The organism is [Clostridium] citroniae WAL-17108, assembly GCF_000233455.1.
GTDB lineage: Bacteria > Bacillota > Clostridia > Lachnospirales > Lachnospiraceae > Enterocloster > Enterocloster citroniae.
The window spans coordinates 173,672-231,342 of the sequence record NZ_JH376422.1; the positions used below are offsets into that span (position 1 = coordinate 173,672).

The following is a 57,671-nucleotide window of genomic DNA, read 5'->3' on the forward strand; positions in this document are numbered from 1 at the left end:
ATGACACAATCCCTCCTGTCATTTACCGCCAGGCTGTTGGGCCTGCGCCCCTGGCGCTTGCTCTCCACCGCACCCTCATCCACAATACGGCCTTCCTGGATCAGCTCATCCACAAGGGCTGAAACCGTGGTCTTGCTCAGTTCGGTCCTGGCAGCCAGATTCACTCTGGAAATCCCCGGGTTCTCTGAGATCAGCATATATATCTTTTTTTTGTTAACGGCTTTTATCACTTGTTGGTTAATCATGGTATATTCCTCTTGATCTGCATTAATATGATTTAGTTAGTCCACTGGACTAATTAACTGGATTATAACATCCATATCTTATTTTTGCAAGCATTATGTCTATAAATTTTTGATTAACAGTATGTGTTTTGGGTAGTATTAACAGACAGGACGTTGATTACGTAAAAGAATCTGATATGGAGATATTTTCTCATTAGATGGTTAACGAACTATTTTATCAACTGGGCGCTTGAAGAAAGGGGGACATTCATGTTAAATTCAAACCAGTGTTTCATAACAATGTTTTGGATCATCCAGAAGGTGATGTAGACTCTCACATAGATGGCTGTGCCAAGATCTGTATCAGGGGGTATCCCTGCGCTCCATTGCCAGGCAGGCCCGGACAAGCACCGGTTCTATCTACACCCGGCTTGGGGACAAACACGGTCTGTTCCTGGCCCTGGTCTACCATTCGGTCAAGGAACTTCTTATATGGTGCATACCGCCAAAAGGGCGACAGAATGGAGGATAAGATAATGAATAAGTTTTTTCAAAACACATGCAAACCCCAGGGGGCTGTGGGAAAACTGATGGTGACCATGATGAATAAGGGGCATGCCGGCCTGGCTGGCTGGGGGCTTTCCCATCTCGCCCTGAGAGACGGAATGGATATACTGGATATTGGCTGCGGAGGCGGGGCCAATCTGGCCGCCATGCTCTTGGCCGCACCTCAAATCAATGCCGTGGGCATGGACTACTCCTCCGTAAGTGTGGAAAAATCCAGGCAAACCAATAACGCGGCTGTTCGGGCCGGCCGCTGCCGGATCATCCAGGGAGATGCCTCTGCCCTGCCCTTTGAAGGCAATTCCTTTGATCTGATCACTGCCTTTGAGACTGTCTATTTCTGGCCGGAACTGGATTCCTGCTTCAGGCAGGTCTGCCACACCCTGCGCACCGGCGGAATTTTCCTGATCTGCAATGAAGAATCAGATCCCAAAAACGACAGATGGTCCAAGCTGATTCAGGGCATGACCATTTACAGCGGGGAGGATCTAAAAGACCGTCTGGAAAAGGCTGGTTTTGCGGATGTCTCCTATGAATATGAAGAAAAACGCCATTGGCTATGTATCACTGCTAAAAAAGCATGACCCCGGCCTTCTCATACTCGCGTTCCATCAGTTCTTTCCAATGATCCGCAAACTTTTCCCACTGCCCTTTTTTCAGGTACTCAGCCGCCGCCCAGGTCATCTGAGCATATTCCTCCTGCAGACGCTGTTCACCGGCCCGGTATAATACAAAGGGATATCCCCACACCAAAAACTCCTCCAGCCTGACGTAGCATTCCCTTACCGTGGCCAGCGGACACTGGCTGCGGATAAAATCAATTGCCAGTTTAAAGCAGTACTGGCACTTGTGCCTGTTAACTATATCCGCAAATTTCTCTGCCAGGCGCTGGCGTTCCTCCGGTTCCACATGCTCCAATGTGTAAAGGAATACCGGGCGCACAGTCAATGCCATGAACTGCAGGCTGTCCCGGTAGAGACGGAATCCCTCCCTTATCTCCGGCCGTTGAAAATCAATTGACCCTGTGGTCATTAAGACCCGGGACCCCTTTCCCTGGTAGGAGTGGATGATCCCAAGGCTGTTGAGGATACTGACGGCCCTGCGTAAGGTCCGGTATGATACATCCAATTGTTCTGACATGGTGGGCAGGGACGGCAGGAAGCTTCCAATTGGATAGGTTCCTTTTATGATCTCAAAAATGATTCGGGACACCAAGGTATAGCAAAGCTGCGGCCTCTGCCGGTATACACTCCACCGGAAAGGAATCTGCTCCCTGCCCTTTAAGCCGTATCTCTCCTCCGCCTGGGAACAGAAAGCCAGCAGGCGCTTTAAGCCGCGGCCGAAATCCTCTTCAAAGGCCGCCCTCATAAACACGGTGTCATTCTCTTCCCCATGGGTCAGTAACTCCCTGTCCCTTTCCCGATGCGCATCATAACCGGACAGATAGGGAAAGCGGATATACCGGAGAAGTTCCCAATAAAAATTAAGGATCAGTTTGTTCTGCAATGCGGCAAAGGCGTAGATATGCAGACGGGTGGAGACAGACAGATCCACGTTTGCCGCCTGGGCCAGTTTTTGCTTTAGCCTCCCCCATGTCTCCTGATCAAGGCTGCCCTGGGCGTATTCCCAGATCGGTTCAATGAGCAATCTGCCGGAATGGCAAAAATCCACCATTCCCTCCCGTCTTGGCACGAAATACAGAGCAGCGTTTTCATTAATACGCTCGTCATTTACCTGGTATATGACCTTTGCCGCTTTTCTGGACTCGATCCTGATATATCCCTTCTCCTCCAAACGCGAAAATGCGGCCCGCACTGTCCGGGGAGCCATCTGAAAACTTTCTCCTATTTTGGAAATGGAGGGCAGCAGCTCACCGTACCGGCACGCCCCCATTAATATCCTAGTCTCATAATAATCGCAGACCAGATTATAGATCATGTTCTCGCTGTCTGTCAAAGATTTTCTCCCCTTTATCTTTTTTGTGGCTTTTATTATATCATACAAAAAATGCAATAAAAAGAAAAACATCTCTGGACGTTATCAAAGATACCGTTCACCAAAGATGTCTTCTTTTCTGCAGGTCTATGCGCCTTCTTCCAGCTTAAAGTAATCAACTAATCCCCTTAGAAACTGTGCCTGGGAGGACAGTTCCTCGCTGGCCGCAGCGCTCTCCTGCGCTGTGGCGGAATTGGTCTGCACCACCCCGGATATTATATTGACCGATTCGGAAAGCCGGAGGATCGCATCCGACTGATCCGTGGAAGCTTCCGCAATATCATTAAGGGAATCCGTCACGCCCTCAACTCCCCGGACTACTTCAGTCAGGGAAACCGCTGTCTTATTTGCGATCTTCTTTCCATCCTGAATGGTCTGAAGGGAGCTTTCGATCAATGCAGCCGTGCTCTTGGAAGCAGATGCGGATTTATCCGCCAGGCTGCGCACCTCTTTTGCCACCACTGCAAAGCCTTTCCCCATTTCCCCCGCCCGCGCTGCTTCCACAGATGCGTTCAGGGCAAGAATGTTGGTATGGAATGCAATGTCCTCAATCGTCCTCATAATTGTTCTGATCTCACCGGAACCTTTACTGATCTCTGACATTGCGCCCAGAAGCTCCTCCATACAGACGCTGCTCTCCAATACCTTTGACCGGACCATACCGGATCGTTCACTGGAGTTCTTTGCATTTTCCGTGTTTCTGACCACCTGATCCGATATGTTTCTGATGGTGCCGGAAAGCTCCTCCACCGATGCAGCCTGCTCCGTTGCCCCCTGGGCCAGGGTCTGGGCCCCCTGGGAAACCTGTTCGGATCCAGCCGCCACCTCTCTGGCCGACTGGTTGATCTGAAGCAGGGTACTGCTTAACCTGCTGTTGATCTTTTCCACGGAGACCAGCATCTGATTCAGGTCCCCCAAATAGCGCTCTTTCTGATTGCTGCGCACCTTTAAATTTCCTTTGGACATTTCAGACAAAAGATATGTTTCATCCTGAATGACCGAAGACAGCGTGGCAACCATGCTGCGCATATCATCCGCAAGATTTCCCAGTTCATCCTTTGACCGGTATGTAATCCGTATGGCGGAAAAATCCCCTTCGGACAGGCTGCGGGCCGCCTGCTCCAGTTCCCTGACCGGCTGTGTAATGCCCCGCGCAATACAGAATCCAAACCCGGCGCTGATGATTATACCTGCAATTCCCAGCACGGCCATTGATGTCACTGCATTGATCTGCCGCTCCCTCAATCCCGCAACCAGGACTTCCCCCTTTGTGTTCCCATTCTCTATCAGGTGGTTCAGCTCTGTCTGTGCTTCCCTGATCACAAGGATATTGTTCTTTTCCATGTAATCAGCCGCTTCCGCTTTCTTATTCCGGCTTGCCAGGTCCAACACCTTCTCCCGCATGGGCGTCAGTTTTGTGAGAGCCGCATCCAGCCGTGCAATGATCTCCTTATCACCCATAAAGTGCTGTTCGATGACCGGAAGCTGCTCCTGGATGGCCCGGGCCGCGTCCTCTGCGTTTTCCATTGCCTCGTGTATGATCTCAGGGTTTGTATTGGATATGGATCTGTAAACGGATTTCTGCATTCCTTCAAAATTTGCATTCACAATATTGGCGCTGCTGTTAACCGTAAAGGGACCATTGTAAAATGTCTGGATCTGTCCCCCCAGCTTCACCAGATCCACAATACTAACCACACATCCCGCGATCAGCATGGTTATGATGACCGCATACGAGATAAATAACTTATTTGCTACCTTAAAGTTTTTCATGGCTCTCCCGCCTCCGAATTTTTATTCGTATTCTAATGCATATATGGACAGAGTTTTGCATTAAAATGATTATAGCATGAATCAAGATCATAGACAACAACAGAAAAATACCGAAAAAGCACAAAGAAAAAGCGCCAATGGACCGGTATCACCGGAACCAGCTGACGCGCCTCCTTTACTGTGCCTGCCTAATCTCCTTTTTCCCAAAAATCATAAACCGCTGTATGATAAAGCTGAGGGCAAATAAGGATAATTCCGCACACAGCTTTGCCCTTGCCTTCCCCATCCGCCCATATACCACCAGCCATGATAATAAAGCCGTATTGATACAGAGAACTGCCAGGGCCAAACTAAAATACTGCAGCCCTGCTTTTAGGCTGCTGCCCTTGTGATGAAATACATATTTTCGATTCCAGCAAAAATTGCAGCAGGCGCTGATGACCCGGGCAGCCGCGTTGCTGACCGCCACGGCTGCGACCATCTCTGCTCCAACCCGTGACAATCCTGCACAAAACAAAAGGAAAAGTCCATAATCCACGGCAAAGGAAGCCATGGAAGAACATGCGAATTTTATAATATTCCAATAGATCCGTACGGAGTCCCTTATCACCCGAAAATGGGATGACTCATTCTGATCCAAGTACACGGTCTCTATTCCCACCTCCTCAAATTTGATCCTTCTCTTTGACAGCTGCATCAGCGTGTTCATCTCAAATTCATACCGCTCTCCCCTGATGCGAAGCAGCAGGGGGATCAGCCGGACATGGAATGCCCGAAGGCCAGTCTGGGTATCACTGAGAAACGTACCTGTTACACAGTAAAATATAGCACACGTAATTGCATTTCCAAATTTGCTCCTGAAGGGGACTTCCCCTGAAAAGCTTCGGACTCCCAGAACCATCCGGTGTTCATACCCCTGGGCTGCATGCAGGACCCGCAGGATATCCTCCGCCTTGTGCTGTCCGTCTGCATCGGCGATAACGATCGTTTTTGCCTCTTTTCTGTTCTTTCTTATGTAGTCCAGCGCGGTCTTGACAGCCCTCCCCTTTCCTCTGTTCGTTCTATGGAACAGCACCGTGGCATATTCTGCTGTCCGCCCAAAGAGTGTGCACAATCCTTTTTCGCTGCCGTCATTTACAACAATGATCCCAATCCCAGGATACCCTGACAGTCCCTTTACCAGGGACAGCAGCCTGAAATCAGGTTCAAATGCCGGTATTACGACACAATTACATATCCCCGGCTCTCTGTTTTCCTGTGCTGCCCTCAATCTGATCCCTTCCCTTCCCCATCCGCCTCCTCTGCCCGTTTGGGGGCGGGAAGCCCTATCAGGACCGTCCCCTTTTCACCACACTGCTGCCAAACCCGGAGAATCCCATGAATCAGTACCAAGAAGCAGAATACGATCTGCACCGTATTTGAGACAAAACAATCCATAAATCCCATGAGAGGATTTAACTGGTCCAGTACCCACAGTGTGCCCACCCACAGGGACATGATGATCGTAATGTGTGGAAGTATCCGATCTATTTTCTTATTCATCTGATCCCGCCTTTCCAATATAAATTATGTCACTGATATCCCGTCCCCCGCCGGCCGGACGGTTTACATACTGCCCATCCCAGACCATGGATGAGGATTTTCCTCCATCCAGGTTATAGGCCAGCACGCAGCCCTCATCCTTCATGATCCTGGCAAACTCCGTCATTGACGCCCCTTTGGAATAACCTGCATTTCTTCCGTCCACCACCACAAATTTGTAGTGGCCCGGTGCCACATACCCAATCCCGCATCTGGGATTCTCATTATTCAGATAGGCGGTGGTCCGGAATGCCTCCTTTATCTCCCCATCCTCAAGCAGAGAGGGGCCAAAATTCCAGACCTGCCATACATCTCTTTCAAGGATTCCCAACCGGTTGAATTCTTCCGGTTCATAAACTGCCATGGTCCCGTCATAAAAAAGGACACAGATCTCCGCATCGCCCACTTCAGAGCGGTACAAGATTCCGTTTCTGACAACGATCCCGCTTTCACTGTTTCCATAGGAATCCCCGGATACTGCCAGAAGTGCCTGGTGATCCTCAGCCATCTCAAGAGTGGATTCCCTCATATTCTTGCCATAACTTCCAAGGGCAAAGGCCGTCCTTAGCTGCCGGATGGATGTCAGATACAAATCCGCCGTATAATAGGTAATGGCATTGTTCCCTGTTCCCAGACGGGTCTTCTTAACCCACACCTGCATGGTCCCATCGCTGATGGTATAAAGTTCTGTTTCTTCCTTTTCAGCCGTTTCCGGCTGTTCTGCATCCCGGTCCGAGGCAATTGACCTGGTATTGGAATTGCCGTTTCCGGGTCCGCCCCGGCGCTTTGTATTTGTTTGTTCCGGGGATCTTCGTTCCTGGTTCTTTGGTCCTGTGCCTTCACGGCCCTGCTGCGGGAGCTCAAATCCTTCTCCTTCCATCTCCCGGGTATCGAGGATCACCGTGCCTGCGTCCTTGTCCTTACGGGGCAGTATATAGAAATATAAAAGGAATCCCCACACACAGACCAGGGCAATGAGGAAATCGATGCAAAGTACCTTGATGAATTTTTTTCTATCCATGAATCCTCCTTTTCAGGGCCGCTTTAATAACTCTGACTAAGGGCCAGAAATATTCTCACCATAGGAATACACCAAGGCGGCTGCCGCGGAGACCATTGGCGCGGCCATGGAAGTGCCGGTCATATAACTGTATCCCTGATCTGCCGTGGTGCTGAGTATGTATGTACCCGGAGCCGCCAGATCCACGGAATCCGAACCGTAATTGGATCTGCCGCACAGTGTTCCGTCATAGCTTAAATTAGCCACAGAGATCACATTGGGAAGATCAAAGGATGCCGGCTGCCAAAAGTAAAACAGGATATCTGCCCTTCTTTTTTACCATCTCCGCTTATTTTCCTGCTGACATCCTAACAGCTTAAGCTGAAACACACCTTAAAAATCAGGGTGTAAAATCATGAACTATCTGTGAAACAAAAAAGATGCGCCAACGTGCCGGCCTTACCGGAACCTGTTGACACATCTCCTGATCCTTCTGTGGAATCATATAACACTTCTATCCTTCATCGTTTAATGGGCTCTCACCATAAAACCATTGGCACCTCCGTCTTAGCTTATTTGCATCCAGTCTTTTCATGGGGAAGTTTCATTTTCACATAACTTAAAAAATGATTTCATTGCGGTGGTCTTAATTCAATGGCCTTCTCCGGGAATCTCTGCCTCATACTTATCCTTCATCAGGAATACCGATAAAAGCTTTCCGATCAAAGTCAGCGCCTCCATCTGTTCCCTGGTCCACAGGCGGCAGATCTTACAATCATCAAACCCTACAAAACCGTAGAATTTGCCGTTTTCCCTGATGGCATATTGCAGTGTGGACAGGTGCAATACTCCATATCACTGCTGCTCTCAAAAAGATAGGTGCGGCTGACGCCGAACATCCCTCCGATCAGGGCCAGAACAGAATGTACTGCCTGGGAAAAATCCTTTGTCTCATATAAAATATCAAATATCCGAATGATCAGATACGGAAGGTTCCATTGTTCCGATCCATTGGAGTCAATCCCGGTCCTTCTTATGAGTACCCTTTCAGATGATCCGCAGGCAATTCCATCCATTTTTCCGAAAGACAAAACTGCCGCCTGAATCAGTCACAAGTTTGAGGTTCTTTAGGCGCGCGCAGACACGCCCGGTCCACCAGCTTTAGATGATATTTGTTTACCAGTTCTTCTGCAAATGAGAGGGCCTGGGGATTCCAAACCCGGTCCGGCAGATGGGCATCGGATCCAAAGATCACTTTGTTTCCCACCTCGCCTGCAATGCTCCAAAATTCCGGATTCGGATAATTCCTCTTATCTCCAATACCCAGGAAATTGATCTCCAGCGGTATGTCCAGGTCATTGGCACAGTGGCATAACTGGCGCATCCAGCGGCCATATACTGCCCGGTCCCCGGTAAAATTAATCAGGTCCGGATGGGCAAAATATGTAAAACATCCTGTTTCCAATGCTTCCTTTGACTGACCGCAGTATCTTGCCAAACGTTCCTGGGAGTCCGTGGGCGCTCCGCAATAAAAGTCATTCACTTCATTTCCAAGATAGTGCTGGGCCAGCAGAAAATATTCAATGGGGTACTGCCCTGTCATCTTAAGCAGGGCTTTAAAATACTTTGGATAATACTCCACTTCCAGCCCGATATGGATCTCAATATCGTCCTTGTATTCATCTTTCAGTTTCAGTATCGTATCCACATAATCCTCCAGCTGATCCGGCCTCATTTTCACATTGCTGACATATCCGCCGGAATATGGCATGGGTGTATGATCTGAAAATCCAAGAATCTTAAGCCCGCCCTCAATCGCCTTTTCTACGTATTCCCGTTCTGTGCCTGATGCGTGCATACAGCGCCAGGTGTGTGTGTGATAATTTGCAATCATGCTGTTCTCCAGTTATATCTCAATTTTCAGACCATCATAGGCCGGAGTGATGGGTGTCCCCTCCAGCAGTTTCTCCAGTTCTGAGTGGGGCGGGGTCTTATGTGGACTCATATGCGTCCAGTAAATCCGCTCTTTATTCTTCCATATCCCTGCGTCCTTAAAAAACTCCATGGCCTCCATGGCGTGGTCCCAATCCATATGATAATTTCCCTTATCCGCATTGCCAAAGGTCTGTTCCATAATGACTGCGTCAAATTTATGGGCGGCAATGCATTTCCTGGTCCTCTCCGTATACGGCCCTGAATCACTGGCGTACAAAAACGTCTTTCCCTGGGCTTCAACGATATAGATCAGACCCTTTGAACTGCCGCGGTCTATGTGGGAAGCTTCCATGGGCACAAACCTGACCCCGTTGCATTCATATTCCTGATACAGCTCCGGGACAATGAACTTAATTGCGAAATCTTCCAGATCCTGTCCGTTAAAATGATCCGCCAACGTATGGTATGTACACTGGTTTCCGTAGATATACAGTGTGGGCAGTTCCTGCTGCCTGCTATATCCCCGTTTAAACTTTTCCTCCTCCGACATGTCTGCCGCTTCCTTGGGACGGTAGCGCCAGTATAACAATTGGGGATAGAAATGATCCTCATGGGAGTGTGTTACCAACAGCAGCCTGGACGCCAGCAGATCAACTCCATAGCGCTCTCCCTGGGTAAATGTCTCCGGTGGAAAATCAATCAGGCAATCTCCTGCAAAATGGCCCGAACTGGTATGACGGATATTGCGCCCGCCCATTTTTCTTGCTTTTGTACAATACTCACACGTACACCATAACCCCGGGTACTGCTCTGCAGCTCCTGTGCCTAAAAATGTGAACTCCACTGTATTTTCCTCCTTGTAGCTCTTAATATCATGCTCAGCCTTTCATGGCTCCTGACAAAGCGCCTGAAAGTATATATTTCTGTCCAAATGTAAACAGCAAAAGGGTTGGCAGCATAACGATGATCACGCCTGCCATCATCACATTGTAATCCGCGGATTCCGCATCCAGCAGCATACCGATGCCGATCTGGACCGTGCGCATTTTATCCGTATTTGTCACCAGCAAAGGCCACATATAAGCGTTCCATGCATTAATGAACGTGTAGATCCCAACAGCCCCCATGGCGCCTTTGGACAGCGGGATCTGGATCGCCAGAAGGAAACGAAGGCTGCTGCACCCTTCCATGGAAGCCACCTCATACAGCTCTCTGGGTGTCTGCAAAAACGCCTGGCGCATAAAAAAGATGGTGGTGGCAGATGCCAGGGATGGCAGGATCATTGCAACATAGGTGTCCAACAGGCCCAGCTCCCCCATTGTAAGGTAATTGGACAGGACAATGGACTCCCCCGGTATCATCATGGTTGCCAAAATGGCCATAAACAGTACATTTTTCCCTTTAAAATCAAAGTAGGCAAATGCAAATGCCGTGATACATGCCAGAAAGACCTGTCCAACCGTAATGCATACCGCAATGATTACCGTATTGACCAGATAGCGAAACAGGGGCGCTCTCTGAAATGCCGTAACGTAATAAGAAAGGTCCGGTTCATGGGGAATCAGCTTCAGCGGCTTGCCAAATATCTGGGACAGCGGTAAAAAGCTTATATCCAGCGCATACAGGATAGGACATAGAATAACCAATATTACCAGTATCTGCACCGCCAAAAAACAGGTTCTCCCTATGCGGGTACTCGGTCTCATTGATAGAACACCCCCTTCTTTTCTGCCTTAAACTGAATGATGGAAATGATCAGCAGTATCACAAAGAATACGATCGACTGTGCACTGGCATATCCCCAGCGGTTGCTCACAAAAGCGGATTCATAGATCGAATACGCCATCACAGATGTGCTTCCCCCTGGACCGCCCTTTGTCATCAGCTTGACCTGGGTAAAGATCTGAAAGGCATTGACTGTATTGATCACCAGAAGGAAAAACAGCGTGGGGGAGATGCAGGGCAGCGTAATATGCCGCACCGTCTGCAGATAGCCCGCTCCTTCCAGCCTGGAACATTCGTAAAGCTCATCCGGCACTGACTGGAGCCCTGACAGTACATAGATAAAATTCATACCGGCCGTCAGCCAGCAGGTTGTGATAATGATCATAAGCATTGCATGTATCCGGTCACCGGACCAGCTGATCGGCTTTCCGATCACGGAATTAATAAGGCCGGCAGTGGGGTTAAACATCATAAGCCAGATCATGGCCCCGCAGGCATAGGAGATCGACATGGGCAGGGCAAAGATGGTGCGGATGGGGCTGGTTTTCTTTTTCCGGTTATCCGCGAGAAGCCCTAAGGTTACCCCGATCAATAATTCCAGTGGAACCAGACAGGCTGCAAACACAAAGGTGGTCCGAAAGCTTTTCCAAAACTGCTCTGCCCGGAACAGGGTATGGAAATTTTTCAATCCCGCGAATTTGACGATTTCTCCCATGGAATTAACGGAAGAAAGGCTCATTACCACGGTGCGGATCAGGGGATAGAATGTAAATACCCCAAACAGGGCAAATACCGGCAGCAGATACAGATAGGGTTCCAGCTTTTTCGTCACCTTTCTGTCAGCTTTTTCTTCATACTACTCATAAGCAAACTCCTTCTTCCCAGATCAGGCCTGCCTCAGGACATAGGCCTGACCCGGCCCGCATTCTTGTACTAGAAGTTAATATCATTGTATTCCTCAATCAATATATCGATCTCTTCAGCCGACTTGCTGATACATTCTTCCGGTGTTATCTCTCCAAGCATCATCCGTTCCAGATAGCTGGAATAAATCTCCCTTGCATCCACCAGACTGGCATATAACGGACCATATCCCATGTTGGGAGACTCATTCACCGTATCGATCACGGCCTGGTACTGCGGATATGTTTTCAGTGTTTCCTTTACGGCATCCTGGTTTAATGCCTCCCCTGTAACCGGGAAATATCCTGTGTTTGCAAATATGTATCCCTGTGCTTTTGGGGAGATCAGATACTTGACAAAATCCGCGATCCCTTCATTCCTGCCGTCACCCTTTCCGTTATCACAGATATAAACAGAGCCGCCGCCAAGGGTGACACCGCCGTTGGGGGCATCCGCCGTCAGTCCCGGGAACTTACATACGCCAAGTTCATAGGCGCCGCCGATGGTTTCTAAGGATGAACGGATGGAGCCTGAAGAGTCACACATGATCACCGCGTCTCCTGACCAGAAGGCCGCCCGGTTGGCCTCAATGGTAAAACCAACATCAGCAACATACCCCTTTGCCACAAGTTCCTGGAACTTGGAGGCGATCTCCACCGCCAGCGTGCCGTCAGCAAATGTTGTTTTTGTTGCTCTTCCCGTGCGCCCGTTGCCATTATCTACCATTGGATATTTTTGCTGTACCATGGGCTGTTCAAAGCACCAGATCAGGTTTGAGCAAAGTGCGATCCCTGATTTGGACAGGCCCTGATCCATCACCTTCCGGGAAATGTCGGCAATGTCATCCCAGCTTTGAGGACCGTTCTCATAACCGATCTCCGAGAGGACGGTCTTGTTATAATAACAGACCGGCACGGAGGTATTTAAGGGCATGGAATAAAGCTGGTCGTCAACCGTGTAATAGTTAAGCATGTTTTCTTCCAGTCCGGATATATCAATATTGTAATCGTCAATGATCTGCTGCATGGGAATGATAAAGCCGCTGTCGATCATGGTCCTTGTTCCTGCCTCATAGATCTGGACCAGATCCGGTCCGTCCTGTGTGCGCATGGATGTCTTTAACTTATTCAATGATTCCTGGTATGAGCCCTGATACTGAAGGTCCACAAAGACTTTATCCTGGGAATTGTTATAATCATCGATCACCTGCTGGATCACCTCTCCGGCCTGTCCGGATAACCCGGTCCAGAACACAAATGTCTCTTTTCCGTCCGCGGCTTTCCCCGTACCGCTTCCCGACTCCTTTTTGCTGTCCGCTAAGACCCCTTTGCTGTCTGCTGTATTTTCTTTGTTATCAACCTTTGCCGGTGCGCAGCCGCTGATTGCCGATGCCGTCATTACCGCTGCAAGAGCCGCCCCAATTAAATTTCGTTTCATACGCTTACCTCTCCAATCTGAATCTATGGTTTGTTGATGCCTTCCTACACAACTGGTTTCCGGAAACAGTTCCTGTAGATTGAATTATACTAATTATATCATTCCTCCCCATTATATCCTTGATGTTATTGTTGCTTTCATTAGACTTTTTTGCTGTTACCTATACTTTTCCCTATATTTCTTTACCAGTTCCATGCTTTGCTCCGGTGTATAAAACCGTTCACTGGAATGGATGCTGTGTTTAAACATTGTTTCGTTCCCCACCCTTTCCAGTAATTTTTTCCCATATACTTCCGGTGTGACTCCGGTACGGCTGACAAATGCTTTTGAAAAATACCGGTAATCAGAAAAGCCGCATTCCATGCAGATATCCAGCATTTTGTACCGGCCTGTGGCCATCATCTTACATGCGGCGCTGTACCGGACCAGGTCCACATATTCGCGGAAACTCTGATGCATGGCGCTCTGGACAAAATGTGAGATATGGCTCAGTGACCGTCCCTCCCTTTCTGCAAAGTCAGACAACCGTATATTATTCTGGTAATTCATATTGACAAATTGGATCAGACGCTTCAGCCTTGCATTCTGATTCTTTTGGATCTGGCTTTGCTCCTCTGTAAGCACGCGGTAAGGAAGGTAGGATAACAGCGTATAGAGAAACAGCCGGATCTGGCTTCTGCAAAAGAATTCATAAAAGGCAGGCTGTGTCAGGTACTGCCATGTCACATCAAGCAGGGTCTGCTCTATATCCTTATAGATTTCTTGCGGCAGACTGTTCACAAAATACTGGTCAAAATGGATATGTTCAAACTCCGGCACGTCCTCGGCCACCAGATCCGGCGAGATCTGGATCCCAAGCAGGGTACAGCTTTTCCCCGTGGCCTTGATCTCATGGGGCTGTTCCGAATTCATCAGGACCATCTCCCCCTCCCGCACCGTACATCGGTCATTGCCCACCTGTACTTCCAGGTCGTCCTCCAATGCCCACATAACTTCGATATCCCGGTGAAAATGGGAGGTCCGATAATCAAGCGTATTAAAATACAGTCTTACACATTTAACAGTCTGGTGCAGGTTAATATTATGTTCGCTCATTACCTTCTCCTTTTTATAAAAATATTCCCGGATCTTATTAACTTCCGTATCCGTATTTCTTTTTACATAGTAGCACGTAATGAGCCAAATCTCACTAACATTAAAAATCTGCGCCCGGGTATGTCTTACTTATCCCATTTTGCTCTGAAATTTTATCACTGACAGATCCCCATACATATTGTTTCCTCAGCTTTTTTATTTCCTGTGCATGTCCGGCCAGGTCCGTGGGCGTCTCTAATATAAAGGGCAGATGACACAGACGCGGGTGGTTGATGATCCTGATGATCGTGTCCTCCCCGATGTGCCCCTCCCCTATCAGTGTATGCCGGTCCTTGTGGCTTTCCCTGACATTCATGCTGTCATTGATGTGAAATGCTTTCAGACGGTTTAATCCGATGAGACGGTCAAACTGTTCCAGCGTCTCATCCAGCCGGTCCACAATGTCATATCCCGAATCCCACATGTGGCAGGCATCCATGCAGACTCCGATGTGATCTTTTTGGGCCACCCGGTCCAGAATCTCCTTCAGTTCTTCAAACCGTTTTCCCACCTCGCTGCCTTTCCCGGACATGGTTTCCAACAGCACCGTGGTCTTCATGTCCGGGAACATCACATGGTTCAGCCCCTGGGCGATCTGTTCAATGGCGCTGTCCAGGGGCTGGTCCAGCCGGCTGCCCGGATGAAGGTTGTACAGATTTCCCGGCATCAGTTCCATCCGCTGCAGGTCCTCCCCCATCATCCGGGCGGAAAGCTCTCTCAAATGCCGGCTTGACGAACAGAGATTCAGCGTATACGGAGCATGGGCTATAAACGGTCCAAATCCATGCATTTGCAAAATATCCAGGAATGTCTCGATCTCTCCCGGTTTTAACTCCTTTGCCCTGGCTCCCCGGGGATTGCGGATGAACATCTGGAATGTATTTGCGCCGATTTGGACCGCGTCCTTTGCCAAAGCGGCGTACCCCTTGGCAACTGAAAGATGGGTTCCGATTGATAATTCGTTTATGCATATTTCGCTGGCCGGCGTTTCGCTGGCCGGCGTTTCGCTGACCGGTGTTTCGCTGGCCGGCGTTTCGCTGGCCGGTGTTTCGTAAGTCAATGTCTCATGTTCCTTACAATGTTTTTTGCACCTATTATAATTTTTCATATTGATATTATCTTTCTTAAAAGCTCAATTATGTATATAAAAAACATTCCCGGCCAGGAAGAATCCTTACCGGGAATAAATATTTATACTCTTTTAAATCAGTTGAATCCTGTACGCGGTCGTCTGCGGTGGAATACTTGCCGTCATAAAATTGGCATGGGTGATCCTGGCCATCTGGCCGGGCCGGAGGGAATGGATACTGATAGGTCTCCCTGCCCGGTCTGTGATCGGCGTGGTGCTTGGAACACTGAACCTGATCTGGCTGTTTATATCACCGCGGTTTCCAGTGTAAATAAAGCCATTGCATGCATCCACATCCACAATCCGGTCTGTTGTCACCGAAGTCTCCTGACCCCTGCTTCGCACAACAATCATAAACGCATTGGATTGAGGCGGGATACTTCTTGTCATGCGGGAAGAAAAAACGGCATTGATCCACATTCCCGGCTGAATCCGGCACAGGCCCACACTCTGTCCAAAAGAATTTATAATAACTGTATTTCTGTTTATGTTCAGCTGTAGGGTCTGGATGGAAACCATTTGTCCGGCTTCCGGCATGGAATAAGAGATCAATATGGTTCCGTTTGAATTGTTGGTACAGGAGCTGTCCTCCACAAATGCATTATCAATACGCAGGGCATTTCCCTGCCGGACGATGGTTCCTCTGGGGTCGTTGTTCATAGCTATCCTTAACTAATACGTTGTTTACTATTATAGTATGAGGATTTTGGCAACCTGTTCCACTATACGTCATATACCCCGCCGTCATAGGCAGTCTGGGCGGAAATGCTTCTCTGTCTGGGCGGGAACTTCTCCGTAAGGTCTTTTGCCAGCTCAATTCCGATTCCCGGTGCATCCGGGATCACAATGTATCCATCTTCCTCCCGGAACGGTTCGGCGGTCATCTCCGCCTCGTTTCCCTGGTGATAAAAGGATGGGAACTCCTGGATGGCAAAATTGGGGATGGCCGCGTCCAGCTGCAGGCAGGCTGCGGTGGAAACCGGACCCAATGGATTGTGAGGCACGATTTTGGCATAGTTCGCCTCCGCCATGGCCGCCACCTTTTTGGAGGGAGTCAGACCACCCAGGGCGCAGACATCCGGCCTGAGGTATCTGGCCGCCCGCTTCTGTAGAATTGTTTCAAACTCCTGTATATTGATAAAGCGCTCTCCTGTTGCCACCGGAATACTTGTGCCCTTGGCAACATCCGCCATAGCCTCCGGGCTGTCCGGGGGGATCGGATCTTCCAAAAACAGGGGTCTGTAAGCCTCCACCCCTTTTGCAAATGCAATGGCCTCACAGGGATCCATACTGCGGTGGCATTCCAGGATCAGGTCAAAATCTCTCCCCACCGCTTCCCGGCAGGCCCTCACCCGCTCTATGTAACCTTCCACCTTGCTGTTATAAATACCGGATGACCGGTCCGCCTGGGTCCTGGTGATATCACCTGTGATCATCAGACGGGCCGCATCATATCCCTTCTGTTTTAAATTCACGCAAAATTCAGCCATTTCCTCCGGCGTATAGCAGAAAACCGCCTCGTAGCTTCTCACTTTATCCCGGCATTTTCCTCCCAGCAGTTCGTAAACCGGCACGCCCAGCGCCTTACCCTTTATATCCCAGAGTGCAATATCAATGGCGGACAGGGCGCTCATGATCACCGATCCCCTGAAATACATGCTGCGGTACAGATAATTCCAGTGGTGCTCAATCTGAAATGGGTTTTTGCCCAGAAGATAGCTCTCAAAACGTCTCAGCACTCCCTCCACTCCGTCTAAAAAGCCCCAGGCCCCGGCCTCGCCCGTACCGTGGATCCCCTCATCCGTGCTGATCCTGATAAATAAATATTTGCTTGCCGGAATGATCTCCAAACCAGTAATCTTCATAATATGGTCACCTCATTCTTCATTAATAAAACGGAAACATGATAGGCAGTGTAAAAATGCAGACAATAGTGATCATAACCGCCAAAGGTGTTCCGCATTTTAGATAATCCTTTAGTGAATACCCGCCCGGCCCCATGATCATGATCTGGCAGGGAGCCGCCATGGGGGTCAGGATAGAGGTACAACTGGCAATGAGCACGCCCATTACAGCCGCCCTTGGGTCCACTCCAATCTTTACACAGGCAGCTGCTACCAATGGAATGAAAATAGTCACGGTTGCCAGATTGGACATCACCTGGGTCAGAATGAATGGGATAATGAAGAACACTGCCATGATGACATAGGGGTTGGTGGTATTGCCCAGCAGGGAGATCATCCAGTCCGCCACCACATCCCCGGCCCCTGTTATCTTGATGGCGTCCGAGAGAGCCAGCACACCGGCAAACAGGAACACGGTGGGCTGATGAATGGAACCCAGGGCCTCGCGCTCCGACAGCACGCCGCACAGGACCAGGAGGCATGCCCCAATGGAGGCGGTAAGGTACATCTTAATTCCGGTCACGGATTCCAACAGCATACAGGCAATGGTGCCCAGGATAAGGATGACAGCCACCTTTTCCTTGGAAGGTGTCAGATGGCTGGCCGTGTCCTTTTTCTGAATGTTATCTGAAAACTGGGAATTATCAATGTCAGGCATGAGACGGTAGCCGATAAATACCATGTAGGCCAGTGAAATCAGCAGAATGGGGATTCTGGCAATGGTAAAATCCCAGATTGAAAACGGGATGGAAGCGCCCGCCTTGATCATAACATCGCTCCAGGTCATATTGCTGGCCCCCTGTCCCAGGAATGTCATGGCGGTAGCTATGTTGGCAATAGCCATGGCGGGAAACAGCATCTTGCTGCGGCTGGTGCCGATCTCATTGGCAATCCCCACCAAAAGGGGAATCATGATGGCGGCCGTGGCTGTGGCGCTGGTCAGGCAGGCCAGGAAACCGGCCACTAAGGATGAAATCAAAATCAGCATTTTGGGATTATTTTTGTAGCGGACCACCAGTTTCTGGGCTCTGTCCAGCAGACTGGTCTTGGTCAGTGCAGCGCCGATCACAAACATGGCAACAAACATGACCACATTGGTGTTGATGAAACCGCTTAAGGCTTCGGCCGGCTTCATCACACCGGTAAGAATAAGGGCGAGAATGATTCCCGCTGAAATGATGGAAAATGGGATTTTTCCCGATAAAAACGCTATGATGGTACATAGCAAGATAATGAGCGTAATCTGTAAAGGTGTCATGGTTTCCTCCGTATGGTTAGAGTATCCCGGATCCTTTTAATGTCCGGGAGTACTCATTCTTCAATGACCGCGCCGTCCTTTGATATACTTATCATAATGCAGTCAAATGCAGATGTACAGCTCAATATTTTCAACATTTATCAACTTTAATTCAATATTTTACGTAATCGTCCAGACGGAGAAACTGAACGGTTACTATTTTACCGGATATGCTTTTTGCAGATACGGTGAAACACATTGATCTCCTCTGTCAGCATGGATTCCTCCGGATGTGCGGTGACCAAATTCCTGGATAAGGGTTTCTCACCCACGGACAGGGGGACAATCTCCTCATGGAACAGATTATTAAATATCATGTGGTCCAGCGTGATCATCAGGGCATGGGTGTACGCCACACAGGCCAGGCCGCTGCGTGAGGATCCCAGCTCATAAGCGATATCCGGCTTCAGCTGGTAATAACCGTACAGATTATCCGCATAGGTACGGTACGGGGAACCGGGCATCAGCATTACATTGGGTTGATCACAGCAGTACGAAAGGTCGATCCAGGGATATCGAAATCCCGGTTTTGAAACAGCCTTCCGTACCACCGGATGCGTCCCCACCGCTGCCATCACCAGCTCACACTGGTGGACCGTTTCATAGCAGAAGCCATGCTCCTGCTTATCCATCACGGCCAGCAGCACGTCCAGCTGGCGCCCCTTTACCATCTGGACCAGCTCCCCCACGGTGCGCTCGTGCATCAGGATTCGGATCCCCGGAAATGCCTCCTTAAGCTCCGGCAGGATAAAGCGGAACATGACCTCCGTAAAGGTGGCCTGGACCCCGATGCGTATCACCCCCCTGCTCATACTGGAAAAACTGCCCATCTGCGTGTCCAGTTCCCGCTGGATCCGCTCGATCTCCCCTATCTTCTGAACATAATACTCCCCTGCCTGGGTCAGCACAAACCGCTTGCCCACACGGTGGAACAGCTTCACCTGAAGCTCAGACTCCCTGGCCTGGACAAATTTACTTAAGGCAGACGGGGTAATGAACAGGTTCTCCGCTGCTTTCGTGATGCCGCCGCAGCGAGCCACCTCCAAAATGTATTCAATTCCTTTGTCCATGTCTCCCACCTGACCTTTGCAGCTGCAGGCTTACCAATTATAATATTTGATCAAAGCCTGCGTTCCCAGTTCTCCCATGCCTTCCCGCTCCAATTCCTTATACATGGAAAGGACGTCCTCCAGCACCTTTAACTCCGTATCCGCTGCCCTGGCCTCTTCATCCGCCAGGTTCATATCCTTGATAAAATGCTTGATAAAGAATCCAGGCCGGTAGTCGTCCTGCAGCGCCTTTGAAGCCACATTGTTCATCTGCACGCTGCCGGCGGCTCCTGTGGAAATGGACTTTAGCATTGTGTCCACATCCAGCCCCACATTCCTGGCATAGACCATTGCCTCACAAGCCCCTGCCAGGGCTCCCGCAACCGCAATCTGGTTACACATCTTGGTGTGCTGTCCGTTTCCTGCCCTGCCTTCATAATCAATATTTTTACCCATGGCCTGAAGGATGTTCAGGCAGACGTCAAAGTCTTCCCTGTCACCGCCGGCAAGAATGGTCAATGTTCCATCCTTTGCCCCCTTGTCGCCTCCTGTCACCGGAGCGTCCAGGGCGTGAAGACCTGCTTTCTTTGCCTCCTCATAAATCCGCACAGCCAGTCTGGGACTGGTGGTTGTCATATCGATCAGAAATGTGCCGGGATCCGCATTGGCAATGATACCGCCTTCACCAAAATAGATGTCCTCCACATCCTTTGGATACCCCACAATACTGATCACAGCCTGTCGTCCCTTGGCGCATTCCCCCGCGCTTTTGCACCAGACTGCTCCTTCGCTAATGATATCCTCCACCTTTGATCTTGTTCTGGTATAAATAGCAACCTCATGGCCCGCCTTCATCAAATTGCGCACCATGGATTTTCCCATGATCCCCACGCCAATAAAACCTATTTTTTTCATTTACCATTACCTCCTACAGATATGGGGAAAGGCCCCCCGTTTTTTCCAGGCTCATCTCCCAATATATCACTTTTTTTCAAATTATCAAGCCCCGGAAGACTCTTACCAAACCGTACTGTTCCCAGAAGGAGGTATCCCCCTGTCCTCTGAATCCCAGGTTCCGGATGACCCTTATGTCCTTAAGACGCTTTACGCTGTCCTACCACAGTCCCCTGAACAGCTGGGGATATTCCTTAAATGAAGGATTTTTGTCCGGATATGCCCGCAGAAACATTTCCGCCCCCAGAGCCCCACCCACCGAAGAATCCAGATATATTTTCCCATTTCCATAGGGAGCAGTTTTATATTTCCCCACGCATCATTCCCCGGATCCGGCCCAAAGGATGCCCGGCGGCCTGCCTCCCCGCAGCCTGCCGTTTAGCTGCCTTTGGCCCATGGACCAGTTCCTCCCTCCCAGCCTCTCTGACAGATATCTGAAAGTCCTCATTTGCAGCACACGCAACCATGTAATCCTCGTATTGAAACCAGTGGACGAACCGCCCCTCATTTTCATATACCGCTCCCGCTGCAAACCCGGTCCCCAATAGTTTCAAAGCCGCCTCACACTCTGTCCACATCCTTGTAAACTGTATGGACTGTTCCTTTTCCGGCGTTTGTTTAAGACGTACCTGCTGTTCCCCGGAAAACACCTTTCTTACAGATGGCCAGTGGATATCCATGATTCTCTCCATGTCCACCCCGATCTCCATATCCGCAATGGCCAGGGCCACATAATTCCCGCTGTGGGACAGATTAAAACAGATCTCCCCGGACCTCAGCATGGGCTTTCCATACCTGTTCCTTATGAGCTGTCCATCACTCCATACCCCCAGATAAGACTTCAGCAGGAAGCCTGCCGTCAATTCCTGGCATGCCTCCTGCTTTACCTTTATATTCCTGTATTTTTCAGCGTAATACTGAGGGATGCTGTGGATAAACTCATCCCCATGTGCGGCAATCCGGTCTGCATCTGCGATGATTATCTTTACTTTTTGCATCATTATTACCTCATGAGCCGCCTTACCATCATTTTCTGAAACGCGTCAACGCCCACGCCCACGTAGATAACTCCCACCAGCATGGCAATCCCGATCTGGACCGGCAGGGTGCCGATCCGGTCCACTTTCACGGGACCCATGATAGTAAGGCCGATGGCCCATCCGCACAGCCAGGCCGGTGTATAGATCACCTTTGCAAGTGTCTCCCCAACGATCACCGCAATCCCTCCCAGAATGAACAGGGTAAGGTACAGCTCCACATTGGGATTCCACGGCAGGATTTCCATGATCCACACCGCGGTCAGCGCCCATAGATCGCCCAGCAGGAAACCAAGGCTGATCTTAAACGTATCCTGCCGTCTATTGCCGTTGGCCACAAATAGTCCGGCGCAGATCAGAGCCACGGCTCCGGTATCCACCCCTATAAAAGGCGCCAGCACAGCCCAGACCGGAGGCATAAACGCAATGCCAAATGCCAGGGTCAGCATATTGATTGTCTTTATCCTTTTTTCTTCCATATCCGTCACTCCCAGTCAAAACCGTCCCATACCGGCTTTCCTGTGTATGTTTTCAGTTCCTCCCCGCCTTCCAGCACGCGGATGGCTCCGGCAGCCATGGCTTCCATCTCAAACTCTCCGGGATAGGCTGTCACCGGTGCGATAAAGGAACATGCATCTGTGATCTGTTTTACAAGGTCCTGGTTATGTACCATGCCGCCGCCCAGCAGAATGCCGTCCACCTGTCCGTGAAGCGCGGCTGCCATGGATCCGATGCACTTTTCGATCTGGTAGATCATGCTGTCCCAGAGCATTTCCGCATACCGGTCCCCCGATGCAGCGCGGTCCGTCAATTCAATGGCGTCCGAGATTCCCACGTGGTTTACAAATCCCCCTGTTCTGGTGCAGAGTTTTCTCACATCCGCCACTCCCAGGCCGCTGGTTTCCATATATTCCAGAAGGTTTGCCACGGAAATGCTTCCGCATCTGGTAGGCGCCATTGGCCCCTCCCCTCCCACAATATCATATCCATCGATCATCTTTCCCCTGCAATGGGCGGATACGGAAATGCCTCCGCCGATGTGGCATACCACATAATTGCACTCCTCATAGGCCCTGTCCATCACATTCCGGCTGTGGCGGATCGCCGTCTCCTTCAAATTCAGCGCATGGAGATGAATGATGCGGTACACTCCTTTGATACCGGTCATACGCGCCAGTTCCTGGAGTTCGTCCACATCCGGCGGATTAACCACCATTGCCTTGGCGCCATAGGTTTCTGCAAATTCATGGGCCAGCTGCGGGCCCAATGCGGCCGGGTGGATCACGCCATTGGCGCAGGTCCTTGCATGTTCCAGCATCAGATCCGTCACCCCATAGGTTCCGCCCTCCACGGCCAGCAGACCGCCGCCCCGGCCCACAAATACATCCACATCCTCAAGGCTGATACCCGCCTCCTTAAGAAGCTTTAAAATAGTATCCCGGCGGTAGGGAAGCTGTTCCGGCAGGGTCTTAAATTTCCCAAGCTCATTTGCCTCGTGGGAAACATTCCGGGAATACAGGCATTGATCCCCTTCAAACAGCGCAACCTTTGTGGAGGTGGAGCCGGGATTGATGGTCAGTACTTTATATGCTTTCATGCTGTGTCTCCTTACCTTTTACTTCCAGCAGCACGCACGGCGCTGATGACAATATTTCCTTTTATCTCGGAAACCGGAGCGCCTCTGGAGCAGTCACATACCACTTTGTTAAATCCCTGAAGCATGGGTCCGTAGGCATTGGCATGACCAAACTGCTGGATCAGCTTCACTCCCACATTTCCCACATTCAGATCCGGCCAGATGATCACATTAGCCTTTCCTGCTACCCGGCTTTCCCTTGGCACCTTTTTAAGCGCCACCTGGGGTGAAACGGCCGCGTCAAACTGAAATTCTCCATCGATGGCAAGATCCGGGCGCTGCCCATTGGCAATTGCCACCGCCTTAGCCACCTTATCCACCAGCTCTCCCTGGCCGCTTCCCAGAGTGGAGTAGCTGACCATGGCACACCTCGGCTCCCAATCCAGAAGGCTGCTCACCGTATCACAGGCGGAAATCGCAATATCCGCCAGCTGTCCCGCATCCGGATTGGCGCACACAGCGCTGTCACCGATCGCCAGAAGGCTTCCTTCGCTTCCCTTGAATCCCGGAATATCACATAGTCCGATACTGGATATGGTGCTGATTCCCGGCTTCAGGCCGATCACCATCTGCCCGGCCAGCAGCACATCTCCGGTGGTGTTGTCAATTCCCGCAAAGGTCACATCCGCTTCATCCACGGCCTGCATAACCATGGCGTAATACAATGGATTCTGCATCCGGCGGTTCAGCGCCTTCTCCTTTAACATGGCCTGGGGCAAGTCCACATACCGGTCAATCAGGCTCTTTTTATATGTCTCCTCCCTGATATCCACGATTGTGAAAATACTCTCCTCATATCCCTTTCCGGATAATGCCATCCTGATCTCATCCCCATACCCGACAAGCACAGGAATAATATATCCCTCTTTGCCCGTCTCATAAGCCGCCTGCATCATCTTCTCATTGAGAGCCTCCGGAAATGCGATCCGCTGGGGATTCCTTTTTGCTTTTTCATAAATCTGATCCAGTACACTCATAATTGATTCCTCCTGACAAATTTCCTGGAGTCTGTTTGAAAAATCCTCTACAGTTCTATTCCCTACAGTTCTTTTTCAATCAGATCCGTCAGATCTCCAACGGTTGCACAGGCGCTGGCCTCTGAAAGCATCAGCTCCACATCCAGTTCATTTTCAATTTCCGACACAAGGGCAACCATCTGCACGGATGCGCCTCCCAGATCCTCTTTAAAAGATGTGGATGTGTTCAGATCCTTTACATCCTTTTTGTATGACATGGCTACCATCTGAAGTACCTGTGCTTCTAATTCTTTTCTGTCCATTTTATTCTCCTTTTTGTCATTTTCTATCATTATTTTTTTATATGATCCATAGATTGCTGTTCTTCTTATGATCCGCGCATTACTGCTCTTCATCTGATCCGGACATCACTGCTCCTGGTCCAGATCAAACACAACCGTCTTATAACCGCCTTCTCTCTGGAAGATAGACGCATGGCAGTCCAGCGGAAGCTTGGCCGACAATTCCTTACGGTTTTTCTTGCTGATGCCGCGGACCACCGCATTTAACCGGGATCCTTCCTCCAGCTCCACTTCCCCGTAGGCGTATTTTCCCAGGTTCTTGTACTCCGGCTTGGATGAAAGGGCGGCCGGAAGTACGATGGAATGCAGTTTGGCCCTGCCGCTGATCTCATACCACTGGGTTTCATAATTACCGCACTGATTGCAGGCATAAACCGGAGGAAATTCTACATTTCCGCATAACGGGCATTTGCGTCCCAGAATCTTTCCCTCCTCCAGGCCCTCATAAAATGTCTGTACCACCTTTTCTAATTGAATGCTCATCATCACACCTCCTGTTGATCTATTGTACGAAGCAGGACAGCGGCAACGTTCTGGGCGCCGCCATATCCCCTTAACATTGCAGTCTTAGGCTGTTTTTTTACCTGGTGCTCACCGCACTCGCCCCACAGCTGCTTGCAGGCCTCATAGACATCCGCCAGCCCCGATGCCGCATGTGCATGGCCGAAGGAGGTGCGCCCGCCGTTTGTATTGATCGGTTTATCCCCGTCCCACGCCGTGCGTCCGTCACAGATGTATTTCCAGCCCTCGCCGTATGGAAGATATCCGGCGATCTCCGCCGACACCAGGTGAGAGGTGATGATAAAATCATTTGCATAGAACAGGTCCAGGTCATCCCCGGACATGCCTGTGAGTTCGTATATCTGACGCACCGCTTCCTCTGTGGCGCGTACCTCAAAATGAGGTGTGGTGGCTTCACAGGCGGCGCTTCCGATTCCCAGCACCTGGATGGGCCTGTGTTTCAGGTTCTTTGCGATCACCGGAACCATTTCCGTGGCGCACACAATGGCTGCGGCTGCGCCATCACATTTCAGTTCCACGCCTCCGGCGCGCAGGTAATCTCCCATTTTGGGGTTATAGGGGGAATTCATGTATTCGTCCAGCGTCATACCCGCTTCCTCTGCAAGGGACTCATATGTCCGTTTTTCCAGGGAAAGGGGGTTCACGGATGCATTCCGCCGGTTGTTGATACACATCCAGTTCAGGGCATCGTTCATCTGCTCGGCCGTGATGCCCCTGGTCCGCACATACCACTCCGCGGCATCGTCATAAATCAGTTCCTGGCCCGCCATCAGGCTTCTTGTGTAAGTGCGGTCATACAGCCATGACGTGGTCTTTAAAAACTTTTCCATGGTCATCTTGTCGCGCTTATACGGGTGCTTGGGGCTTTCCACATTGTCGGCCGGTGACGGAGTGCTGTCACCAAATTCCACCGCGCCGGTGAGAACACAGTTGTATTTTCCTGACGCCACTGCATTGACCGCCTGCTCAATGGCAAGATAACCTGTGCAGCATGCCTCCGAATGGTGGATGGATCCTTTTCCCTTCATTCCAAACCAGTTGGCAACCTGAACATTGGGTGTCAGATAGTTGGAACCGTTGAGCGGGCTTGCCTCACCGTGAAAATAAAAATCCACATCCCGCGGATTGACTCCCGCGTCCTCCATTGCTTTTAATGCCGCGTATCCGAACAGTTCCCCCTCGGTGAGTCCATCCGTCTCCGGATGATCTACCGTGTACATAAATGGGGTACAGCCCACGCCGATGATCGAAACGCTTCTGTTATATTTTCCTAGTGTACTCATAGACAGCTTCCTTCCTTTCCCTTTTTTCTCCCGTTTTTCTATTTACGATTGTGTGATTATTATATATAATAAAAGCACTGTTATCATCGTGTTTCCGGCTAATGATGGCAATTGCCGGAAGCTCATTTTTGTGCGGACGCACAATGCGAAATGGAGGGGTTATGGAATATCAGATCTTATTAGATAAACTGGAAAAGAAACACTATTATCCGCAGATATTCGGCAACAGGCAATCCAACTGCGATATGCTTAACATAAGGATCCTGACACCGGAGCAGAACCGTTTTGAGGAGACCGTCCTCTATCTGACCTCCACTGCTCTGCTCCCCCATAGGGACACGGTTTCCACATTTACACTGTTCTGTTATGGAGATGAGATTGACTTTTCTCCCTATGATGAAAGCGCATTTACCATTGTCTATTTTGGTCCGGAAATCTCACAGGCCCAGCTTTTTAATGTTACGCTGGAAAACCTGACCGAGCTGCAGCAGATCACAACCGGCATGCACATCCTGACCAATGCGCTGTTCTCCGGCAACGGCCTTCAGCACCTGATCGATACCGCTTCCCAGCTGTTTAACAATCCCATTTATGTGGTAGACCTGCAGAATAAATATCTGGCCATGTCCGCGGGCATTATACCGGATAATGATTTCTTCCGTGAGGAAAGCGCTTCCGGTTATATCAGCGAAAAAGGGATCCGGTCCATCCGGTTCAACCGGCTGGACGAGAAGGTCCGAAGCAGCGATACCGCCTACTACTTCATCAACGAGCTGGTCAAAAAGGGGATGCTGGTGGATGCGGTCCATATACAGGAGGTGGAGGTGGGCCATGTGATGATGCTGGAATCCGAGCATCCCTTCCGGGAATATGATGCGGACTTTTTCCACCGCTTCTGCAAGCTGGTCTCCATGGAGCTGCAGAAGGATTCCGCCTATTCCAGAAACAGGGGTGTGATGTATTCCTACTTTCTGGCCGATCTTCTGAAAAATCCGCGGCAGAATGTGTCTGATATTAAGGACAGGCTGAAGGTCCTGGGTTACAGCCTGAAGGAGACATTTTATATTGTGGTCATCCCGCCGGTCAGCCACAGTTTTTCAGATCTGAAGCTGGAGGTCATTTTGGAGTATTTGAAAAAGATCTTCGGAGGCAGCATCTATTCCATTTATGAGGACAGCATCGTATTTCTCATCAGCCGGGCCATGGACCAGAACCTCAGTGAATACGAGATATCCCAGCTGTCGGAATACCTGTCGGCCAACCGCCTGAAGGCAGGGATCAGCAACTTTTACCAGAATTTGGAGGACACTCCCCGGTTCTACCGGCAGGCCATTGATTCCGTCCATCTGGGCCTGAAACTTAAGGACCCGGCCCCCATCTATTATTACAGCGACTATTATCTGTTCCAGATGCTGGAGCTGTATGAGAAGGAGGATTCTGAAATACGGTTTCTGATCCATCCGGGACTGATGAAGCTGTACTACTATGACAGGGAAAAGAACACTGATTTTATGGTGACTTTGAGGGAATACCTGACCCGGCCGGGGCAGCCTGCAAAGATTGCTGAAAATCTGCATATCCATAAGAATACACTGCTGTACCGGATGGGGAAGATTAAGGAAATTACGGATTGTGATTTTATCGAGGGGGAAGATTTTATGAATTTTAATTTGTCGGTAAGGATCATGAGGTATTTGGGGATGATTGAGTAAGAAAAAAGAGCCGGACCGGCTGAATTAACGGACCGGCCCTTTTCGTCTGTCTCACCGTCTGCAGGGAATGGGCTTGCGCGGACATTTCGGCTTGACCGCACCGGCCTTTACCACCGCGTCTTCTTCGCACACGCTCATACAGGCGCCGCACTGGGTACACTCATCCTGGTCAATAACGTGAACGAACCGTTTTTTCCCAAGAACCGCGTCCTCCTCACATTCGTCCATGCAGTCCCCGCAGCCCGTGCACCGGTCCGCCAGGATATGATAGGTCATAAACTTCCTGCATATACCGGCTCTGCATCCTTTTTTGCCGATATGCTCTTCAAAATCCCCGCGGTAAGTCTCAATGGCGGCCAGCACCGCGTCTGCGATTTCTTCCCCTGTCCCGCAGAGAGACTGGGTCTTCATCAGGCCGCAGAGTTCTTCCATCAGGCTTAGATCAGAGCTGCGGCCCTTTTTCTCCGTGATGTCGTTTAAGGTCATCTCCAGCTGGGTGATGCCCTCGTATCCGAATACACATTTTCCGCAGGTCCGGCATTCATTAGCACGGACTTCATTCAAAAGGAGGTCTGCGATACATTCATTCTCTTTCAGGTTCTGAATTTTTTCCAATGTAGTCATCTCTCTTACCCCCTTAGTATTCGTTCCAGAGCTTTGGTCTGGCCAGCTGGAGGCGCAGGTCGCACTGGAGGCATCTTTCGGCCTCGCACATGGCCTGTTCACAGGTAAAGGGATGCTCCGCCTCCTTAAATCCCTGTATGCGCCGGGATGGCGGTTCGGTCCTGGGTTCCTGGCGTTTTAACTCTGCAAAATCTTCCATTCTGCCAATATAAGCGGCCGGGACTTCCTTTTCCAAAAGTTCCTCACTGATATCGCCGTCACCGCCCAGGTACAGGTCCATCTGCTCCGCCGCCCTTCGTCCTGCTGCAATTGCAGCGATCACGGACTTAGTTCCGGTCACAGCGTCACCTGCCGCATAGACCGCCTCCATGCTGGTGCGCAGGTCTGCATCGGCCAGAATGTAAGGGCCGTGTGTCAGCTCCAGTCCCATGTCCTCTGTTCCCTCCGGCTTCTGACCGACCGCAAAGATCACATAGTCTGCAGGAACAATGTGTCTGGTTCCTTCTTCCAGCTCTATGACGGCCTTCCTGTTTTCATCAAAATAAAATTGCTGAACTTTCTGAAGTTCCACTCCTTCCACCTTGTCCGTACCGGTAATCTGCAGGAAAGAATGGGCCGCGTGGAGGATGATTCCCTCCTGTGTACCTTCCGCAATTTCCTCCGGGGTGGAGGTCATCTGCCGTTCATTTTCCAGGCAGGCGATATGTACCTCTTTTGCGCCCAGACGGACCGCTGTCCTGGCACAGTCATAAGCCACATTGCCGCCGCCCAGGACCATCACCCGTCCGTTCACGGGGAGGGGCGACCCTGTTCTGGCCTGCCGCAGGAAATCGGTGTTTAAGTATACCTGGGGCAAATCGTTTCCTGTCAGAGGAAGTCTGGTTCCCTTATGTGTTCCCACGGAAACCAGCACCGTGTCAAACCCCTGCTGTAAAAGACTGGCCGGAGCCTGGACCGGGGTGTTTGTCTTACATTCAAACCCTGCCTCTAAAACCGTCCGGATCTCCCGGTCCAAAAGCTCATCCGGGAGCCGGTAGGCCGGTATACCGTAACGGCACTGGCCCCCGGCTTTTTCGTTTTTCTCAAACACAGTCACCCCATGTCCTTTTTTCGCCAGATAGTAGGCGGCTGTTAAGCCCGCCGGGCCTGCTCCGATGACAGCGGCCTTCTTTCCCGTGGGGGCTTCCCTGCGTGCATGCTCCTTCCAGGCGCCGCTCTCGTTTACCGCTGCCGCCCGCTTCAGCCTACACACGGAAAGCGGGGCATCCAGTTCATTTCTCTTGCACTCACTCTCACATGCATGGTTGCAGATGCTTCCCAGCGTCTCCGGAAACGGCACCTTTTCCCGGATCACCGCCGCAGCCTTGTCAAACTCCCCGTCCCTGATATAGCGGATGTATCTGGGAATATCGATATGGGCAGGGCAGGTGCTTTTGCAAGGCACAATGTTTTCCGCATAGGAACTGTCTTCCTTCATGATCCTTACCTGATCCATAATGGAACCGGTGGGACAGACCTCGATACACGCTCCGCAGAAACGGCATCCCGCTTCCTTTAACGACTTTCCATCCGGAACACCTGCGCAGATGCCCGCATCCGTCTTAATATAATCCAGCACCTTTACGCCGCGCAGCTCCTGACAGGCGCGGATACATCTTCCGCAGCGGACACACCTGGTAAACAGGTGGGAGATCAGGGGGTTGCTGTCGTTGTTGGCAAGACTTCTGGATTTCTTTCTCCAACGCTCCGGACTGACCCCCATGTACTGGTACATGGACTGCAACTCGCATTTGCCATACTTGGGACATCCGGTGCAGTCAGCCGGATGGGTTGCCAGTATCAGTTCCATGGCCGTTTTTCTGACCTTCTCAGCCTTTGCCCCGTTTACCGTAATCTTCATGCCCTCCCGGGCCTCGGTTTTACAGGCCGGGACCGCCTGGTCACCGCCTTCTATTTCCACGGAACACAGGCGGCATCCTCCCTTTGCTTCCAGGTCCGGGTGGCTGCACAGATGGGGGATAAAGATCCCCCCATCCAGCGCCGCGTCCAGTACCGACTGCCCCTGCCTTGCTTCTATTTCTTTTCCGTCAATGGTAATCTTCATTCTTCCGCTCCTGATTCCGCCGTCTGTATTCTCTAATACTCAAACTCATCCAACCCGGCCGCTGCATTTTCACCTGCAATACGCCCGCTGTTTAAACAGAAGCCCATGGTATTGCCGGACAGTATAAAGGGATAGCTGTCCCCGAAAATGTTGCACGCATCGGTTCCCACACAGTACAGACCCGGAATTACCTTTGCCTCCTGTGTCATGACCTCTGTCTTATGGTTGATTTTGACTCCGCCCAGGGAACCGTAAGCGCCCACGTTCTGGCGGCAGCAGTAAAACGGCGCCTTTGCAATAGGCTGCATATAGTGCCTGTCTTTTTCAAAAATCTCATCAAATCCAGCCTCGCACATCTCGTTGTATTCCTCCACCTGCGCGGCCAGGCCTTCCGCATCAATGCCTGCTTTTTCGGCCAGTTCCTCAATGGTGTCCGCCTGCGCGATCGGCTCATATCCGTCCGCCAGATCCCGGTTCCACTGTTCGTCAAAGTGATCATACAGGTCGTGGGGGTGTACGTGGCTGACAATGTCCGGACCTTTTTTCTTGTATTTTTTAAGCAGCTTGCTGTCAAAGATAGAATAGGCCACGCTGCCGGGCTGGGCCGTGATCGCATTTCCTGTAAAGGTGGTGTTTCCGATCTGATCCTCCGGCATGAACCTCTGCCCGTTGCGGTTGACCCACAGGCACGGCTGGCGGAACGCGCCGTCCAGGATAAAATGATTCATATTGTCTGGAAGCTGGTACATCAGCTCCATGGTGCACGGCTCCTTGCCTGCCCCTGCTTCCCATGCCATCTTAATCCCGTCCCCCTTCATTCCCGGAATAGCGAAATTAAAAATGGTCTTTCCGAACTCATATCCAGTCTCTTCTTTGATCATGACAGGATTATCGCCAAAGCCGCCGGTGGCAAGGATCACTGATTGGGCCCTGGCCTCAATCTCTTCACCGTCTTTATCCTTGGCCATCACTCCTACCGCGCGGCCGTCTTCCATAATGACCTTGCAGACAGGAGTCTCCAGCAGGAATTCCACTCCCAGGTCTTTTGCACGCTCCGTCATCTTTTTTGTCATGGATGTGGCTGCCCTTGGCCCAGGGATGCCGCCGTCCTCGGGCTTGCATACATGCCATGTAAATTCACCGTCCGAGTATGCTCTCGTATTCTCCGGCGCACTGAACGCCCTCTGCACACCTGCAAATTCCACGCCCATATCCGACAGCCAGTCAATGGTATCCCCTGACTTGAAGTAATAATCACGCACCATCCGCGCGTCCACACGGTAGTGGGTGAAATACATGTGCTTGCGGAACGCCTCCCCAGGAGTAAGGGAGATCATGTGCTCCCTCTGAATCCTGGAACCGACTCCCAGAGGTCCCATGCCCATATTGGCCGCACCTCCTGTGGTGTTGGACTTTTCAAAAACCAGTACGCTGGCCCCGTTTTCCGCCGCTGAAATGCAGGCTGCAAGGCCGGAAAGGCCGGCTGCCACAACAATAACGTCTGTTTCCATTTTCCTCATAATCAATAATACCTCCAATTTTTTTATTCAATTTCACATCATCAGTCACAAGATATCAATCGCCGCTTCATAGCCCGCATGGACCGCATCTCCGACTTTCCCGGCCCTGTCACAGTCCCCGATGACATATGTCCTGATTCCTCCGGCCATCTCCCGGATCTCTTCCACAACTGCCTTGTCCGCCTTCATCCCCATGGAATATACGCATGTATCCGCCGCAATCAGCTTTTGTTCGCCGTCCGTTTCAACCAGCACGCCTTTATCTGTAAACTCCAGCACCTTTGTATGAAGCATCTGCTTCAAACCGCGCCGGTCCATTTCATCCAAAAGGGCATTGCGGTAGTATCCAAATGTTTCAAACGCCATCATTCCCTGCATCTCGATCACAGTCACCTCATGGCCATGGTTGGCCAGATGGAGTCCCACTTCACAGCCTACCAGTCCGCCGCCTGCAAGAACCACGTGTTTTCCTATTTTGTCCATATTGTGATATGCTTCCAATGCATTCATGGCCCGGTCAATTCCCTTAATGGGCGGCTTTATGGGTCGTGCGCCTGTGGCTATGATCACAGCATCCGGCTTACACTCATCCATGATTTCCCTGGAACACACCGTATTCAGGCGGATATCTGCCCCGGCTTCCCCGGCCCCACTTTCCCCGGCTTCGCGGATCAGAAGATTCTTAAAATTTCTAAGGTCCTCCTTGTCCTCGTCATAGTCCGTAAAGTTGATCGTACCGCCAAGTTCCCCTGTCTTTTCAAGGAGTGTCACCTTGTGCCCACGCTTCCTGGCAGTGATGGCAGCCTGCAGGCCTCCCACCCCGCCGCCAATGATCAGCACATTTCTGCTTTTTGTGGGATATGGGTGCCGGTCCTCATACCAGCCGAACCCGGAATTGGGGTTAATGGCACAGCGCCCCATGGATGCGGGGCTGTAAATGCGGTCAACATCCTCCTTGGAAAGCCCTTTTTCCCAGAGAGGCACATCGGTCCTGTGCTCGCAGAAACCGGGATAACAGGAAAAGCATCTCACACATTTGCGTATGGTATCTTCCCTGCCGGAAAATGCCTTGTTGGGAAATTCAGGATCCGCAAATCCCTGGCGTCCCAGTTCAATAAAATCCGCCTTCCCATCCGCGATCACCTGATCCGCAAAGGCCGGGTCGTTGATTCCGCCGATTACCGCTACTTTTGATCTGGTTACCGCCGCCTTGACCTTTGCCGCATGTTCTACGTTTACGCCGTGCACATCAAAGAAATCCGAGAATGTCTGCGTCTGGTTTCCCGCCCATTTCAAACCGTTGGAAACATGGATGATATCAGCCATGCCATCGATCTCCCGGCAGAATTCCACCATATCGTCAATGGTCATTCCTCCGTTTACTCCGTCCTCCGCCGACATGCGCAGTTCCAGGATCATATCTTCCCCAATGCCCTCACGCACTGCTTCCAGGATCATTTTGGGGAACCGGGCGCGGTTTTCCATGCTTCCGCCGAATTCATCGGTCCGGTGATTGGTCCACGGCGAGATAAACTGCTGCATGTTAAAGCCGTGCCCGCCGTGAACCAACACTCCGTCAAATCCGCAGGCCTTTGCCAATTTGGAAATCTTCCGGTAATCATTGCAGATCTTTTCCATCATTGCAGGGTTCAGCGCAAAAACCTGTACCCCGTCCTCCCGCACATAGGCGTCCGGGCCCCAGGGAACATAAGGCGCTTTTGTCTCAGCCACCGCTCCCTCATGGGAAAATTCCAGATAGGCGAGAGCGCCATGCTTCCTGATGCGGTCCGCATACTCCCTGATCTTTTTAAAATCTTCCCCATCGTAGTCATCCATGTCAATGGCACGTTCCATAAACAGGGTGGTGCCCTCCTCATTGTTCACGGGAAGCTCCCCCGTTGACACGGCCGCAAACCCGCCCTTGGCCCGGTTCTCTACCATCCGGTATACATTTTCAGCAATCTCAGGCAGAAAAAACACGGAATGTGCAAACAGGGTAGGTGCTGCGATCAGGCGGTTTCTGTACACTTTTCCCCGGATTGTCATGGGGCTTTCCAGATGTGTGAATTGACTCATTGCCTCTCCTTTTTGGCAGACCGTTGCAGAGCGTGTTTGAATATGCTCCGGTCCGGAATCCATTATTATTTTATCGTAACTGTTCAGTTACATTTGATCTGATTCAAATTATAGTGGATTGACAATCCCTTAACATCATGCCTGCACCTTATGTTTTCCGCCGCAGATGGCTGGTTTTTGTGCAAACGCACAAAGTAGTATAAGTATACTTTTAAATCCCCTTAAACTGCTTATTCTTATACTTCCGCACCCTTTCCTGCACCGCCTTCAGATTCTTTGGCTCTGCATAAAATCCGCCCTCGGTATGCCCGATCTCTTCCAGGTGCTTTGCCCGGCCTGCCACTGTGGTGCGGTCCTTCAGATATCCGTCTTTTTGGATGACAAATCTCCATTTTCCATCCCCTGTCCGTTCCAGATCTCCGCCCGCGCCGCAGACCTGACATTCCACGGGATAATGCAGCCCGTCCCACTGGGGTTCTCCCAGCACCAGGGCATTGGAGTGACAATTTGGACACCAGCCCATATCCTCATCTCCCAGCCATCCGCGCTCCCCGGGAGGTGTTGCCGCTGCTTTCATGATATGTTCTCCCATCTTTCTCGCACGGGCCATGAGAGCGTCATCCAACAGGCACTGGGCACGGCCCGGAACCCGCGTTGCCAGTATCATATCCACCACCTTCATATCCGTGGTGAACATGGTGGCCTGCATGGCTTCCAGAGCCATGGACTGCCATGCCCTGGTGGAACCGCCCGCACAGATCAGCCCCGCAACCCGGTCCTTATGGTCAATTGCACCAATGGTCTCCAAAAATGCCGTCTCATAGCTCAAACTTCTCTGGGCAAATATAAGATACTCCGCATTGGGCATCAGATCGTAGGTGGGCGCTGAAAAGATCACCGCGTCCTGGTCCAGCATCACTTCCATGATCTTCTTTTTATCATCCTTTTCATCCAGCACACAGCCTGTATGCTTTCCCTGTGCCATGCCTCTTGTGCACGAGGTACAGCCCGTGCAGCTCTCGATGTGATAATCCTTTAAATTGATCATTGTCACATCCGCACCGGCCTCCTCGCAGTACATAAGCGCCTCCTTTAACAGAATCTCACTGTTGCTGTCCTTTCTGCCTGCTGTAATCCCCATTACTTTAACTGCCATCTCTTTTCCTCCTGGACATTTGTATGTACTCTCGGAGATTCCTCCTGTACACTTGTCTGAATCGACTTTTGATTGAAACAGATTCCCGAATCTGTTATACTTCATATAAAATATATCAGTTATTTTTTTAACAGGCACCCGTTTCAAGTCGGATCTTATCCGCATTTTCGTGTTACTTTTCGTACATTTGTCTGACAGGAGGCTGTACATGGCATATTTGGAAACGATCGTCCGTCATCTGGAGGAGATATTTGATATTAAAATAGAAGGGCAGTGGAATGGGCGGACCAGGATTGAGGGGATCCGCTTTTTGGCCTGTGAGCAGGACCGGGCAGGGCAGGGACAGACATATATGGGACGGACATATGGGGGACAGGCACAGGACTTAGAGGGGCAGCTCCTTTATATCAGTGATTCCAAGAACGAGCTCCCCGCCAGGCGCCCTCGGAACCTTTTGATGGTGGGGTTATGTGAGCCGCTGCCTGACCCTCACATTATCTATATCAGGGAACAGATCGGCCTGGCCCAACTGTTTAATGCGGTCCAGGAAGTCATTTTCATGCACAATACACAAAAGCTGAAACAGGAGGAACTGTTCCGGTCGCTGCACAGCGGCCACGGGATCGAGGGGCTGGCCCATGTGGCCCACGCCTATCTGGGCAATCCTGTGACAATATGCGATACCAGTTTTTCAATCATTGCAGCCAGTCCCGTGGTGGAGGATGCTGATAATCTGGAGAAAAAACATGGACGCCTCTATCTGAAGGACGCCCTTTTTCAGAACATGGAGGACCGCAAAATCATCAGGCACATTTATTCCTCCTCTGCGCCCTATGTCACAACCCTTGATGATTATCCATATAAATGGGTATTTGAGAGTATACGCATCCGGCATGCAGTGGTGGGATATGTCTGCGTCAGAGGGACAGTCCGTGAATTTACAGAAGATGATTTAGAATTGATCGATGTATTTTCCCAAATGCTTTCCATTGAAATGCAGAAGGACGCCGGTTACCGCCATCCCACCGGCCTGAAATATGAATATTTCCTCACGGAGCTGCTGGAGGGGCATTTTGACCGCACGGAATACATAACCAGCCACCTGCTCCAGCTGGGACGCGTGCAGATGCCCTATTATACCATTCTGCTGCTGTCATTTACGGACCCGGACCACAAACCAAGTCAATATAAAGGCTATTTTGAACAATTGCTTGCCCTGCTGCCGAATTGTATGGTGGTGCTGTTTCACGGCTGCCTGACCGTGCTTTTGCCCGGCGATTCAGCGGAGCCCTTCAGCGAAACATGCAGGAGCCGTTTTGATGCCTTCTTACAGCTGAACCATATGCAGGCTTTTATCAGTTATCCCTATACCGACATTGCAAAAAGCAGCATCTACTACCAACAAGTAAAAGAGCTGTCTTTGCTATACGCAAAAACAGCCCGGCCGGATCACCCGTCCTTTGTTTACTATGAAACATATTTTATGGAGCACGGCTTCTATCAGTACCATGATAAGAACCTTCTAAGCGCTTCCGTCCATCCTGCCATTACCCGTATCATGGAATATGACAGGACCGCCAACACGGAATACGCCCGGACCCTGCGCGTATACCTTGCCCAGAACCGGAACGCCCTGTCCGCAGCCAGGGAGCTGCACATCCACAAAAGCACTTTCTTTTACCGCCTTGGGAAAATGTCGGACCTGTTTGGGATCGATATGAATGACGGACTGGCCCTGTTTACCTATGAATACTCGTTCCGGGTGCTGGATTACCTGGGATAGGCCCTTATATGAGATTTGCTTTTTCACAAAACATCCGCATTTCTTTTACTATCTACAACACCGCAAACAGTCTTTTTGCCAAAGATTTAAGAAAATTTAAGAAAAATATTTTTCATTTCATAAAATCAGCGCATCTATACACAACCGAAAATCCGGCTGAATATAAATGCGCTGTTTCATACTTTCAATATAGGATTTTTAACGGTATTGAAGATACTCCAAGAACCGTTTGACTGCGAGTGAAGCTGTCTTTTTACTCCGCAGGGCAATTCCGATTTTTCGATATGCGGGTACATCTAATTCCTTTGCCACAATCCGGTATGGAACGCGCTTCAAAATCAATTCCGGCAAAATGCTGATACCAAGACCGCTTTCCACCATTGACATAATCGCGTAATCGTCCCATGTTGTAAAATGTACGTTGGGCGTCAGGTTACAGCGTTCAAATATTTCCGACACTTCCGTTTTTGCGCCTTTCTCCAAGAGCATGAATGGCTCGTTGCAAAGAGCCGCCACAGGGACTTTTTCAAGCTGCGCCAGAGCATGATTTTCCGGCAAAATGACAAGCAGCCTGTCCTGTTCTAAAAAAACGGTTTCAAAGTCAGAATAAGTCGGTAATCGCAGGAAGCCGCAATCCACGCGCCCCTCTGAAATCCATTCCTCAATCTCTGTATAATCTCCAAGCAGTAATTCATAATCAATGCCCGGATAGGCCTTTTGAAATTCCCTGATAATATTCGGGAGCCAGTGCGTTGCTACGCTGGAAAATGTGCCGATACGGATAAGCCCCGATTGCAGCCCGTTCAGTTCGTCCACTTCCATTTGCAGCTTTTCATATTCCATGCAGACACTCTTTGCATGAGGAAGCAACTTCATTCCATCGCTTGTCAGCTTTACGCCGGATTTCCCCCTTTCCAATAAGACAACTTTCCATTCCTTTTCCAAGTCGTTTATCATACGGCTAATACCAGATTGAGAGTAATTCAGTATTTCTGCGGCTTTTGTGAAGCTGCCATACTCGACCGTCTTGACAAACGCCATATATTTTTGAATATTCATGTCCATGTTGTCACCCTGTTCCATTCATCTGATTTTATCATACATCCTATGATAAACATTCGTTTTTGTAATTACATGGAACATGGTAAACTGAATACGCAAAAAAGTCAAGCGGGAGTGTGACCACAATGTTTTATGTAAGTGAAATTCAGACCGAAGCCCCCTGTCGCTTTCAGACGCAGCTTCAGGAAAAAGTTTATGAGGCGTTAGAAAAACTGCAAATTCCTTTCCAGCGTGTCGATACCGATGAAGCGATTACTATGGAGGATTGCGTTGCCATTGATGAAAAACTGGATATGAACATGGTAAAAACCTTGTTCCTCTGCAATCGGCAGCAGACAGATTTTTATTTGTTTATTACCATCGGCAATAAGCCGTTCCGTTCTAAGGATTTTAGCAATGCGTTAGGCGTAGCCCGCGTTTCCTTTGCTCCCGCAGAGCAAATGGAAAGCATACTCGGTACAAAAACCGGCGCGGCGACTGTTTTCAGCAGCCTGTTAGATACAGAGAACAAAGTACGGATTGTTTTTGACAAAGAAGTGCTTGCCGGGAAATGGTATGGGTGCAGCGATGGGACAACAACGGGATATATGAAAGTGCAGACAGAGGATATTTGCAAAAAAATCCTACCGTATACCAATCATATATTCTCCGTCATTGAGGTGTAATATGGGACTTTATCAAAATCGGATTGTTGTAAAAGTAGGTACTTCCACCCTTACAAATGAAATGGGAAAAAGCGACCTGCGCTCTTTTGACCGTCTTGCGTGTGTCCTGTCCGATATTCAGAATATGGGTTATGAAGTGATTTTGGTGTCGTCCGGCGCGATTGCCGTTGGAACAAATAAGCTGAACATGAGAGAACGTCCTTCCAGTATGCGGATGAAACAGGCGGCGGCAGCGGTAGGGCAATGCAGTATGATGTTTCTGTACGATAAGTTTTTCAATGACTATGACAAGACAATCGCCCAAATCCTGCTGAACGCGGAGGATATGGAGCTGAAAGAAAAGAAAGAAAATCTGATAAATACGTTCAATGCCCTGTTGGAAATGGGTATTATCCCCATAGTGAATGAAAACGACTCCGTCAGCTATACGGAAATAGAATCGGAGGACAGGCTGTTTGGAGATAACGATATGCTTTCCGCTCTTGTTGCGGTTCTGTGCAGAGCGAATCAGTTGGTTATTTTGTCTGATATAAACGGGCTGTATGACGCGGATCCGCGGCTGTATCCAAATGCACGGCTCATAAGCCGGATAGAGGAAATTGACGAAACAGTATACGCCCTTGCAGGCGGCGCAGGTTCAAGACGGGGAACAGGCGGTATGAAAACAAAACTCCGAGCCGCGGCGTTAGCCACTGCACAGGGGGGAGACACCGTAATTACAAATGGAAAAGCACCGGAAGCCTTGTATGAAATCGTAAAAGGTAACAAAGCAGGCACTTTATTTGTGAGAAAAATGTTCTGAAATAGCACCGTACACAGCAATAAAGCCGCTGTTTTTAGGCTATATGCAGACAGCAGCAATGAACGGCGGTTTTGAACAGTAAAATCAAAGCCGCCGTTTTCCTTTTGAAAAAATAGATTTTCGGAGGGTATATGAAAGTCGTCCATTTTTAAGGATATGACGGTATCGGGGAGGTATCGTCATGTTCTTTTTTCATGTGCATAATGGCAGCTTGCTAAAAAAATCTCATTTCAAACAGCACGTCAGTTTGCCAACAAATATGAACTGTATGCTCATTTAGTATGTCTTGACATGGAGCATATCGAATATGCTTTTAATGCCTTTTGCCTCCTGTTTCTCAACACTCTGCCTACACTGGCACGGACTTTTGGGGCGGAAGCATATCGATCAAAATAAGGGACCTCCTATTAATACCAGTCATGTTTTTCGCCCCGGTCCAGGGCATTGATCTGCTCCATCTCCTCCCTTGTCAGTTCAAAGTCAAACAGGGAAATGTTCTCACGGATATGCTCCGGGTTGCTGGAACCGGGAATTACCACAACGCCCTTTTGCAGATTCCATCGCAGAATCACCTGTGCCGCGGAGCGTCCGTGAGCCCGGGCAATGGAAACAATGGCTTCATCATTCAAAAGTTCCCGGGTGTGCCCCCTGCCTCCCAAAGGGTACCAGCCCTCCATCACAATTCCCAGACCGTGCATATAGCCGATAACTTCGCTTTCCTGATAATAGGGATGGATTTCATTTTGGACCACCGCCGGGGGAATGGCCACCTGGGGAAGAAAAGTATCTATCTCCTCAATATACCAGTTAGAAAGACCGATGGAACGGATTTTTCCATCTGCCACCGCCTGCTCCATGGCTTTGTACGCCTGCACATCACCAGAACCCGGATGATGGAGCAGCATCAGGTCAATATACTCCACTCCCAGGGCTTCCAATGCCTCGTCTATGGCCTCCGCTGCATAGGCAAACTGTGTGGGATACAGCTTTGTGGTAAGAAAGATCTCTTCCCTTGGCACGCCGGACTGCCGGATTCCCCGGCCAACTGCCGTTTCATTGTGGTACATATAAGCAGTATCGATCAGCCGCACTCCGCTGTCCAGTGCTGATACAATGGAATTTACACATTCATCATCCAAGAGACTGTATGTACCGATTCCAGCAATGGGCATTTCATAACCACTGTTCAGCCTGACCGTGGGAGCCATACCATTTTCCCCGGCAGGCAGATCAAAGACAGCTGCATCTGCCGTGGCTTCAGACGTCTGGTCTGCGGTCTGAACCGCAGACCGGAAGGAGGTTTCGTTGGCCGGCGGATTTAAAGAAGTTCCGCCTGACTGCGGATTTGGTGAAATTCCACTGCCGCAGAGAAAAAGCAGCCACCGGTATTAATATATATGTTATTTTCATTGTGATCTCCCCTGGCACAAATTTTCCGTAAAAAAGCTTTCGATCTTATGAAATGGGATCTTATCTTTCCTGTCATACAGGTCTGTGTGGACTGTATCGGGCAGGATCAAAAGCTCCTTGTTACCGCCTGTCAGCTTTGAAAAGGCATCCCGGCTGAAATAGCAGGAGTGTGCCTTCTCGCCATGGATCATCAGCACCGCGCTGCGGATCTCCTCACTATACTGTAAGATCGGCATATTGATAAAGGACAGAGAGGACGTCTTATTCCAGCCCTCATTGGAGTTCAGGGAACGCTCCGTATACCCGCGCTCCGTCTTGTAATAATCGTAATAATCCTTCACAAAAAAGGGGGCGTCATCGGGAAGCGGGTCAGCTACACCCCCGGCCCTGGCAAAGGTACCGGACTTAAAATCCTCTGTGCGCTGGGCGTTCAGAGTTTTCTTCATCTCATAGCGTGTCTGGGCACTGTCATCCTGATCAAAGTAGCCCTTTGCATTAACACGGGTCATATCATACATAGTGGACGTAACCGTTGCTTTGATACGGGTATCCATGGCCGCTGCGTTTAAAGCCATTCCACCGAAGCCGCAGATTCCTATGGCGCCGATCCTCTCGGGATCTACCATATCCATATTGGAAAGAACGTCCACCGCGGCAGAGAAATCCTCCGTGTTGATGTCCGGTGAAGCCACGTTCCTCGCCTCTCCCCCGCTTTCTCCAATAAAAGACGGGTCAAAAGCCAAGGCCGCAAAACCTCTGGACGCCATCTCATCTGCGTACAACCCTGACGCCTGCTCCTTCACCGCGCCAAAGGGACCGCACACAGCGATTGCAGCCAGCCTGTCTTTAGCGCCCTTTGGCACGTAAAGATCTCCGGCCAGTTCAATGCCGTAACGGTTTCTGAAATATACCTTTGTTCTGGTGACATTTTCACTGAGTTTAAATGAATATCCTTCAAAAGCTGCTTTCATGGGAATCCTCCTCCATCATCCTTAAAATACATTTCCGCGTTTGATCTGGTAGACCAGAAAATCCAGACAATCTATCTGTCTCTGGCTTTGGTGGACTGTATCCAGCAAAGCATCCTTTTGCTGCGCGAGTATCCGCAGCAACTGGGCCTGCCGCCCTTCTTCCACTAAGCACAGGCAGGCCCAAACTGTCTGGGAATCAAAACCTGCATCCACCAGGTTTTGTATCAAAATCCCCTGCTTATCTGATGCTTTTGCCATATAAGTCCCCTCCTGATTCAGATTATACGATCTCCTCTCGGAAATAGCCAATACTTGTTTTCTATAACTAGATATTCTTGAAATAAATATCTTGGCAGTGTATACTATAACCTATACCGGAACTTTTATTGGAACTTTTATTGGAACTTATATTGGAACTTATATTGGAACTTATACTGGAATTTTTATCGGAATCGGAAGATTGAATGAACAGAATGGAGGTATTGTCATGGAAATCCGGGTTTTAAGATATTTTTTAGAGGCTGCCAGGGAGGAAAATATAACAAAGGCCGCTGCCTATCTGCATATTTCCCAGCCCACGCTGTCCAAACAGCTGAAGGATCTGGAGCAGGAACTTGGCAAGAAATTATTTGTCCGCAGCAATTACAGCATTAAATTGACAGATGAGGGGATGCTGCTCAGAAAGCGCGCGGAAGATATTCTGGAAATGGTTGATAAGACCACGGACGAATTTAAGTCACTGGGCAAAGTGACCGGTGGCGATGTATATATCGGATGCGCCGAATCACATCTTGTTAAACATCTTGCACAGGTGATCATGGATTTCAAACAGCAATATCCCGGCCTGCGCTACCACATCCACAGCGGGAATACCCAACAGGTAACGGAACGTTTGGACCGGGGCCTTCTGGATATGGCTGTTATTGTGGAGCCCCCCAACCTGACGCACTATAACTACATTGCGATCCCTGGCGTGGATTCCTGGGGACTTCTCATGCGCCAGGACCATCCCCTTGCAAAAAAAAGCCATATCACAGCCAATGATTTGATGGGTATTGAGTTGATCTGTTCGGACCAGTCCATGAAAGCCGATATCCCCAGATGGTGCGGCGAAAAGGCGGACGCCCTGAATTATGTGGGGTCCGCCAACCTTTTTTACAACGGAAGTGTATTTGTAAAGGAGGGCCTTGGATGTATGCTGACCTTTGACCACCTGGCGGACACCAGTACAGACAGCGGACTGTGTTTCCGTCCATTATACCCTGTGCTTGAAAATAAAATGTATATTATCTGGAAGAAATATCAGGTGTTTACGCCAATTGCGGAACTACTTATTCAGGCACTTTTGGAAAAGGCCGGGTGATGGTCTATCGTGGCCTTCTAATGTTTCTGTTGTCCGGTCACTCACCCGCTTCTTCCCACTGAAAAAACTCCACCTCCGTCATAGGCCTGCCGAAAAGGTAACCCTGGATATAATTCAGCCCCACTGTCTTCAGTGCCTCATATTCCTCCGCTGTCTCCATTCCTTCCAGGCAAACCTTGATCCCGATGCTGTGGCAGATGGCCACCACAAACTGAATGAATGTGGCGTCAAATTTACTTTTTAAAATATCCTTGATGAATATACGGTCTATTTTGACCACGTCCACGGGTGCAAATTTCAAAAGCTCCAAAGAAGAATAGCCCGTGCCGAAATCATCCATGGCAATTTGAATGCCATGGGCTCTCAGGCTTTCAAATTTTTTGTAGAAAAGACCCATATCGTGGATTTTACAGCTCTCTGTCAGCTCCAGCATCAGGCTGCAGCAAGGGTATTCCTCCTCCCCTACCGCATCCAGCACATTTTCCACAAAATCAGCTTCCATCATCTGGGGCACCGATACATTCACGCTTAACGAAAAATCAGGGTTCTTCTTCAGCCATGGTCTGGCCGTCCTCATGGCTGTTCTCAGGGTCCACTGCCCCACCTGGATGATCATTCCCGTCTCCTCCAGAATGGGGATAAACTCCACCGGGGACACAATACTGCCGTCCGGATCCGTCCAGCGCAGCAAAGCCTCGGCACCGATGATCGTTCGGCTGGCCGCGTCCACCTGGGGCTGATAACGCAGGCTGAATCCGGTGAATCCGCTGTTGACGGACTCCCGAAGGGCCATCATGATCTTCAGGGTCTTCTTTTGGTTTTCCAGGATCTCCTTTGAGAAGAATACGATACGGTCCCGCCCTTTTTCCTTTGCATAGCGCAGAGAATACTCTGCATATTTAAACAGATCAGAAGCCGCGCCTCCGTCCTCCGGGTACATCACGCCTCCGGCGGACAGCGTAAGGTTCAGCTTATACTGATTCCAAAAATGCATGCGCCCCATCATATTCCGGATCTCCATATAGAGTGTTTCCATATCCCTGTGCCCCACATTGTCCATAAGAATCCCCATGCAGTCATTGTCCAGCTTAAAAAGACCCGCATTGTCCGGCAGGATGGACTGTATGGACTGAGCCACGGTTTTTAGGATATGATCCCCCATGGAACGGTCATATATCTCATTGACCTGTTTGAAATTATCCAAACCAAGGAGCAGGATCCCCAATCTTTCCACCGCCATCTTGTCCCTGATCTTTTTTTCAAACACGCGGAAGAACTCTATGTGATTGAGAAGCTGCGTTACCGGATCTACCTTGTTTTGACGTCCCAGCTGGGTCATGATCCCTGCAAATACAGACGGTTCCCCGAATTCATCCCGCATCATCTGCCCCCTGCACCGCATCCACAGATATTCTCCCTCCCTGTTCTTGGCGCGGAATTCCACAGAATGATAGTCCATCATATTTTCGCCAATCTCCATGTTGGACTTGTAAAACCGTTCCCAGTCATCAGGATGAACGATCTCCTTCCATATGGGCAGCGGATTGTCCAATACCTCACCGGGCATATTAAACAGCCATACCTGTGCAGGGCTGTACCGGAACACTCCTGTCTTCATATTGCATATGTATATGAAATCATCCGTACTTTTTGTCAGGGCATCATACAGCAAGGAGGAATCATATTCACGCCAGCCTGCAGCACCGTCTGAATGCCGGAAGGGGTTTTCATTTTCCTCCAGCATCTTCGTTTTTCTTTTTCGCAGCTTCTGCATGTACATGATCTCATCCGCCTTGGCAATAATGCTGTTCACGGACAACGGATTATCCGGTCCAACAGTATAGGTGCCAAAGGAAAATGTCATTTCATAGGGTATGTTCTTCTGTTCCTGAAACGCCTTAAGTTCCTTCAGGCTGTCCAGAAAGAGTTTGGACATCTCTCTCTCATTCATATGAAAGCTGACTGCCATGAACTCATCACCGCTTAAGCGAAACAGGAAATCAGGCTTTTCCACCCTTTTTTTCACCACGTCCGTCACCTGGACCAGGAGGGTATCGCCTGCCCTGCCCCCATAGGTCTCATTTATCATATTCAGGTTGTCCACGTCCAAAAGAGCAACCGTCTGGCTGCCCCCTTTCTTTTTTGTCTTTCTGAGGGCCGCCCACAAATGCTCCTTTCCTTCCATGCGGTTCAGCACGCCTGTGATCCCATCTTTCTTTTCCTGGCTACTGACCGGCAGTGTGTCTGGACGATCCGTCTCCTGGAGTACCTGGCCCGCCCCGCCATTGGACGAATAAAATTTCCGTTTGCTTTCATACATACAGGCATCCGCCATGGAGAGAATCTCAGAAACCGTATATCCCGATCCTCCTTGCACCTCAACCAGGCCGCTGCTAAACGATACCTCATAGGTGATTCCATGGAGCTGCCTGGTATATGACATCCGTTCCAGGACCTGGTCGCTCCATTGCCCGGCCTCATCCAGAGAACGGTGGAACAAAACAGCGATAAACTCATCCCCGCTGAGCCGGAACATAAAGTCGTCCTTTTCCATACATGCCTGTGTGCTCTTCACCACAAACTTCAACATTCTGTCACCTTCCAAATGGCCCATGCGGTCATTGATCAGCTTCAATTGATTCACATCCATCATGACCACGATAAAAGACTCCCCTTCTTTCAGGGTATCTAAAAGCTGAGAGAGCCGTTCCTTTCCCGCCCTTCGGTTCAGGATCCCGGTCAGGTCATCGGTCTTAGCGTATTGGGAAAGTTTAATCTGTTCCGAAATATCAACAGAGTGCTGGAAATGATATTTTTTTCCATTCACTTCAACCAGGCTGTCACAGTTTTGATACGTGTGGCCTGTTACCGTATTGCACTCCCTCCAGTTTACGGCTCCATCCTGCGTATCAGAGAGAAGTCTATGGATCTGGCAAAAGCCGCACCGGCCCTTCATTCCCTTTTGAAGGACTTTCCAGCAGATACAGCCCTCCGGTTTTTCCAATCCGAAGGTCTGTTTCATGGCATCATTCATATAAACAATCTCATCTGTCTCCACATCAGTGATATAAATATTGGCATTTATCTTATCCAGCAGCTGGCTATAGAATTCCACGTCAAATACTTTTTTCATAAAAGCTCCTTTTAACTTTATTTTATTATTTAATCCACTGATTTCCAAGATAGTTTTTGTGTACATATGCATATAGTATCTGACGAAAATATTTAAACGGTTCCACTGATTTCAGATCCTGTTTACGTATCTAAAAAACCTCTCCTAATTATGGGGTACAAAAAAAGAAACCGCAGATCAGTCTGCGGACACGGGTTTAGAAGCGCCATATCCGGACAAACTTTTGGGTTCCTTTTCTTATTATATTTACTTATTTTGTAAAGACCGCCTGTACCGCACAAAAAAATGCAGGAATGGTGACAATCGATAATATGGTGCTAAGGCAGATAGTTCTTACAGATAGTATATAGTCTTTGTTGTACTGCTGGGCAAAGATCGCAATATTGCCGCCCACGGATGTGGATGCAGCTATTAATACAACCATAATGATCACTATGTTATCTACAGGCAGGATCACGAATACCCCCAAGGTGGCCAGTGGAATGATCAACAGCCTGAGCAGAACACACATATATATTTCCTTTGATAAAAAAATACTCCTAAGATCAGTTTTTACCAGATAGCTGCCCAGTATGATCATCGCCAAGGGAGTATTCATATCAGCTATATACCCAACTGTTTTCACCATGAACCCAGGTATGGATACCGGCAGCAAAAACATTACCACACCTAAACCAATGCTGATGAATACAGGGTTTTTTAATATGGCAGCAATATGTATGACTTCTCTGTCCCCGGTCATGATATATAGCCCATAGGTCCACTGGAACAGATTCAGGAAAGCCACATAGGCGGCGACATAAAAAACAGCCTCTGTGCCAAATACGGCCTGGGTTAACGGAATGCCAATGAAACCCGCGTTTCCAAATGCTGAAGCAAAATTTTGTATTCCTTTTCGCTTCCCAAAAAACAGCCACGATATGGCCATAGCCAACACAAGGGACAGAAGGGATAAAACAGCCGACTCTCCCAATTCCCTTAATTTTTCATATGAAAACCCAATCATATAGGACTTCAGGATAACACATGGAATCACCACATTTAATAAAATCGCTCCCAGATCCCTGCACCCCTGTTGCGACAGCATTCCTTTTTTCATAAGCCCAACTCCAACAGCCATTAAAAACGCCATGATCAGGATCTGCCTTAATAAAATGTAAACCATCTTGATACCATGTCCTTATAATTTGTCAATTTCAGTTACGGTTAAGGCGTATATCTTTGCGCGCTCGAACAGGGAATCTACCACGGCGTATTCACGTACGTTATGATTAAATTCCCCTATTGGCCCGCAGGAACAAAGTACCGGGATTCCCGCCGCGGCGATTGCACCGGCATCCGATGCGCCGCCCAGCTGAATCTGCCCAAATTCAGCAAAACCATGATCCGCCGCCACCTGATTGACCAAACTGAATAAACGCATGATCTGTGGGTTGGGTTCAAAGGGGTGAAGCTTTGCCAGATCCACATAATACTCCGTGGTAGTTCCTTCCACAAACACCTTTTTCATAATCTGGTCCACATCCTCCAAAACCTTTTTTCCGATCTCATCGGAAAAGACACGGATATCAACCGCAAATTCGCTGAGATCAGGGATGGAGGTAGTATTGGTATTCGTACCACTGTTGATCACGCTGACCGTCACGGTCGTCCCCCTGTCAAGGTCAGTCAGCTTTGTCAGTTCGGCCGCTTTAAAGATGGCTTCATGCACCGCATTCTTTCCTTTTGTAAACTCATTGCCTGCATGCCCGCCAAGCCCATGGACTTTGGCACGGACGGTGTACTGGGTCTTACGCCCCACACATAAACGGTTTTCAATATGCCCTGTTTCCATATTGAATGCACAAAGCGCCCCCTTGCTCTCTTCCGTGTAAAAGATATCCGCATCATTTCCAATATGGTCGGACTCTTCTTCCCCCGCGTACAGGATTTTAATGGGATGTTCATTGTAACCCAAATGGTTCAGCGCCTTTACCACATACAGCGAAATGATGATCCCGCCTTTCATATCCAGCACGCCTGGGCCGTAAGCCTTTCCGTCTCTGATCTCAAATGGGTTTTCTTTTCCAAAAGAACCGCTGTGATGAACGGTATCAATATGGCCGGAAAATATCACAGGCTTTCCCGGGCGGTCTGATCCCAGGACTCCCACCAGTATTCCCGCCCTTTCTTTCATTACTTCATGAATACGGCACTGGAACCCTTCCTGTTCAAACTCATTCTTCAGCCATCCGGCTGCCCGTTCCACATTTTCCTTTTCATCATAGTGGCCCTCCATATTCACCAGCGTTTTCCACTTTTCCACCATCTCATCTTTATGAGCATCAATAAATCTATTGATTTCATTATAATACTGATTCATATTCTCTCTCCTTTTCATTGACTTGGTCTTCTGATCCTCTGGCCTTTTTTGAAAACTTCTTGTCGATCCCGGTAACTTCTACAACGATCAACACAGCTGCGGTAACTAACGGTGTAAACAGGTAGGGAAGCATCTGTGTGGAGTCAACGCCCAGGAAGCCGGTTACCGTAAGCGGATTTGAATTCCATGGAACTAAAAGACCGCTTAAAAGACAGCCAACAGACATGGCTCTGGTCAGGTCCCATTTATTCAAATGCTTCTGCTCATACACAGGTGTCATAAGATTTCCTGTAAACACAAAAGAGAAATTGCCGGATGCGGATGTAATATTGGAGACAAACCCCAATATGACCGTGCAGATGGTTCCCCCCAGCCTTGAGTTCACCTTTTTCATCAGCGGTTCCACCACCTTGTCAATAATTCCGGCCGTACTCAATATTCCAAAAAGCCCAAATGCAAATATGAACAGGAATGCCGTACCGGACATACTGGTAATGCCTCCTCTGCTGAAGATCTTAGCTATAAATGCATTGTCGGACTCCAGGACATAACCGCTCCACATGCTCATGGTTACGCTTGTAAAGCTCTGCCCCTGATAAAGCCATGCTACCAAAAATCCCGAAATGCTTCCGCACAGGATGGATGGAATGGACGGCACTTTAAATAACAGCATGACCAATACAACGCCCATTGGAATGAGTGGAACAAGCCCTAACCTATAATTTGCCTCAACCCCGGAGATCACATCACCGATGCTGCTTAAGTCCACGCTGCTGGTGTCAATATTCAGTCCCCATAAGAAAAAGATAACTGCGCAGATCACAGCGGCCGGCAATGTAGTAATAGCCTGATATTTGATGCTTTCAAACAGGTCCACGCCCACTGAGCCGGCTGCCACATTGGTGCTGTCCGACAGCGGTGAAATGGCATCCCCAAAATATGCACCGCCGATAATAGAGGATGCGATTACAAGAGGATGAAGCCCCATTGAGAGGCCTACGCCCATTAAAGCCACACCTGCCGTGCCGCAGGTTCCAAAGGATGTGCCTGTAAATAAAGAAAATATAATGCAGATCACAAAACTCATAACAAGAAAATATTTAGGATTGATCGTAAGCAATCCCAGCTTTGTGATCAGCGGCACGGTTCCACAGGCATTCCATGTTCCGATCAGTGCCCCCACACAGAGTACGATGGTCATGGGCACCAGGGATTTCGCACAGTAGTGGAAAATACCCTGCTGCAATTCTTTATATGTATATCCCAGCTTCATACAGAATGGGATGGTTATGATCCACGATATCAAAAACAATGGCTGGGTTTTCGCTCCAAGAAACACTGCCGGTATCATAATAATAGAAAACGATACAATTGTTACAAATAATGCATACCCAAAACTGGGCGCTTTCTTCTCTTGCTCTGTCATATTACCCTCCTAATACATTTGTGATCGTTCCAGGCATTATCCCCTCCATTCCTACGGAGTGGCATATGCTCCATCGTATACGATCCTGTGGTAAGAAGCCGGATCCGTATCTCCTTCCGTGTTAAACAAAAGAATAACCGACTCCTCATTCAGCCCCATCATTACCTTTTCTTCTTCCAGTTCCCAGCTTTCCATCAGCATGGTCAAAAGCCCCATTGTCACTGCTCCCGATTCTCCGGATATGACCTTTTTATCATTGCCCCATGGAGCAGCCAACTGCCGCATGCCCCTGGCAGCCACATAATCCGGACAGGCTGCATAGAAGTTGGCATAATCCCTTAAAATGGGCCATGCGATCGTACATGGTTCCCCGCAGTTAAGTCCTGCCATAATGGTCTCTCCGCTTCCGGCAGCCTCATGCGGCCCTCCGTCCTCCTTTCGGGCAGACTCAAAGATACACGCCGCTTCCTCCGGCTCGGCAATCACAATGACCGGACGCTGCTTTTCATAGTAATTAACCATAAACCCGGTTATCCCTCCTGCCATAGCTCCCACACCTGCCTGAAGGAATATATGGGTGGGTGCCTTAACTCCGTATTCTCCAAGCTGATGGACTGCCTCATATGCCATTGTGGTGTATCCCTGTATGATCCGCTTGGGAATTGTCTCATAACCGTTCCATGATGTATCCTGAATCAATGTCCAGCCATGCTCCTCACTCATATGCCGGGCATAACGGACCGTATCATCATATCCCATATCCGTAACCGTCACCTCCGCTTTTCCGGCATTTTGGATTGCCTGGGCACGGTATGGTGATGATCCCTTCGGCATATAAACATAGGCCTTGCATCCCAGCTGGCCGGCCGCCCACGCCACGCCCTTTCCATGATTGCCATCCGTTGCCGTCACAAATATCATGTGGGAAACAGATTCCCTGACCAATGGCTGCTGAAGATCGGAGAACTTAGTGGTATGGATATCCAGTCCCAATTTCTCACAGATCACACATGCCAATGCGTAGATGCCGCCTAACCCCTTAAATGCATTGAGCCCGAACCGGTAGGACTCATCCTTCACAAAAATCCCTTTTACCCCCAGCTTCTTTGCCAGAACTTCCAGTGAAACTAAAGGTGTTTCCCGGTAGGCCGTCACGGAACAATGCAAGTGACGAACTGCCTTCGTACTTTCTGTGTTTAGAAACTCAGGACCCATTTTTTCCGACACATGATCGTTTTTTAGCACCTTTAAATGCTGATAATATGCCACCTCTGTAACCTCCTTGCTTTTTTATCCGCGGTACAATTATATTAAGCAATCTTTGTGCCAACTTCCGTCTTATCATAAAGTTCTGAATTTCCTTGAATTTACGTTGTTTCTATCCCCTACGTCACGTATGCAGGATTTACTCTGCCATTGCTCTTATCATTTTGATATTCAGATGTCCTGATCTCGTATTATTTTGATAATCTATATCATATTGATACCTGATCTGCGTATCTCCATTAAAAAAGGCCGTCTAAAAGACAGCCTTTTTATCCATAGACCATACGGTTGATGGTACGTTATTAATCGTACGTTCCTTTCCCAACTTAGAGCTGATATACTTTTATCTTTCTGTATAATGTTGCAATACCGATTCCCAATTTGCCTGCTATCATTTTTTTAGCTTCCGGGGAAACTCCATAGATTGCCAGTGCCCGTTTGATCATCTGGCGTTCCATGTTTTCCAGATTCAGATCTTCTATGGCCTCCTCCACGCGTACGGTCCCATTTGTTTGGAAAAATTTTCCTGGAAGAAGGCTGCCCTCCAGCATTCCGCTGTAAGGCATCATATTCATCACATATTCAATCGTGTTCTGCAGTTCCCGGATATTTCCAGGCCACTCATAACGCTCCAGGTATCTCCAAAAATCCTCATCAATCCCCCTCACCATTTTATTAAGCACTGCACTGTAACGTTCAATAAAACTGGTGGCGATCACACGTATATCCTCCTTCCTCTCCCGAAGGGGAGAAAGTGCCATGGGAATCACATTGAGACGGTAATATAGATCCTCACGGAACTCCCCTGCCTGGATCATTGATTCTATATCCTTATTAGTTGCCGCCACCAGACGCACATCAATCTTCACTGTCTGGTTACTGCCCAGTCTGGTAATCTCCCTGTTTTCAAGAACACGCAGAAGCTTTACCTGTAGATACAGGGGCATGTCACCTATCTCATCTAAAAAAACAGTACCGCCGTTGGCTGCCTCAAACAGACCGGTCCGGCCTTTTGCATCAGCCCCTGTAAATGCGCCCTTCACATATCCGAACAACTCACTTTCCAAAAGATTCTCAGGTATGGACGCGCAGTTGACCGCAACAAAAGGATAGTTGGACCGGTCGCTCTCCCCATGAAGCGCAACGGCTACCAGTTCTTTTCCCGTACCACTTTCTCCTGTTATAAGAACATTGGATACAGACGGTGCCACAATCTGAATCTTCTCCCGGATAGATACAACAGCTGAAGATACGCCTAAGATGCGGTTTAATTCCCTTGGTTTTACCCGTACCCCTGCACCGTCATTTTCATCGGAAGTCAGATCTGCCTTCTGGAATACAAATAATTTTCTGTACTCTTCCATATCCAGATCATAAAACCTGCCTGCCAAAAGATAGGTGAAACCTCCGATCTGAAGGCTGTATTCAAGCAGATCCTGTACCTGGTTCCCTGTTTCGTGAAATGTGATAGGCGGCAGCTTGTGATTCAGTTCCTGTATAAACAGGAGTTTCTTACCAGCCTGGTTAATCCTGGATATTTTAAGGTTCTGGTCCATGACCAGGATTCCGCTGTCAACCTTATTAAGAATATTCTCCAGCAGCAGGATCACATTTTGGTTTCTTCCTTCATTCAGGATATCCTTGGCTTTTGATTCAAGAAGCTCCCCAAATTGATTCAAAAAGCGGATAAATACTTCTCTATTTCCAAAAAAATGCTGTTTCTGGCTCTCTTCAAAGCATACAAATCCCAATACCCCGATCACTTCTTCATCCACGCATAGCGGGAGCCATACCTCACAGATGTTATCACAGACAGACAGCTTTGGACAGACACGGCAGATGCCGGATTTCTTCGGATCATCCATGATTGTCAGCTCCTTGTGTTCTATGGCTGACTTTACTACATATCCATAAGACGACATATCCCCGATCCGATTGCGCATCCGCCCGCTTCCCGCAATACGAATGCAATTGGCATCAATGATTGTCACGTCAACTTTCAGGATTTCTGCCAGGATCTCAACATACCGCTGGGCTGTTTCCTGCATTTTCATTAAAATGCGTTTCATGCTATTCCCCCATTTTCACTGAAACAAACGATGTTATAATCCCATGGTAACGGCGGATCGCGTTTATGTCAAGAACCCGTCCTTCATTAAAAGATTCCCATCCGGCTCAGTATGAAGATCCACATAAAAATGGTCCCCAGGGAACATACGGATGTAAATACAACCAGCTGCGCCGCCAAATCCGCATCGGAATCCATGGCACTGGCCAGGTTAAACGATGTGGTTGCACAGGGAGCAATAAAGATGCACATCAGGCCAATGAAATCCGCCCTGCAAAATCCAAGCCATACGGTAACAGGTACAAGAATAGCCGGCACGATCAGAAGCCTGAACAGGATGCCCACCGCAATGCTTCTTAAGTTGCTTTTTACTGCTCCAAAGTTAAATAATCCCCCCATAACAATCAGGGCCACCGGCGTACCGCAACGCCCCAGATCCCTAAAAACATTGGACAGCATGTCCGGATACTGAATATGCAGCAGCTGTGTCAAAAAGCCGGCCAGGGCCGCAATAACATACGGATTGGTTACCACTCCCCCAAACACTTTCCTTAACTCGATCCTTCCTCCTTCCCGGAATAACTCCAGCAGGATGACGGAAATTATGTTTTGAACCGGGACAATAATAGCGATCAGCAGCGAGATCGCTCCAATGTTTCCCTCACCACACAGCGCTGTCCCGATCAGAGTTCCGAATATAACAAAATTTGTGTGAAAAATACCATGGGCCAGCGCGCCGCGCCTTTTCTTTGTTTTCTCTGTGGGATATGCGGCAAGCAGCGAAATCCCCAGAATCACGATCTGCGTGATCACAGCATACACGATCAGTTTTCCGTTAAATACCTCCCTGATATCCGCTTTATAGATATTGTAGTATAGGGAGATGGCCAGAAAAGTTTTGAAACACAGCTTGTTCATCTTATTCAGGGTATGATCGTCCACCATATTGATCTTTCTCAGAAAATATCCCAGTGACAACATGATAAACATGGGTAATACGGCGCTTAACGCGGTTTGAAAACTGCTCATTATTCGTTCCTCTTTCCTTACCCTCAGTGGACAAGGGCGCACACTCCCCCTTGTCCACTGAGGGTAAATATTGATTTTAAGATGGTCCCAATTGGGGTCCCCTTATTTATTTAGCAATTTTCATGCCATCATCGAAGTTCCTGAAATACCTTCATACTTTTGCTTATAAATATCATTTTGATAACAAATGTGCCTTATTCCATATCGTTTTGATAATCAGTATCAAATTGATACAGCCAAAACTGATCACACATCCAGACGATTACCCTCAGTGGACAAGGGCACACTCTCCCCTTGTCCACTGAGGGTAAATGTTATATGATATAATTACCATATAAAATAAATATTCCTGCCAATATCACATCACACAATAATCATGAACCGCCATACGTCCCGCAGCCTACATCCCAGGGCGGGCTTAAGAGGAGCAAATAAGCAATGAAAAAATCCATCTGTATTTTATGTATCTCGTCCCTGTTATGCAGTCCCTTCACAGCCTTTGCCGGTCCTTCTGGTAATACGCAGGCAAGTGCCAGTGAAACAGAGTATCAGCCCCCATCACTGCGCCGTGAGATCCGGGCTTTGCAGAAAGGCGATTGGATCCATCTGACAACGGAGCAGAAACTGGAAGATCTGGATCTTTTGTATCAGACACTAAAAGAAAATTATCCTTATTTTCATACGTTAAAGAGAATGCGGAATGCGGATTTAGATCAGAAATACCGGAAAGCCCGGGGAGAAATCCGCACCAGTAACACGGATATTTCCTTTTATCAGCAGTTGGATGAATTTATCAATACCAATGACCAGATCGGACATTTGTTATTACATAACCCTTACTGGTTTGAAGAGACGGCAGACAGCTACAGACGCGTGGCCGCAGATTATCCGGACTCAGACCGCATGCAAAAATTAGCGGCAGCATACAACAATCCAAAGTCCCTGGAAAACTACAAAAAAATGAGACAGGTGACAGACCCGGCCTATGATAAGGTGATGGATTATTACGCTTCCCTTGAATCAGCGCAAACCGATGAACAGGAATCCGTGGCAGCTAATGTTCAAACGCGCATTATAAAAGAGGGAAGCATTGCCTATATCAAAATTGACCGGTTCCTTTCCGGCAATGAGTACGGGGAAGATAAGAAACAGCTATTTGATTTTTACCATAAGGTCAGGGGATACGACCATATAATATTTGACCTTACGGATAACGGCGGAGGTTCCATGGATTATTTTAATGATCTCATCGCCTCTCCCAACATTGACAGCGCACTGACATGCAACGCCTACGGTCTGATAAAAGGAGGGGAAAACAACCGTATCTTCCTGGATATGGACCAATACCGTCCTGTTTCGGAATTTCCCGACCTGCCCCGCACCAATCAGGAAGATCTGTCCGATACGGACTTCTTTCATGATATCCAATACACCGTGGATCCTGCAGGGGGAGGGAAAATGCTCAGCGGAAAGCTTTGGATGCTTGTCAGTGACACGGTATTTTCCTCATCGGAATATGCTGCCATGTTCTCAAAAGCAACAGGCTTTATGACACTTGTGGGAACGCAGACTGGCGGTGAAGGCATTGGCAGCGATCCTCTGCCCATCATTCTTCCCAACAGCGGCCTGATCGTACAATACGCACCGGTGTACGGTGTAATGCCGGACGGATCAGGGAGCCAGGAATGCAAAACCGCACCGGATATCCGGTCAGCGGACGGTGAGACGGCACTCAATGCCTGTTTAAGGGCAATTGCAGAACAGTGACCGCAGGAGGCGGGGGCGGAAGCTTTAAACACGGCTCAATACAGCTTCATAATGATTAATAAAAAGGTCAATTCGATCACACTCAATAGAATGGAAATACTATTGGCAGCACTGGCCTTCCCCTCATCACCGCCGCACATGCCTGTATAGGCCGGCGCAACTGCGCTGATAGGAGCAAAACTAATCAAAACCAGTGTCCTGCGAATCACGATGTCAAATGGAAGGAGATAATAGCCGGCCAGCGCCGTCACAATCGCCGCCACATGGCGAACTCCGAGGATCCTGCATATATCGCCTATGTAATTCCGCTGAAATTCAAACCTTAAAAGCAGTCCTATCATCAGCATAGCGGTAAACGTATTAGCCGCCGCCATGGGGGCGATCAATGTCAGAACCGGCTTGGGCAGCCTGAACCGGGCTACCGACAGGATAAACATCAGAACATAGGTGATCAACGGCATACTTGAAAGAAGGCGTTTTGCAAATGATCCCACATCAAATCCGTCTCTGTTGTCGGAAAGGTATTCCGATGCAAAGGCATAGGTTGCCCCTGTACACATCACACTGTTTCCCACATCAAACATGCAGGCCGCCACACTTCCCATCGCAGGAAGAAAACTCTGTACAAACGGAAGACAGAACGCTCCTATGTTGTATGCGGGGAGGCACAGTATATGCAGCGCCTTTGCCTCCCTGCTTTTCTTTTTTGTAATAACGATCCCAACAGCGATCATTATGACATTTGCAGCAATCCCCAGGACCGTCAGCGCCAGCATCTCCGCTCCCACTACCTCTATCTTTGAAAAATTAACAATGATGGCACAGGGGAGGGTGACATTTATGAGAATCCGCTTTACGACATCACCCGCATTTTCCGGAAGGATTCCTCCCATATGCAGATATGCGCCGATCAGGATGATCAGCATGAACGAAAAAGCTGTCAGTAAAACCGTAGTCATGATCAATTCTCCT

General features: G+C 49.2%; 53 protein-coding genes (1 of these 53 cut by a window edge). 8 read left to right on the forward strand and 45 right to left on the reverse strand.

Translation table 11 applies throughout. The features are described from left to right. A protein-coding gene (locus HMPREF9469_RS13945; RefSeq protein WP_007862972.1) for an ROK family transcriptional regulator crosses the window boundary here: on the reverse strand, positions 1-245 show its start. 949 nt of this gene lie to the left of the window's left edge; only the first 245 of its 1,194 coding nucleotides appear in the window; it begins with the start codon at positions 243-245; its stop codon lies off the left edge, out of view. Between the two features lie 337 nt (positions 246-582). On the opposite strand from HMPREF9469_RS13945, the gene HMPREF9469_RS33785 reads away from it, so the two are divergent. Both HMPREF9469_RS33785 and HMPREF9469_RS13950 read left to right on the forward strand, forming a co-directional pair. Beyond that, positions 583-756, forward strand: a complete 174-nt coding sequence (locus tag HMPREF9469_RS33785; protein ID WP_322746755.1) for a TetR/AcrR family transcriptional regulator — start codon at positions 583-585, stop codon at positions 754-756. A gap of 4 nt (positions 757-760) precedes the next feature. Next, positions 761-1,372, forward strand: a complete 612-nt coding sequence (locus tag HMPREF9469_RS13950; RefSeq protein ID WP_007862973.1) for a class I SAM-dependent methyltransferase — start codon at positions 761-763, stop codon at positions 1,370-1,372. Here HMPREF9469_RS13950 and HMPREF9469_RS13955 read toward each other — a convergent pair. The 27 genes from HMPREF9469_RS13955 to HMPREF9469_RS14080 all read right to left on the reverse strand — a co-directional run bounded on the left by HMPREF9469_RS13955 (position 1,359) and on the right by HMPREF9469_RS14080 (position 26,400). Continuing rightward, entirely contained in the window at positions 1,359-2,744 is a 1,386-nt protein-coding gene (locus tag HMPREF9469_RS13955; RefSeq protein WP_007862974.1) for a GntR family transcriptional regulator, read from the reverse strand. The genes HMPREF9469_RS13950 and HMPREF9469_RS13955 overlap by 14 nt on opposite strands. 126 nt (positions 2,745-2,870) lie before the next feature. Next, the gene (locus HMPREF9469_RS13960; RefSeq protein WP_007862975.1) at positions 2,871-4,556 is read right to left on the reverse strand and encodes a methyl-accepting chemotaxis protein; all 1,686 of its coding nucleotides are present in this window, start codon (positions 4,554-4,556) and stop codon (positions 2,871-2,873) included. Positions 4,557-4,731: 175 nt separating this feature from the next. Then, positions 4,732-5,826, reverse strand: coding sequence for a bifunctional glycosyltransferase family 2/GtrA family protein (locus HMPREF9469_RS13965; protein WP_007862976.1), 1,095 nt, complete (start codon positions 5,824-5,826; stop codon positions 4,732-4,734). Then, complete coding sequence (locus HMPREF9469_RS13970) at positions 5,823-6,098, reverse strand: hypothetical protein (protein WP_007862978.1); 276 nt, start codon at positions 6,096-6,098, stop codon at positions 5,823-5,825. The genes HMPREF9469_RS13965 and HMPREF9469_RS13970 overlap by 4 nt, the downstream gene beginning before the upstream one ends. After that, positions 6,091-7,158, reverse strand: coding sequence for a phosphodiester glycosidase family protein (locus HMPREF9469_RS13975; RefSeq protein WP_007862980.1), 1,068 nt, complete (start codon positions 7,156-7,158; stop codon positions 6,091-6,093). The genes HMPREF9469_RS13970 and HMPREF9469_RS13975 overlap by 8 nt, the downstream gene beginning before the upstream one ends. Positions 7,159-7,194: 36 nt before the next feature. Further along, positions 7,195-7,458 (reverse strand): S8 family serine peptidase, encoded by a 264-nt coding sequence (locus tag HMPREF9469_RS13980; RefSeq protein WP_082082539.1) that lies wholly within the window; start codon positions 7,456-7,458, stop codon positions 7,195-7,197. Positions 7,459-7,788: 330 nt separating this feature from the next. After that, positions 7,789-7,983, reverse strand: coding sequence for a hypothetical protein (locus HMPREF9469_RS32050; protein WP_157140297.1), 195 nt, complete (start codon positions 7,981-7,983; stop codon positions 7,789-7,791). Positions 7,984-8,242: 259 nt separating this feature from the next. Beyond that, positions 8,243-9,031: a histidinol-phosphatase gene (locus HMPREF9469_RS13990; RefSeq protein ID WP_007862984.1), complete on the reverse strand. Its 789-nt coding sequence runs from the start codon at positions 9,029-9,031 to the stop codon at positions 8,243-8,245. Between the two features lie 12 nt (positions 9,032-9,043). After that, complete coding sequence (locus HMPREF9469_RS13995) at positions 9,044-9,916, reverse strand: MBL fold metallo-hydrolase (protein ID WP_007862987.1); 873 nt, start codon at positions 9,914-9,916, stop codon at positions 9,044-9,046. A gap of 34 nt (positions 9,917-9,950) precedes the next feature. Beyond that, on the reverse strand, positions 9,951-10,778 hold the full coding sequence (locus HMPREF9469_RS14000) for a carbohydrate ABC transporter permease (protein WP_007862988.1): 828 nt from the start codon (positions 10,776-10,778) through the stop codon (positions 9,951-9,953). Continuing rightward, positions 10,775-11,629 carry a carbohydrate ABC transporter permease gene (locus tag HMPREF9469_RS14005; RefSeq protein WP_007862991.1) on the reverse strand — a complete coding sequence of 285 codons (855 nt, stop codon included), beginning with the start codon at positions 11,627-11,629 and terminating at the stop codon, positions 10,775-10,777. The genes HMPREF9469_RS14000 and HMPREF9469_RS14005 overlap by 4 nt, the downstream gene beginning before the upstream one ends. 101 nt (positions 11,630-11,730) lie before the next feature. After that, positions 11,731-13,137 carry an ABC transporter substrate-binding protein gene (locus HMPREF9469_RS14010; RefSeq protein WP_007862993.1) on the reverse strand — a complete coding sequence of 469 codons (1,407 nt, stop codon included), beginning with the start codon at positions 13,135-13,137 and terminating at the stop codon, positions 11,731-11,733. A gap of 156 nt (positions 13,138-13,293) precedes the next feature. Next, the gene (locus HMPREF9469_RS14015; RefSeq protein WP_007862995.1) at positions 13,294-14,232 is read right to left on the reverse strand and encodes an AraC family transcriptional regulator; all 939 of its coding nucleotides are present in this window, start codon (positions 14,230-14,232) and stop codon (positions 13,294-13,296) included. 100 nt (positions 14,233-14,332) lie between these two features. Beyond that, positions 14,333-15,379 (reverse strand): deoxyribonuclease IV, encoded by a 1,047-nt coding sequence (locus tag HMPREF9469_RS14020; RefSeq protein ID WP_157140298.1) that lies wholly within the window; start codon positions 15,377-15,379, stop codon positions 14,333-14,335. Between the two features lie 93 nt (positions 15,380-15,472). Next, positions 15,473-16,060: a hypothetical protein gene (locus tag HMPREF9469_RS14025; protein WP_007862997.1), complete on the reverse strand. Its 588-nt coding sequence runs from the start codon at positions 16,058-16,060 to the stop codon at positions 15,473-15,475. Between the two features lie 62 nt (positions 16,061-16,122). Further along, a complete protein-coding gene (locus HMPREF9469_RS14030; RefSeq protein ID WP_007862998.1) occupies positions 16,123-17,265 on the reverse strand; it encodes a mandelate racemase/muconate lactonizing enzyme family protein in 1,143 nt (380 codons plus the stop codon). Between the two features lie 22 nt (positions 17,266-17,287). Further along, positions 17,288-18,562, reverse strand: a complete 1,275-nt coding sequence (locus tag HMPREF9469_RS14035; protein ID WP_007862999.1) for an SLC13 family permease — start codon at positions 18,560-18,562, stop codon at positions 17,288-17,290. A gap of 200 nt (positions 18,563-18,762) precedes the next feature. Further along, positions 18,763-19,671, reverse strand: coding sequence for a LysR family transcriptional regulator (locus tag HMPREF9469_RS14040; protein ID WP_007863000.1), 909 nt, complete (start codon positions 19,669-19,671; stop codon positions 18,763-18,765). Positions 19,672-19,701: 30 nt separating this feature from the next. Further along, positions 19,702-20,565: an NAD(P)-dependent oxidoreductase gene (locus HMPREF9469_RS14045; protein ID WP_007863001.1), complete on the reverse strand. Its 864-nt coding sequence runs from the start codon at positions 20,563-20,565 to the stop codon at positions 19,702-19,704. Between the two features lie 199 nt (positions 20,566-20,764). After that, positions 20,765-20,920 (reverse strand): hypothetical protein, encoded by a 156-nt coding sequence (locus tag HMPREF9469_RS32450; RefSeq protein ID WP_166461759.1) that lies wholly within the window; start codon positions 20,918-20,920, stop codon positions 20,765-20,767. Then, a complete protein-coding gene (locus tag HMPREF9469_RS14050; RefSeq protein ID WP_007863002.1) occupies positions 20,907-21,605 on the reverse strand; it encodes a 4'-phosphopantetheinyl transferase family protein in 699 nt (232 codons plus the stop codon). Before HMPREF9469_RS14050 ends, HMPREF9469_RS32450 begins: the two co-directional genes overlap by 14 nt. Before the next feature lie 2 nt (positions 21,606-21,607). Next, complete coding sequence (locus tag HMPREF9469_RS14055; RefSeq protein ID WP_007863003.1) at positions 21,608-22,120, reverse strand: DUF1097 domain-containing protein; 513 nt, start codon at positions 22,118-22,120, stop codon at positions 21,608-21,610. A 5-nt stretch (positions 22,121-22,125) separates the two neighbouring features. Next, positions 22,126-23,238 (reverse strand): butyrate kinase, encoded by a 1,113-nt coding sequence (gene buk / locus HMPREF9469_RS14060; RefSeq protein ID WP_007863004.1) that lies wholly within the window; start codon positions 23,236-23,238, stop codon positions 22,126-22,128. Between the two features lie 11 nt (positions 23,239-23,249). Beyond that, positions 23,250-24,254: a phosphate acyltransferase gene (locus HMPREF9469_RS14065; RefSeq protein ID WP_007863005.1), complete on the reverse strand. Its 1,005-nt coding sequence runs from the start codon at positions 24,252-24,254 to the stop codon at positions 23,250-23,252. A gap of 62 nt (positions 24,255-24,316) precedes the next feature. Beyond that, positions 24,317-24,556, reverse strand: coding sequence for an acyl carrier protein (locus HMPREF9469_RS14070; protein WP_007863006.1), 240 nt, complete (start codon positions 24,554-24,556; stop codon positions 24,317-24,319). A 105-nt stretch (positions 24,557-24,661) separates the two neighbouring features. Continuing rightward, positions 24,662-25,078 (reverse strand): Zn-ribbon domain-containing OB-fold protein, encoded by a 417-nt coding sequence (locus HMPREF9469_RS14075; RefSeq protein ID WP_040416339.1) that lies wholly within the window; start codon positions 25,076-25,078, stop codon positions 24,662-24,664. A 2-nt stretch (positions 25,079-25,080) separates the two neighbouring features. Further along, positions 25,081-26,400 carry a thiolase family protein gene (locus HMPREF9469_RS14080; RefSeq protein ID WP_007863009.1) on the reverse strand — a complete coding sequence of 440 codons (1,320 nt, stop codon included), beginning with the start codon at positions 26,398-26,400 and terminating at the stop codon, positions 25,081-25,083. A 161-nt stretch (positions 26,401-26,561) separates the two neighbouring features. Here HMPREF9469_RS14080 and HMPREF9469_RS14085 point away from each other — a divergent pair, with 161 nt between their 5' ends. Continuing rightward, positions 26,562-28,112 (forward strand): PucR family transcriptional regulator, encoded by a 1,551-nt coding sequence (locus HMPREF9469_RS14085; RefSeq protein WP_007863011.1) that lies wholly within the window; start codon positions 26,562-26,564, stop codon positions 28,110-28,112. A 51-nt stretch (positions 28,113-28,163) separates the two neighbouring features. Here the strand turns inward: HMPREF9469_RS14085 and HMPREF9469_RS14090 are convergent, their stop codons facing one another. The 5 genes from HMPREF9469_RS14090 to HMPREF9469_RS14110 form a co-directional block, all read right to left on the reverse strand. Beyond that, on the reverse strand, positions 28,164-28,736 hold the full coding sequence (locus HMPREF9469_RS14090; RefSeq protein ID WP_007863012.1) for an NADH-ubiquinone oxidoreductase-F iron-sulfur binding region domain-containing protein: 573 nt from the start codon (positions 28,734-28,736) through the stop codon (positions 28,164-28,166). 13 nt (positions 28,737-28,749) lie between these two features. Further along, the gene (locus HMPREF9469_RS14095) at positions 28,750-30,840 is read right to left on the reverse strand and encodes an FAD-dependent oxidoreductase (protein ID WP_007863013.1); all 2,091 of its coding nucleotides are present in this window, start codon (positions 30,838-30,840) and stop codon (positions 28,750-28,752) included. A gap of 32 nt (positions 30,841-30,872) precedes the next feature. Further along, a complete protein-coding gene (locus HMPREF9469_RS14100) occupies positions 30,873-32,360 on the reverse strand; it encodes an FAD-dependent oxidoreductase (protein ID WP_007863014.1) in 1,488 nt (495 codons plus the stop codon). Positions 32,361-32,405: 45 nt separating this feature from the next. Further along, entirely contained in the window at positions 32,406-34,436 is a 2,031-nt protein-coding gene (locus HMPREF9469_RS14105; protein ID WP_007863015.1) for an NAD(P)/FAD-dependent oxidoreductase, read from the reverse strand. A gap of 211 nt (positions 34,437-34,647) precedes the next feature. Further along, entirely contained in the window at positions 34,648-35,592 is a 945-nt protein-coding gene (locus tag HMPREF9469_RS14110; RefSeq protein ID WP_007863017.1) for a flavodoxin family protein, read from the reverse strand. 208 nt (positions 35,593-35,800) lie between these two features. Between HMPREF9469_RS14110 and HMPREF9469_RS14115 the strand changes: the two genes are divergently transcribed. Continuing rightward, entirely contained in the window at positions 35,801-37,375 is a 1,575-nt protein-coding gene (locus HMPREF9469_RS14115; protein WP_007863018.1) for a PucR family transcriptional regulator, read from the forward strand. 198 nt (positions 37,376-37,573) lie between these two features. Here HMPREF9469_RS14115 and HMPREF9469_RS14120 read toward each other — a convergent pair whose 3' ends face one another. Next, entirely contained in the window at positions 37,574-38,440 is an 867-nt protein-coding gene (locus HMPREF9469_RS14120) for a LysR family transcriptional regulator (RefSeq protein ID WP_007863019.1), read from the reverse strand. A 122-nt stretch (positions 38,441-38,562) separates the two neighbouring features. On the opposite strand from HMPREF9469_RS14120, the gene HMPREF9469_RS14125 reads away from it, so the two are divergent. After that, positions 38,563-39,102 carry a prolyl-tRNA synthetase associated domain-containing protein gene (locus HMPREF9469_RS14125; protein ID WP_007863020.1) on the forward strand — a complete coding sequence of 180 codons (540 nt, stop codon included), beginning with the start codon at positions 38,563-38,565 and terminating at the stop codon, positions 39,100-39,102. 1 nt (position 39,103) lies between these two features. Then, positions 39,104-39,904 (forward strand): glutamate 5-kinase, encoded by an 801-nt coding sequence (gene proB / locus HMPREF9469_RS14130; RefSeq protein ID WP_007863021.1) that lies wholly within the window; start codon positions 39,104-39,106, stop codon positions 39,902-39,904. A gap of 407 nt (positions 39,905-40,311) precedes the next feature. Here proB and HMPREF9469_RS14135 read toward each other — a convergent pair whose 3' ends face one another. The 3 genes from HMPREF9469_RS14135 to HMPREF9469_RS14145 form a co-directional block, all read right to left on the reverse strand. After that, positions 40,312-41,112, reverse strand: a complete 801-nt coding sequence (locus HMPREF9469_RS14135; protein ID WP_007863023.1) for an aldo/keto reductase — start codon at positions 41,110-41,112, stop codon at positions 40,312-40,314. A gap of 198 nt (positions 41,113-41,310) precedes the next feature. Then, positions 41,311-42,285 (reverse strand): alpha/beta hydrolase, encoded by a 975-nt coding sequence (locus HMPREF9469_RS14140; RefSeq protein ID WP_007863026.1) that lies wholly within the window; start codon positions 42,283-42,285, stop codon positions 41,311-41,313. A 21-nt stretch (positions 42,286-42,306) separates the two neighbouring features. After that, positions 42,307-42,543 (reverse strand): hypothetical protein, encoded by a 237-nt coding sequence (locus HMPREF9469_RS14145; protein WP_007863029.1) that lies wholly within the window; start codon positions 42,541-42,543, stop codon positions 42,307-42,309. 229 nt (positions 42,544-42,772) lie between these two features. On the opposite strand from HMPREF9469_RS14145, the gene HMPREF9469_RS14150 reads away from it, so the two are divergent. After that, positions 42,773-43,648, forward strand: coding sequence for a LysR family transcriptional regulator (locus HMPREF9469_RS14150; RefSeq protein WP_007863032.1), 876 nt, complete (start codon positions 42,773-42,775; stop codon positions 43,646-43,648). Positions 43,649-43,685: 37 nt separating this feature from the next. Here HMPREF9469_RS14150 and HMPREF9469_RS33355 read toward each other — a convergent pair whose 3' ends face one another. From HMPREF9469_RS33355 to HMPREF9469_RS14185, 7 genes are all read right to left on the reverse strand, one after another. Next, the gene (locus HMPREF9469_RS33355; RefSeq protein ID WP_007863033.1) at positions 43,686-46,781 is read right to left on the reverse strand and encodes a bifunctional diguanylate cyclase/phosphodiesterase; all 3,096 of its coding nucleotides are present in this window, start codon (positions 46,779-46,781) and stop codon (positions 43,686-43,688) included. A 250-nt stretch (positions 46,782-47,031) separates the two neighbouring features. After that, positions 47,032-47,946 carry an AEC family transporter gene (locus HMPREF9469_RS14160; RefSeq protein WP_007863034.1) on the reverse strand — a complete coding sequence of 305 codons (915 nt, stop codon included), beginning with the start codon at positions 47,944-47,946 and terminating at the stop codon, positions 47,032-47,034. A gap of 15 nt (positions 47,947-47,961) precedes the next feature. Further along, positions 47,962-49,143 carry a M20/M25/M40 family metallo-hydrolase gene (locus HMPREF9469_RS14165; RefSeq protein WP_007863035.1) on the reverse strand — a complete coding sequence of 394 codons (1,182 nt, stop codon included), beginning with the start codon at positions 49,141-49,143 and terminating at the stop codon, positions 47,962-47,964. Further along, entirely contained in the window at positions 49,127-50,569 is a 1,443-nt protein-coding gene (locus HMPREF9469_RS14170) for a Na+/H+ antiporter NhaC family protein (protein ID WP_007863036.1), read from the reverse strand. The genes HMPREF9469_RS14165 and HMPREF9469_RS14170 overlap by 17 nt, the downstream gene beginning before the upstream one ends. Positions 50,570-50,620: 51 nt before the next feature. Further along, complete coding sequence (gene dpaL / locus HMPREF9469_RS14175; RefSeq protein ID WP_007863037.1) at positions 50,621-51,838, reverse strand: diaminopropionate ammonia-lyase; 1,218 nt, start codon at positions 51,836-51,838, stop codon at positions 50,621-50,623. Positions 51,839-52,161: 323 nt separating this feature from the next. Then, a complete protein-coding gene (locus HMPREF9469_RS14180; protein ID WP_007863038.1) occupies positions 52,162-53,904 on the reverse strand; it encodes a sigma-54 interaction domain-containing protein in 1,743 nt (580 codons plus the stop codon). Positions 53,905-53,990: 86 nt separating this feature from the next. Next, positions 53,991-54,932: an AEC family transporter gene (locus HMPREF9469_RS14185; protein ID WP_007863039.1), complete on the reverse strand. Its 942-nt coding sequence runs from the start codon at positions 54,930-54,932 to the stop codon at positions 53,991-53,993. Between the two features lie 438 nt (positions 54,933-55,370). On the opposite strand from HMPREF9469_RS14185, the gene HMPREF9469_RS14190 reads away from it, so the two are divergent. Beyond that, a complete protein-coding gene (locus HMPREF9469_RS14190; RefSeq protein WP_007863040.1) occupies positions 55,371-56,699 on the forward strand; it encodes a S41 family peptidase in 1,329 nt (442 codons plus the stop codon). Between the two features lie 35 nt (positions 56,700-56,734). On the opposite strand, the gene HMPREF9469_RS14195 is transcribed toward HMPREF9469_RS14190, so the two are convergent. Continuing rightward, the gene (locus HMPREF9469_RS14195; RefSeq protein WP_007863041.1) at positions 56,735-57,658 is read right to left on the reverse strand and encodes an AEC family transporter; all 924 of its coding nucleotides are present in this window, start codon (positions 57,656-57,658) and stop codon (positions 56,735-56,737) included. Positions 57,659-57,671: the final 13 nt, after the last annotated feature.

Excerpts from the sequence above, each read along its gene's own strand:
- HMPREF9469_RS14120 (WP_007863019.1), bottom strand. The coding sequence starts at position 38,440 with ATGGACATGAATATTCAAAAATATATGGCGTTTGTCAAGACGGTCGAG.
- buk (WP_007863004.1), bottom strand. The coding sequence starts at position 23,238 with ATGAAAGCATATAAAGTACTGACCATCAATCCCGGCTCCACCTCCACA.
- HMPREF9469_RS14145 (WP_007863029.1), bottom strand. The coding sequence starts at position 42,543 with ATGGCAAAAGCATCAGATAAGCAGGGGATTTTGATACAAAACCTGGTG.
- HMPREF9469_RS14095 (WP_007863013.1), bottom strand. The coding sequence starts at position 30,840 with ATGAAGATTACCATTGACGGAAAAGAAATAGAAGCAAGGCAGGGGCAG.
- HMPREF9469_RS14100 (WP_007863014.1), bottom strand. The coding sequence starts at position 32,360 with ATGAGGAAAATGGAAACAGACGTTATTGTTGTGGCAGCCGGCCTTTCC.
- HMPREF9469_RS14010 (WP_007862993.1), bottom strand. The coding sequence starts at position 13,137 with ATGAAACGAAATTTAATTGGGGCGGCTCTTGCAGCGGTAATGACGGCA.
- HMPREF9469_RS14150 (WP_007863032.1), top strand. The coding sequence starts at position 42,773 with ATGGAAATCCGGGTTTTAAGATATTTTTTAGAGGCTGCCAGGGAGGAA.
- HMPREF9469_RS14080 (WP_007863009.1), bottom strand. The coding sequence starts at position 26,400 with ATGAGTACACTAGGAAAATATAACAGAAGCGTTTCGATCATCGGCGTG.
- HMPREF9469_RS13990 (WP_007862984.1), bottom strand. The coding sequence starts at position 9,031 with ATGATTGCAAATTATCACACACACACCTGGCGCTGTATGCACGCATCA.
- proB (WP_007863021.1), top strand. The coding sequence starts at position 39,104 with ATGGGACTTTATCAAAATCGGATTGTTGTAAAAGTAGGTACTTCCACC.
- HMPREF9469_RS14035 (WP_007862999.1), bottom strand. The coding sequence starts at position 18,562 with ATGACACCTTTACAGATTACGCTCATTATCTTGCTATGTACCATCATA.
- HMPREF9469_RS14055 (WP_007863003.1), bottom strand. The coding sequence starts at position 22,120 with ATGGAAGAAAAAAGGATAAAGACAATCAATATGCTGACCCTGGCATTT.
- HMPREF9469_RS13975 (WP_007862980.1), bottom strand. The coding sequence starts at position 7,158 with ATGGATAGAAAAAAATTCATCAAGGTACTTTGCATCGATTTCCTCATT.
- HMPREF9469_RS14075 (WP_040416339.1), bottom strand. The coding sequence starts at position 25,078 with ATGAGCATTCAATTAGAAAAGGTGGTACAGACATTTTATGAGGGCCTG.
- HMPREF9469_RS14025 (WP_007862997.1), bottom strand. The coding sequence starts at position 16,060 with ATGAACAACGACCCCAGAGGAACCATCGTCCGGCAGGGAAATGCCCTG.
- HMPREF9469_RS14160 (WP_007863034.1), bottom strand. The coding sequence starts at position 47,946 with ATGGTTTACATTTTATTAAGGCAGATCCTGATCATGGCGTTTTTAATG.
- HMPREF9469_RS14165 (WP_007863035.1), bottom strand. The coding sequence starts at position 49,143 with ATGAATCAGTATTATAATGAAATCAATAGATTTATTGATGCTCATAAA.
- HMPREF9469_RS14135 (WP_007863023.1), bottom strand. The coding sequence starts at position 41,112 with ATGGCTCCCACGGTCAGGCTGAACAGTGGTTATGAAATGCCCATTGCT.
- HMPREF9469_RS14190 (WP_007863040.1), top strand. The coding sequence starts at position 55,371 with ATGAAAAAATCCATCTGTATTTTATGTATCTCGTCCCTGTTATGCAGT.
- HMPREF9469_RS14050 (WP_007863002.1), bottom strand. The coding sequence starts at position 21,605 with ATGATGCAAAAAGTAAAGATAATCATCGCAGATGCAGACCGGATTGCC.
- HMPREF9469_RS14125 (WP_007863020.1), top strand. The coding sequence starts at position 38,563 with ATGTTTTATGTAAGTGAAATTCAGACCGAAGCCCCCTGTCGCTTTCAG.
- HMPREF9469_RS14180 (WP_007863038.1), bottom strand. The coding sequence starts at position 53,904 with ATGAAACGCATTTTAATGAAAATGCAGGAAACAGCCCAGCGGTATGTT.
- HMPREF9469_RS14105 (WP_007863015.1), bottom strand. The coding sequence starts at position 34,436 with ATGAGTCAATTCACACATCTGGAAAGCCCCATGACAATCCGGGGAAAA.
- HMPREF9469_RS33355 (WP_007863033.1), bottom strand. The coding sequence starts at position 46,781 with ATGAAAAAAGTATTTGACGTGGAATTCTATAGCCAGCTGCTGGATAAG.
- HMPREF9469_RS14115 (WP_007863018.1), top strand. The coding sequence starts at position 35,801 with ATGGCATATTTGGAAACGATCGTCCGTCATCTGGAGGAGATATTTGAT.
- HMPREF9469_RS14020 (WP_157140298.1), bottom strand. The coding sequence starts at position 15,379 with ATGAAAAATTATAATAGGTGCAAAAAACATTGTAAGGAACATGAGACA.
- HMPREF9469_RS14030 (WP_007862998.1), bottom strand. The coding sequence starts at position 17,265 with ATGAAGATTACTGGTTTGGAGATCATTCCGGCAAGCAAATATTTATTT.
- HMPREF9469_RS14195 (WP_007863041.1), bottom strand. The coding sequence starts at position 57,658 with ATGACTACGGTTTTACTGACAGCTTTTTCGTTCATGCTGATCATCCTG.
- HMPREF9469_RS14085 (WP_007863011.1), top strand. The coding sequence starts at position 26,562 with ATGGAATATCAGATCTTATTAGATAAACTGGAAAAGAAACACTATTAT.
- HMPREF9469_RS14015 (WP_007862995.1), bottom strand. The coding sequence starts at position 14,232 with ATGAGCGAACATAATATTAACCTGCACCAGACTGTTAAATGTGTAAGA.
- HMPREF9469_RS14140 (WP_007863026.1), bottom strand. The coding sequence starts at position 42,285 with ATGAAAGCAGCTTTTGAAGGATATTCATTTAAACTCAGTGAAAATGTC.
- HMPREF9469_RS13970 (WP_007862978.1), bottom strand. The coding sequence starts at position 6,098 with ATGAATAAGAAAATAGATCGGATACTTCCACACATTACGATCATCATG.
- HMPREF9469_RS14040 (WP_007863000.1), bottom strand. The coding sequence starts at position 19,671 with ATGGACAAAGGAATTGAATACATTTTGGAGGTGGCTCGCTGCGGCGGC.
- HMPREF9469_RS14000 (WP_007862988.1), bottom strand. The coding sequence starts at position 10,778 with ATGAGACCGAGTACCCGCATAGGGAGAACCTGTTTTTTGGCGGTGCAG.
- HMPREF9469_RS13960 (WP_007862975.1), bottom strand. The coding sequence starts at position 4,556 with ATGAAAAACTTTAAGGTAGCAAATAAGTTATTTATCTCGTATGCGGTC.
- HMPREF9469_RS14170 (WP_007863036.1), bottom strand. The coding sequence starts at position 50,569 with ATGACAGAGCAAGAGAAGAAAGCGCCCAGTTTTGGGTATGCATTATTT.
- HMPREF9469_RS14070 (WP_007863006.1), bottom strand. The coding sequence starts at position 24,556 with ATGGACAGAAAAGAATTAGAAGCACAGGTACTTCAGATGGTAGCCATG.
- HMPREF9469_RS13950 (WP_007862973.1), top strand. The coding sequence starts at position 761 with ATGAATAAGTTTTTTCAAAACACATGCAAACCCCAGGGGGCTGTGGGA.
- HMPREF9469_RS14065 (WP_007863005.1), bottom strand. The coding sequence starts at position 24,254 with ATGAGTGTACTGGATCAGATTTATGAAAAAGCAAAAAGGAATCCCCAG.
- HMPREF9469_RS14110 (WP_007863017.1), bottom strand. The coding sequence starts at position 35,592 with ATGGCAGTTAAAGTAATGGGGATTACAGCAGGCAGAAAGGACAGCAAC.
- HMPREF9469_RS14090 (WP_007863012.1), bottom strand. The coding sequence starts at position 28,736 with ATGACTACATTGGAAAAAATTCAGAACCTGAAAGAGAATGAATGTATC.
- HMPREF9469_RS14045 (WP_007863001.1), bottom strand. The coding sequence starts at position 20,565 with ATGAAAAAAATAGGTTTTATTGGCGTGGGGATCATGGGAAAATCCATG.
- HMPREF9469_RS14185 (WP_007863039.1), bottom strand. The coding sequence starts at position 54,932 with ATGAGCAGTTTTCAAACCGCGTTAAGCGCCGTATTACCCATGTTTATC.